35 protein-coding genes and 6 pseudogenes are annotated in these 41,949 nt (G+C 70.6%); 23 read left to right on the top strand and 18 right to left on the bottom strand.

The window, feature by feature from the left end; genetic code table 11:
* The 7 genes and pseudogenes from AB0P07_RS35065 to AB0P07_RS35095 form a co-directional block, all read left to right on the top strand.
* Positions 1-144 (top strand): annotated as a pseudogene (locus AB0P07_RS35065) (ABC transporter permease); the annotation flags it as partial.
* A gap of 268 nt (positions 145-412) precedes the next feature.
* Positions 413-502: a K(+)-transporting ATPase subunit F gene (kdpF, locus tag AB0P07_RS35070; protein ID WP_365558072.1), complete on the top strand. Its 90-nt coding sequence runs from the start codon at positions 413-415 to the stop codon at positions 500-502.
* A gap of 7 nt (positions 503-509) precedes the next feature.
* Positions 510-2,171: a potassium-transporting ATPase subunit KdpA gene (gene kdpA / locus AB0P07_RS35075; protein ID WP_365558074.1), complete on the top strand. Its 1,662-nt coding sequence runs from the start codon at positions 510-512 to the stop codon at positions 2,169-2,171.
* Positions 2,168-4,198, top strand: coding sequence for a potassium-transporting ATPase subunit KdpB (gene kdpB / locus AB0P07_RS35080; protein WP_365558078.1), 2,031 nt, complete (start codon positions 2,168-2,170; stop codon positions 4,196-4,198). The genes kdpA and kdpB overlap by 4 nt, the downstream gene beginning before the upstream one ends.
* A 5-nt stretch (positions 4,199-4,203) precedes the next feature.
* Positions 4,204-4,881: a potassium-transporting ATPase subunit C gene (locus AB0P07_RS35085; protein WP_365558080.1), complete on the top strand. Its 678-nt coding sequence runs from the start codon at positions 4,204-4,206 to the stop codon at positions 4,879-4,881.
* 60 nt (positions 4,882-4,941) lie between these two features.
* Positions 4,942-5,886, top strand: a complete 945-nt coding sequence (sigJ, locus tag AB0P07_RS35090) for an RNA polymerase sigma factor SigJ (protein ID WP_365558083.1) — start codon at positions 4,942-4,944, stop codon at positions 5,884-5,886.
* Between the two features lie 157 nt (positions 5,887-6,043).
* A complete protein-coding gene (locus AB0P07_RS35095) occupies positions 6,044-7,240 on the top strand; it encodes an FAD-dependent oxidoreductase (protein ID WP_365558086.1) in 1,197 nt (398 codons plus the stop codon).
* A gap of 13 nt (positions 7,241-7,253) precedes the next feature.
* Here AB0P07_RS35095 and AB0P07_RS35100 read toward each other — a convergent pair whose 3' ends face one another.
* Positions 7,254-8,030 (bottom strand): polysaccharide deacetylase family protein, encoded by a 777-nt coding sequence (locus AB0P07_RS35100; protein ID WP_365558139.1) that lies wholly within the window; start codon positions 8,028-8,030, stop codon positions 7,254-7,256.
* Positions 8,031-8,136: 106 nt separating this feature from the next.
* Positions 8,137-9,723, bottom strand: a complete 1,587-nt coding sequence (locus tag AB0P07_RS35105) for a PH domain-containing protein (RefSeq protein ID WP_365558089.1) — start codon at positions 9,721-9,723, stop codon at positions 8,137-8,139.
* Between the two features lie 359 nt (positions 9,724-10,082).
* On the opposite strand from AB0P07_RS35105, the gene AB0P07_RS35110 reads away from it, so the two are divergent.
* On the top strand, positions 10,083-11,414 hold the full coding sequence (locus tag AB0P07_RS35110; RefSeq protein WP_365558091.1) for a peptidase: 1,332 nt from the start codon (positions 10,083-10,085) through the stop codon (positions 11,412-11,414).
* A 72-nt stretch (positions 11,415-11,486) separates the two neighbouring features.
* On the opposite strand, the pseudogene AB0P07_RS35115 reads toward AB0P07_RS35110, so the two are convergent.
* Positions 11,487-11,924 (bottom strand): annotated as a pseudogene (locus tag AB0P07_RS35115) (SDR family oxidoreductase); the annotation flags it as partial.
* Here AB0P07_RS35115 and AB0P07_RS35120 point away from each other — a divergent pair.
* From AB0P07_RS35120 to AB0P07_RS35135, 4 genes and pseudogenes are all read left to right on the top strand, one after another.
* A pseudogene (locus tag AB0P07_RS35120) lies at positions 11,881-12,183 on the top strand (hypothetical protein); the annotation flags it as partial. The pseudogenes AB0P07_RS35115 and AB0P07_RS35120 sit on opposite strands and share 44 nt — an antisense overlap.
* A gap of 183 nt (positions 12,184-12,366) precedes the next feature.
* A complete protein-coding gene (gene putP / locus AB0P07_RS35125) occupies positions 12,367-16,011 on the top strand; it encodes a sodium/proline symporter PutP (protein WP_365558142.1) in 3,645 nt (1,214 codons plus the stop codon).
* Positions 16,012-16,318: 307 nt separating this feature from the next.
* Positions 16,319-17,515 carry a serine hydrolase domain-containing protein gene (locus tag AB0P07_RS35130; protein WP_365558094.1) on the top strand — a complete coding sequence of 399 codons (1,197 nt, stop codon included), beginning with the start codon at positions 16,319-16,321 and terminating at the stop codon, positions 17,513-17,515.
* Between the two features lie 310 nt (positions 17,516-17,825).
* Positions 17,826-18,500 (top strand): lytic polysaccharide monooxygenase, encoded by a 675-nt coding sequence (locus AB0P07_RS35135; protein WP_365558096.1) that lies wholly within the window; start codon positions 17,826-17,828, stop codon positions 18,498-18,500.
* A 270-nt stretch (positions 18,501-18,770) separates the two neighbouring features.
* Here AB0P07_RS35135 and AB0P07_RS35140 read toward each other — a convergent pair.
* Both AB0P07_RS35140 and AB0P07_RS35145 read right to left on the bottom strand, forming a co-directional pair.
* Positions 18,771-18,959: pseudogene (locus AB0P07_RS35140) on the bottom strand (transcriptional regulator); the annotation flags it as partial.
* Between the two features lie 150 nt (positions 18,960-19,109).
* A complete protein-coding gene (locus AB0P07_RS35145; protein ID WP_365558098.1) occupies positions 19,110-19,895 on the bottom strand; it encodes an SDR family oxidoreductase in 786 nt (261 codons plus the stop codon).
* On the opposite strand from AB0P07_RS35145, the gene AB0P07_RS35150 reads away from it, so the two are divergent.
* Positions 19,894-20,253, top strand: a complete 360-nt coding sequence (locus AB0P07_RS35150) for a helix-turn-helix domain-containing protein (RefSeq protein WP_365558100.1) — start codon at positions 19,894-19,896, stop codon at positions 20,251-20,253. The genes AB0P07_RS35145 and AB0P07_RS35150 overlap by 2 nt on opposite strands.
* Before the next feature lie 672 nt (positions 20,254-20,925).
* Here the strand turns inward: AB0P07_RS35150 and AB0P07_RS35155 are convergent.
* From AB0P07_RS35155 to AB0P07_RS35175, 5 genes are all read right to left on the bottom strand, one after another.
* Positions 20,926-21,507 carry a TMEM165/GDT1 family protein gene (locus tag AB0P07_RS35155; protein ID WP_365558102.1) on the bottom strand — a complete coding sequence of 194 codons (582 nt, stop codon included), beginning with the start codon at positions 21,505-21,507 and terminating at the stop codon, positions 20,926-20,928.
* Between the two features lie 412 nt (positions 21,508-21,919).
* On the bottom strand, positions 21,920-22,918 hold the full coding sequence (locus AB0P07_RS35160; RefSeq protein ID WP_365558104.1) for a cytochrome c oxidase assembly protein: 999 nt from the start codon (positions 22,916-22,918) through the stop codon (positions 21,920-21,922).
* Positions 22,919-22,969: 51 nt separating this feature from the next.
* A complete protein-coding gene (locus AB0P07_RS35165; protein WP_365558106.1) occupies positions 22,970-23,995 on the bottom strand; it encodes a cation diffusion facilitator family transporter in 1,026 nt (341 codons plus the stop codon).
* A 169-nt stretch (positions 23,996-24,164) separates the two neighbouring features.
* Entirely contained in the window at positions 24,165-25,433 is a 1,269-nt protein-coding gene (locus tag AB0P07_RS35170) for an MFS transporter (protein ID WP_365558109.1), read from the bottom strand.
* The gene (locus AB0P07_RS35175) at positions 25,430-26,581 is read right to left on the bottom strand and encodes a PLP-dependent cysteine synthase family protein (protein WP_365558112.1); all 1,152 of its coding nucleotides are present in this window, start codon (positions 26,579-26,581) and stop codon (positions 25,430-25,432) included. Before AB0P07_RS35175 ends, AB0P07_RS35170 begins: the two co-directional genes overlap by 4 nt.
* Before the next feature lie 760 nt (positions 26,582-27,341).
* Here AB0P07_RS35175 and AB0P07_RS35180 point away from each other — a divergent pair.
* Positions 27,342-27,863, top strand: coding sequence for an acyltransferase family protein (locus tag AB0P07_RS35180; protein ID WP_365558113.1), 522 nt, complete (start codon positions 27,342-27,344; stop codon positions 27,861-27,863).
* Between the two features lie 12 nt (positions 27,864-27,875).
* Here AB0P07_RS35180 and AB0P07_RS35185 read toward each other — a convergent pair whose 3' ends face one another.
* On the bottom strand, positions 27,876-28,139 hold the full coding sequence (locus AB0P07_RS35185) for a GlsB/YeaQ/YmgE family stress response membrane protein (RefSeq protein WP_365558116.1): 264 nt from the start codon (positions 28,137-28,139) through the stop codon (positions 27,876-27,878).
* Positions 28,140-28,414: 275 nt separating this feature from the next.
* Between AB0P07_RS35185 and AB0P07_RS35190 the strand changes: the two genes are divergently transcribed.
* Entirely contained in the window at positions 28,415-28,564 is a 150-nt protein-coding gene (locus AB0P07_RS35190) for a twin-arginine translocase TatA/TatE family subunit (RefSeq protein WP_365558117.1), read from the top strand.
* 64 nt (positions 28,565-28,628) lie between these two features.
* On the opposite strand, the gene AB0P07_RS35195 is transcribed toward AB0P07_RS35190, so the two are convergent.
* Both AB0P07_RS35195 and AB0P07_RS35200 read right to left on the bottom strand, forming a co-directional pair.
* Positions 28,629-29,204, bottom strand: a complete 576-nt coding sequence (locus tag AB0P07_RS35195) for a TerD family protein (RefSeq protein ID WP_365558120.1) — start codon at positions 29,202-29,204, stop codon at positions 28,629-28,631.
* A gap of 94 nt (positions 29,205-29,298) precedes the next feature.
* Positions 29,299-29,565 (bottom strand): GlsB/YeaQ/YmgE family stress response membrane protein, encoded by a 267-nt coding sequence (locus tag AB0P07_RS35200; protein WP_365558122.1) that lies wholly within the window; start codon positions 29,563-29,565, stop codon positions 29,299-29,301.
* A 151-nt stretch (positions 29,566-29,716) separates the two neighbouring features.
* Here AB0P07_RS35200 and AB0P07_RS35205 point away from each other — a divergent pair, with 151 nt between their 5' ends.
* From AB0P07_RS35205 to AB0P07_RS35215, 3 genes are all read left to right on the top strand, one after another.
* The gene (locus AB0P07_RS35205) at positions 29,717-30,103 is read left to right on the top strand and encodes a BlaI/MecI/CopY family transcriptional regulator (RefSeq protein ID WP_365558124.1); all 387 of its coding nucleotides are present in this window, start codon (positions 29,717-29,719) and stop codon (positions 30,101-30,103) included.
* A gap of 6 nt (positions 30,104-30,109) precedes the next feature.
* Complete coding sequence (locus AB0P07_RS35210) at positions 30,110-31,042, top strand: M56 family metallopeptidase (RefSeq protein ID WP_365558125.1); 933 nt, start codon at positions 30,110-30,112, stop codon at positions 31,040-31,042.
* 259 nt (positions 31,043-31,301) lie between these two features.
* A complete protein-coding gene (locus AB0P07_RS35215) occupies positions 31,302-32,591 on the top strand; it encodes an LCP family protein (protein WP_365558145.1) in 1,290 nt (429 codons plus the stop codon).
* Positions 32,592-32,726: 135 nt separating this feature from the next.
* Here AB0P07_RS35215 and AB0P07_RS35220 read toward each other — a convergent pair whose 3' ends face one another.
* From AB0P07_RS35220 to AB0P07_RS35230, 3 genes are all read right to left on the bottom strand, one after another.
* Positions 32,727-33,182 (bottom strand): tellurite resistance TerB family protein, encoded by a 456-nt coding sequence (locus tag AB0P07_RS35220; RefSeq protein WP_365558128.1) that lies wholly within the window; start codon positions 33,180-33,182, stop codon positions 32,727-32,729.
* 131 nt (positions 33,183-33,313) lie between these two features.
* The gene (locus AB0P07_RS35225) at positions 33,314-34,327 is read right to left on the bottom strand and encodes a sporulation protein (protein ID WP_365558130.1); all 1,014 of its coding nucleotides are present in this window, start codon (positions 34,325-34,327) and stop codon (positions 33,314-33,316) included.
* 101 nt (positions 34,328-34,428) lie between these two features.
* Entirely contained in the window at positions 34,429-34,647 is a 219-nt protein-coding gene (locus tag AB0P07_RS35230; RefSeq protein WP_225638965.1) for a hypothetical protein, read from the bottom strand.
* Between the two features lie 389 nt (positions 34,648-35,036).
* Between AB0P07_RS35230 and AB0P07_RS35235 the strand changes: the two are divergent.
* The 3 genes and pseudogenes from AB0P07_RS35235 to AB0P07_RS35245 form a co-directional block, all read left to right on the top strand.
* A pseudogene (locus AB0P07_RS35235) lies at positions 35,037-36,200 on the top strand (hemolysin family protein); the annotation flags it as partial.
* Between the two features lie 136 nt (positions 36,201-36,336).
* Complete coding sequence (locus AB0P07_RS35240; RefSeq protein WP_161381915.1) at positions 36,337-36,603, top strand: CopG family transcriptional regulator; 267 nt, start codon at positions 36,337-36,339, stop codon at positions 36,601-36,603.
* Positions 36,600-37,043 carry a PIN domain-containing protein gene (locus tag AB0P07_RS35245; protein ID WP_365558133.1) on the top strand — a complete coding sequence of 148 codons (444 nt, stop codon included), beginning with the start codon at positions 36,600-36,602 and terminating at the stop codon, positions 37,041-37,043. Before AB0P07_RS35240 ends, AB0P07_RS35245 begins: the two co-directional genes overlap by 4 nt.
* Positions 37,044-37,149: 106 nt before the next feature.
* On the opposite strand, the gene AB0P07_RS35250 is transcribed toward AB0P07_RS35245, so the two are convergent.
* Entirely contained in the window at positions 37,150-37,422 is a 273-nt protein-coding gene (locus AB0P07_RS35250) for a transcriptional regulator (RefSeq protein WP_365558146.1), read from the bottom strand.
* A gap of 296 nt (positions 37,423-37,718) precedes the next feature.
* Between AB0P07_RS35250 and AB0P07_RS35255 the strand changes: the two genes are divergently transcribed.
* Entirely contained in the window at positions 37,719-40,085 is a 2,367-nt protein-coding gene (locus tag AB0P07_RS35255; protein ID WP_365558135.1) for an N-6 DNA methylase, read from the top strand.
* Between the two features lie 553 nt (positions 40,086-40,638).
* Here the strand turns inward: AB0P07_RS35255 and AB0P07_RS35260 are convergent.
* Positions 40,639-41,448 (bottom strand): GntR family transcriptional regulator, encoded by an 810-nt coding sequence (locus AB0P07_RS35260; protein WP_365558138.1) that lies wholly within the window; start codon positions 41,446-41,448, stop codon positions 40,639-40,641.
* Between the two features lie 80 nt (positions 41,449-41,528).
* Here AB0P07_RS35260 and AB0P07_RS35265 point away from each other — a divergent pair.
* Positions 41,529-41,806 (top strand): annotated as a pseudogene (locus tag AB0P07_RS35265) (hypothetical protein).
* The last annotated feature ends 143 nt before the right edge of the window (positions 41,807-41,949 follow it).

Consider the following 41,949-nt stretch of genomic DNA (forward strand, 5'->3'; position numbering starts at 1 on the left):
ACACCGGCCATCGAGACCCTGCGCGGCCTGCTCCTCGGCACCGGAATCGGCCACAACGGCTGGCTCGCCCTCGGCTGGTGCCTCGCCCTGACCGCGCTCGGCTACGTCTGGTCGAAGTCGGTCTTCAACCGCGGCGCGAAGTAACGCGGGCCGCGGCAGCACCACCCTGCGGCGCCGCCCGACACCCCGTCGGGTGGCGCCGTACGTCGTCAGAGAGGTGTCAAGGGCGAGCACGCCGCCGTATGGAAGCCATCAACGGCGGCCGAAAACGGTCGGAAGGGGGCTCTCATCTCCCTGTCAGCTTCTCCTCCGCACCTCACTAGGAGCTCGCGATGGCCGACGTGGCCTTCGTCGTCACCACGCTCGCGGTGTTCGCGCTCGTGGCCCTCGTCGCCAAGGGGGTGACGAAGCTGTGACCGCCGAGAACATCATCGGCCTGGTCGTGGCCGTCGCCCTGCTCGGCTACCTCGTCCTCGCCCTGATCCACCCGGAGAGGTTCTGAGCGCCGCATGAGCCCCGTCCTCTCCGGCGTGCTCCAGCTGCTCGCGCTCGTCGCCGCGCTGGCCCTCGCCCACATACCCCTCGGCACCTACCTGGCCAGGGTCTACTCCTCGCCCCGGCACCTGCGGGTCGAGAAATGGATCTACCAGGGCATCGGTGCCGACCCGGACACCGGGATGCGCTGGCCCGCCTACCTGCGCGGCGTCCTCGCCTTCTCCCTCGCCGGTGTCCTCTTCCTCTACCTGCTCCAGCGGCTCCAGGGCGTCCTGCCCGGCTCGCTCGGCTTCGCCTCCATCGACCCGGACCAGGCGTTCAACACCGCCGCGTCCTTCGTGTCCAACACCAACTGGCAGTCCTACTCCGGCGAGCAGGCCATGGGCCACGTCGTGCAGACCGCCGGTCTGGCCGTGCAGAACTTCGTCTCGGCGGCCGTCGGCATCGCCGTGGCCGTCGCCCTCGTGCGAGGCTTCGCGCGGTCCCGCACGGGTGAACTCGGCAACTTCTGGACCGACCTGGTCCGCGGTGTCGTCCGCGTCCTGGTGCCCCTCGCGGTCGTCGGCGCGGTGATCCTGGTGGCCTGCGGGGTCGTCCAGAACTTCTCCGGCATCCACGAGGTCGGACAGTTCTTGGGCGGCCCGCAGCAGTGGAACGGGGGAGCGGTCGCCTCGCAGGAGGTCATCAAGGAGCTGGGCACCAACGGCGGCGGCTACTTCAACGCCAACTCCGCCCACCCCTTCGAGAACCCGACGCCGTTCACCAACCTGTTCGAGATCTTCCTGCTCCTGCTCATCCCGGTCTCCCTGACCCGGACCTTCGGCGTCATGACCGGCTCGGTGCGCCAGGGCTACGCGATCCTCGGCGCGATGGCGGCCATCTGGGTCTCCTTCGTCGCCCTGATGATGTGGACCGAGTTCGCCCACCACGGCCCCGCGTTGCAGGCGGCCGGGGGCGCGACGGAGGGCAAGGAGCTCCGCTTCGGCATCGGCGGCTCGTCGCTCTTCGCGGTGTCGACCACCCTGACCTCCACCGGTGCCGTGGACTCCTTCCACTCCTCCTACACCGGACTCGGCGGCGGCATCACCATGCTCGGCATGATGCTGGGCGAGATCGCGCCCGGCGGGGTCGGGTCCGGGCTCTACGGCATGCTGGTCATGGCGGTCGTCGCCGTCTTCGTCGCCGGACTGATGGTCGGCCGTACGCCCGAGTACCTGGGCCGGAAGATCGGCACCCGCGAGATCAAGTACGCCGCCTGCTACATCCTGATCACCCCGGCCCTGGTGCTGGTCCTCACCGCCGCGGCGATGGCCCTGCCCACCCCGGGCGACTCGATGACCAACAGCGGGGCGCACGGCTTCTCCGAGATCCTGTACGCCTACACCTCCGCAGCCAACAACAACGGCTCGGCCTTCGCGGGCCTGAACGCCGACACCCAGTGGTTCAACACCACCCTCGGCCTCGCCATGCTGCTCGGCCGGTTCCTGCCGATGGTGTTCGTCCTGGCCCTCGCGGGCTCGCTCGCCGGGCAGCAGCCGGTACCGGCCACCGCGGGCACCCTGCGAACCGAGAAGCCGCTGTTCAGCGGCCTGCTGGTGGGTGCCGTCCTGATCATCACCGGCCTGACCTACTTCCCGGCCCTCGCCCTGGGCCCGCTCGCCGAGGGGCTGGCATGAGCACCGAGACACGGAACACCCTCTTCGACCCGAAGCAGCTGCTCGCGTCGCTGCCCGACGCGTTGCGCAAGCTCGACCCGCGGGTGATGGTGAAGTCGCCCGTCATGTTCGTCGTCCTCGTCGGCTCCGTGCTGACCACGGCCTTCTGCGTGACCGACCCCGGTGACGGGTTCGGCTGGGCGATCAGCGCCTGGCTCTGGCTGACCGTGCTCTTCGCCAACCTGGCGGAGGCGGTCGCCGAGGGCCGCGGCAAGGCCCAGGCCGACACCCTGCGCCGGGCCAGGACCGACACGGTCGCCCGCCGCGTCGACGGCACCACGGTCCCGGGCACCGACCTCACCGTGGGCGACCTGGTGGTCTGCGAGGCCGGGGACGTCATCCCGGGCGACGGCGACGTCGTCGAGGGCGTCGCCTCGGTCGACGAGTCGGCGATCACCGGGGAGTCGGCGCCCGTCATCCGCGAGTCCGGCGGCGACCGCAGCGCCGTCACCGGCGGGACCAAGGTGCTCTCCGACCGCATCGTCGTCCGGATCACCACCAGGCCGGGCGAGACCTTCATCGACCGGATGATCGGCCTGGTCGAGGGGGCGGCACGGCAGAAGACGCCGAACGAGATCGCGCTGAACATCCTGCTGGCCTCGCTGTCCGTCGTCTTCCTGCTGGCCTGCGCCACCCTGCCGTCGTTCGCCGACCACGCCGGCGTCCGCCTGGGCATGGTCGTGCTGGTGGCCCTGCTGGTCTGCCTCATCCCGACCACGATCGGCGCCCTGCTCTCCGCGATCGGCATCGCCGGCATGGACCGCCTGGTGCAGCGCAACGTACTGGCCAGGTCGGGCCGCGCCGTCGAGGCCGCCGGCGACGTCTCCACGCTGCTGCTCGACAAGACCGGCACGATCACGCTGGGCAACCGGCAGGCGGCCGCGTTCGTGCCGGTGCGCGGCACCACCGAGGCCGAGGTCGCCGACGCCGCCCAGCTCTCCTCGCTCGCCGACGAGACACCCGAGGGCCGCTCGGTCGTCGTCCTCGCCAAGGAGAAGTACGGCCTGCGCGAACGGCACCAGGGCGAACTCGTCGGCGCCGAGTGGGTCGCGTTCACCGCGCAGACCCGGATGTCCGGCGTGGACGTCGAGGGCCGCAAGGTCCGCAAGGGCGCGGCCGGTTCCGTCGTCGCCTGGGTCGAGGAGCGGGGCGGCACGGTCGCCGGGGACGCGGAGGCGGCCGTCCGGGGCATCTCCGAGGCCGGCGGCACGCCGCTGCTGGTCGCGGTGGAGGACGGGCGCGGTGCCCGGGTCCTCGGCGTGATCCATCTCAAGGACGTCGTCAAGCACGGCATGCGGGAGCGGTTCGAGGAGCTGCGCCGCATGGGCATCAGGACCGTCATGATCACGGGTGACAACCCGTTGACGGCCAAGGCGATCGCCGACGAGGCGGGCGTCGACGACTTCCTCGCGGAGGCCACGCCCGAGGACAAGATGGCGCTCATCAAGCGGGAGCAGGCCGGCGGCAAGCTGGTCGCGATGACCGGCGACGGCACCAACGACGCCCCGGCGCTGGCCCAGGCGGACGTCGGCGTGGCGATGAACACCGGCACGTCGGCCGCCAAGGAGGCCGGCAACATGGTCGACCTCGACTCCGACCCGACCAAGCTCATCGAGATCGTCGAGATCGGCAAGCAGTTGCTGATCACCCGTGGGGCGCTCACGACGTTCTCCATCGCCAACGACGTCGCCAAGTACTTCGCGATCATCCCGGCGCTCTTCGCGGCCGCCCACCCGGGCCTGGACAGGCTCAACATCATGGGGCTGTCCTCCCCGTCCTCCGCGATCCTGTCCGCGGTGATCTTCAACGCGCTCGTCATCGTCGTGCTGGTCCCGCTCGCGCTCAGAGGAGTGCGGTACCGGCCCATGAGCGCCGACCGGCTGCTGCGCCGCAACCTCGCCGTCTACGGACTGGGCGGTCTGATCGCCCCGTTCCTCGGCATCAAGCTCATCGACCTGATCGTCTCGCTCGTCCCCGGGATCGGCTGACCGACATGAACACTTCCCTCACCAACGCCGCCCGGCTGCTCGGGGCGGGCCTGCGCGCCCTGCTCGTCCTGACCGTGGTCACCGGCATCGTCTACCCGCTCGTCGTCACGGGCGTCGCGCAGGGGCTGTTCCCCGGCAAGGCGAACGGGTCGGAGGTCACGGCGGGCGGCGGGGTCGTCGGCTCGTCGCTCATCGGCCAGGCGTACGACCTGCCGCTCAAGGACGGACAGGAGACGCCGGAGCCGGACCTGAGGTGGTTCCAGGGGCGTCCTCAGAACGGTCTGGGCACCAACACCGTCAACACCCGGTACGCCCTCGTCCTGTCCGGCGCCACCAACCGCTCCGCCGACAACGCGGAGCTCGTGCGGTGGGTGAAGGAGGCCAAGGCGGCCGTCGTCGAGGACAACTCCGTGCCCGGCCACCCCGTGAAGCCGTCGGACGTGCCCGCGGACGCCGTCACCTCCTCCGGGTCCGGCCTGGACCCGCACATCTCCCCCGAGTACGCCGACCTCCAGGTGCGCCGGGTCGCCGAGCGCAACGACCTGCCCGTCGCACGCGTCCAACGGCTCGTCGACACGCACACCACGCCCCGCACCCTCGGCTTCATCGGCGAACCCCGGGTCAACGTGCTCGAACTGAACATCGCGCTCAAGGCCTTGAAGGGAGGGGCGGACGGTCACTGAGGCGCGCTCCCGTGGCCCGCCGCGCCCGGGGCAGGGACCGGTGCGACTACAATCCGGGCCATGCCCCTGACCGTGAGCGACGTCGAGCGGTTCGAGGCCTCCAGGCCCCGTCTGGAGGCCATCGCCTACCGCCTCCTCGGCTCCGCGAGCGAGGCCGAGGACGCCGTGCAGGAGACCTTCCTGCGCTGGCAGGCGGCCGACGTCGAACGCGTCGAGGTCCCCGAGGCCTGGCTGACGAAGGTCCTCACCAACTTCTGCCTCAACCAGCTCACGTCGGCCCGCGCACGGCGTGAGACCTACGTGGGCCAGTGGCTGCCCGAGCCGCTGTTCGCCGGCGACCCGATGCTCGGCCCGGCGGAGACGGCCGAACAGCGCGAGTCGGTCTCCTTCGCGGTCCTCGCGCTGCTGGAGCGGCTCTCACCGGGCGAGCGGGCGGTGTACGTCCTGCGCGAGGCGTTCCAGTACACGCACCGGGAGATCGCGGAGATCCTCGACGTCACCGAGGACGCCAGCCAGCAGACCCTGCACCGCGCCCGGAAGCACGTCGCACAGGGCAGGGCCCGCACGGAGATCGACGAGGCCGCGGCCCGGCGGATCGTCGACGAGTTCCTCGCGGCGGCCACCAGCGGCCGGACCGAACCGCTGGTCCGGCTGCTCACCCAGGACGCCGTGGCCATCGGCGACGGAGGCGGCAAGGTCCCGGCCCGCGCCAAGGCCTTCGAGGGCGCCCGCGCCGTGGCGACGTTCATGCGGGGTCTGTTCAAGCCCGGCAGGGCCAAGCGCGACCTGGTCGGCGGCAGCGCGGAGATCTACCCGGCCCTCGCCAACGGGGACCCCGCCGTGGTGGCCGTCGTGCACGGCCGGGTCGTCGGGGTCATGTGCCTGGAGGTCACGCCCGAGGGGATCGCGGCCTTCCGCAACCAGGTCAACCCCGACAAGCTCGAACGCGCCACGCGCCGGTGGGCGGCGACCGACCACGGAGAACCCCTGTTCCGGGCCTTCTGACGCCGGCTGACGTCTGCTGCCGCCTTCTGACGGACGTCGTCCGGTTCGGCAGGTGACGTACGTCACTTCCCACTCCTGTCAGGAAACGGCGGGCTGCCCGGTTCAAGGGGCGAGTCCCGCTGGAGAGCCGCAGCGGCCGGAGACAAGGGAGCACGTCATGCAGCACGCCACGCAACACCGCATCGTCGTCCTGGGCGCCGGATACGCCGGAGCCGTCGCCGCCGGGCGGCTCGCCCGGCGACTGCGCCGCGAGGACGCGGCCATCACCCTCGTCAACGCCGAGCCCCACTTCGTCGAGCGCGTCCGGATGCACCAGCTCGCGGTCGGCCAGGACCTCGCGCCCCGGCCGCTGGACGAGATGTTCGCGGGCACCGGCGTCGACCTGCGCATCGCGACGGTCACCGGTGTCGACGTCGACCGCAGGACCGTCGCCGTCACCGACCCCGACGGTCCCGCGGAACTGGCCTACGACACCCTCGTCCACGCCCTCGGCAGTACCTGGAACCACCAGGACGTGCCGGGTGCCGCGGAACACGCGCACGAGATCGCCGGCCGCCCGGGAGCCCTCCGGCTGCGCGCCCGCCTCGCCGGTCTGGAGGCCGGCCGGCCCGTGGTGGTGGTCGGCGGCGGGCTCACCGGCCTGGAGGCCGCGTCCGAGATCGCCGAGGCCCGCCCGGACCTCGACGTCGCGCTCACCGCCAGTGCCGGGCTCGGCGACTGGCTCTCCCCGAGGGGCCGCCGTCACCTGCGCAAGGTCTTCGGGGCCCTGGGCGTCACGGCGCACGAGAACGCCCGGGTCACCGAGGTCGCCGCGGACCACGTCGTCACGGCCGACGGGACGCGCGTCCCGGCCGAGGTCACGGTGTGGACCACCGGCTTCGCCGTCCACCCCCTGGCCAAGGCCACCGCGCTGGAGGTCACCGACTCGGGCCGGATCGTGGTCGACGGGACCATGCGCTCGGTGTCCCACCCGGACGTGTACGCCGTCGGCGACGCGGCCCTGGCGGCAGGCCCCGGCGGCAAGCCCCTGCGGATGTCGTGCGCCTCGGGCGTCCCCAGCGCCTGGCAGGCCGCCGACGCCGTCGCGGCCCGACTGACCGGCCGGAAGCTCCCGCAGACGACGCCGCGCTACTTCAACCAGTGCATCTCCCTGGGCCGCAGGCAGGGCCTGATCCAGTACGTCACCGCCGACGACCGTGCCGTGCGCGCGGCCCTGACCGGGCGGTTCGCCGCCCTCTACAAGGAAATCGTCTGCAAGTCGGCGGCGTGGGGCGTGGCCAACCCGACCCTCGGCGTCCCGACCCGCCGCCGTCCGGTCGCACCCGCGACCCCGGAGCCGGCCCCGGCAGTCTGAGCGACGGCCGCGCTCAGCGCACCGGGAACCCGAAGTCGTACCCCTGCTCCTGGAGCCGGGGCAGGACGCGCCGCAGCGCTTCGACGGTCTGGGTGCGGTCGCCTCCGGCGTCGTGGAAGAGGATCGTCGGCCCGTTCGGCAGCTCCCGCCGGACGGTGGCGACGATGGCGTCCGTGCCCGGCCGCTCGAAGTCCTTGGTGTCCACGTTCCAGCCCAGCGGACGCATGCCCCGGGACGCGGCGAGCCTGCGGCTGTAGGGGGTGAAGGCGCCGCCGGGCGCCCGGTAGTACATCGGCCGCACGCCGCCGGACGCCTGCGTGATCATGCGCTCGGCGTCGAGGATCTCTTTGGACTGGTAGGCCTCGGACTTCTTGTCCATCGTGGTGTCGTGCGACACCGAGTGGTCGCAAAGCCGGTGCCCGGCCGCGACGACGTCCCGCACGAGGTCCGGATGGGCCTGGGCCTGAAGGCCCGTCATGCAGAAGGTGGCCTTCACCCCGTACTGGTCGAGCAGGTCCAGTACCTGGGGCGTCCACGTGGGGTCGGGGCCGTCGTCGACGGTGATGTTGACGCCGTGCGGCCCCGCGTCCGAGGCGTGCGCGATGCCGATGTCGACCGGCTCGGCGTGCTGGCCCGGTGCGGCCGACGCGGCCGCCTTCGGCGCCGCACCGGCGTCGACGGACTGGGCCTGCGCGGTCCACACCGAGGCGCCGACGGCGAGCACCGTCACCCCGAGCGCCGCCCCGACCACCTTGCCGTACCAGCCCCGTCCGCCACCGTGCCGCGCCATGTCCGCCGCCCCGCCTTCGCGTAGTTCCTCGCCGCCGGTCCCCGACCACGACGGGGACCACATGGCAGGACGGGAGAAAACGGCCGCGGGATCCGTCCGTTACCGATCACGGACAATTCCGGGGAGGTTCGTGGACGACAGGACGCGTGGCCGGTGCGGACGCCCGCGCGGCGTCCAGTGCGCGAAGGACGCGGCGCAGGTCGCCGGGGGCTGCCGCGAGGCGGACCGGGGCGCCCGCGTCGTCGAGTTCGGCGACGTGCCAGCCGCGGGGGACGGTGTCGCCGTCGCCGCCGCGCGGGCGCCGTACGCGCTCGACGGTGAGCCGCCGCACCGGGATCGGCCGCGCCGCGAACCGCCCCGGGCCGGGGTGGGGTACGACCGCGGGCGGACCGTCGCCGAGCACGATGTGGGTGCCGAACCCGTTCGGGTTGTAGTCGGTGCTCTCCAGGAAGCGCGCGGCGAGGAACACGTCCTCGCCGGCCGACTCCTGGGGCTCCGCCTCGCAGGACGCGGCCGGGGAGGGCGCCCGGACGCGGGTCGCGCGCCAGGCCAGGACGAGCAGGCCCGAGGTGCCGGCCGTCCCCGCGGCCGCCCACGCGAGGGGGCCGGCGCAGGCCGGCGGCCCCGTCGGGTGGAGGTAGCAGAGCGGCACCAGCCACAGGGCCGTGGCGGCCAGGACGCCCAGAAACGGCAGCACCGACGGCAGCACCTCGTCGTCGGCGAGCCGACGCCCGCGCCGGTGCACCAGCAGCCGGGCGCCCGGCCAGCCGGCGCCGAGGGCGAGCAGGGCCGCGACGACGGCCACCGACTCGGCGCTGGTGAAGTGCTCCCGCCAGACGTGGTGTTCCCCGGCGACCACCCTCACCTGGCTCCGCCACAAGGTGAGTTCGACGTGGTCACCGGCCCGGAACCCCTTCGCTCCCTCCTGCGAGACGGTGAGCCGGTCCAGGGGCCGGTCACCGGCGAAGTACAGCCGACTGGCCTGCTTCCCCCTCCCCACCTCGGTCCGTTCGATCACGGCGTCCAGCGTGGTCAGGCACTCGCCGCGCTCGGCGGACGGCGTCCCGGCGGCACACGGGACGGCCGACGTCCACGCCTCCTTCGTCGCCCCGACGACCGGCACCAGCCACGCGGCCGACCCCGCCCCCGCGAGCAGCAGCACGCACAGGACCAGCGGCACGGCGACCCCGCGCCCGGCGGTGCGTCGCGAGATGACGGCGAGGTGGTCCGACTCCGGTTCCCCGTAACGACGGTGCAGCGTTTGCAGCGCGTCCAGTGTCGCGTCGAAGTCCGGCCGGTCCGTCCCGGATCCGGACACCGGCAGGGGCAGCCGCCGCCTCCGGCCGTCGCGCAACAGCATGTCGACGCGCAAGTACTGCTCCCCGTACCGCCCGTACTGGATGTGGACGCGCAGATCGGCGACGTCGTGCCACGGCACGCTCCGGCGGCGGCGCAACCGTGAGCCGCAGTGCACGCCGTACGCGTCCGCGCTCACCCGAAGGGTGATCCCGTGGAGGGACGCGATCCCCAGCAGAGCGGCCGACAGCCCGCCGCCCACCCACCAGTCCGCCCACTGGCCCGAGTACAGCAGGCGACCCGCCGCCACCACGGCCCCGGCCGCGCCCAGTCCGACGAAGACCCACAGGGCCTGCGCGTGCAGGGGGCGGCAGATCACTTCCTCGCCCTCGGTCATGTGCGCAGCGTGCCACCGCCCGCACCGCGGCCGCCTGTACGGCACCCGGCAGTCTTCCGGCCCGCGAGGCTGCCGGGGGCCGGTGGGAGGGCGGGGCGTGAGGGCCGGGCCGGCCGGGGAGGCGGCCCCGGCGACCCCCGGCTGATGACATGCGTCACACAAAAAGTGCGGCCTACGCGGGCAACTGTGCCCTTGTGCGCGACTTGTCCGCGCGCCGCCGCGCCTTTTCCGGTACGGCCGCGAAAAGTCACCTGGGTCGGTGATCAGGCAGGTCATACGATCGCGTGGGTGTCGTCCCGCGTGAGCACTCCGCAGGCACGGCGCCCCTCACACCTTTCGCCACCCGATCAGGGGTCCATGTGAAGATTCGCCGTGTTCTCGCAACCGCCGTCGCCGCCGCCGTGATCTCCCCGGTCGCCCTCCTGTCAGCCGCCCCGGCCTTCGCCGGCGAGAAGCCCGCCGCGCAGCAGACGCAGGAGGCGAAGCCGACGATCGAAGAGCTCGAGCAGGCCGTCGACCGCGCGCAGAAGGAGTACGACGCCGCCGTCGTCGCGGTGAACGACGCCATCAGGTTCCTCACCGAGGACATGGCGGCGGACACCTACCCGGCCAAGGCCGCGGTCATCGAGACCGAGCAGGCCGCCGCGGCCGCCGCCCGGGCCAAGACCGAGGCCGACCAGGCCGTCGTGGACGCCCGGGCCAAGCTGGAAGCCGCCGCCACCGACGAGGACAAGGCCGCCGCGCAGACGGCGCTGGACGAGGCCGAGAAGGCCGCCGAGGAGGCCGCGGACGCCAAGACCGCCGCCGACGCCAAGGCCACCGGGGCGAGCACCGCCTACGACGACGCCCGCGTGGAGCAGGCGCGGAAGATCGGCCTGCTCCAGAAGGCGAAGAAGGAGGCCAAGGCGAAGCTGACCGACGCCGAGAAGGCCCTCGCGGACGCCAAGGCCGCCGCCGAAGAGGGAGAGGAAGACGGGGAGAACGGTGAGGACGGAGAGGAGCCGGTCGCCGACTGCGTCCCCGAGCCCGGGCTCACCGCCGTCGTCACCGGCCTGCCGGACAAGGTCGTCGGCGGCACCACGGAGTCCTTCACCCTCCGCGTCACCAACGGCACCGGCGAGACGATGGACGCGGTGTACCCGTACGTGGGCGTCCACGCCTTCGACGTCAAGGGCCTCAAGGAGCTCAACTCCTACCTGGACCTGGAGTGGTCCACCGCCGCGAACCCGACCTGGCGCGACGCCGACCTGATCGACGCGACCTCGCTGGGCTCCCTCAGGGCGAAGGCCTCCGTCGACGTCAAGCTGCGGCTGAAGGTCGACCCGGACATCCCGGCGGGCCAGGGCGCCGCGTTCGTCACCGCCGACTACGTCAACGAGGACGGCTCCTGCGGCGGTTACCCGGACCTCGACCACCACGAGTTCCAGATCCTGGCCAAGTCCGACGACGGCGGTGACACCCCGGGCAAGGACGACGGCACCAAGGACGAGTCCGGCGACCGCACCACCGAGCAGGGCGGTGCGTCCACCACTGCGGTGAACACGTCCGGCGGCAGTGGCGGCGGCTCGTTGGCCCACACGGGTTCCGGCGACGCCCTGCCGAAGGTCGGCCTCGCGGGCGGCGCGGCGCTCGTCCTCGGCGCGGGCGCGGTCCTCGTCGCCCGCCGCCGCAGGACGACCACCGAGTCCTGACCGCCCCGACACCACCGGCCGTCGCCCCCCTCGCGCAAGGGGGGGCGTCGGCCGCGCCCCTTCGTCCCGCGGTCAGACGCGCGGTCCGAGGAACAGGCCGCCGCTCGCGTCGATGACCTGCCCGGTGATCCAGCGCGCCGCGTCGGAGGCGAGGAACGCGACCACGTCGGCGACGTCCTCGGGCCTGCCCAGCCGGTCGAGCGCCGTCGTGCCGGCGATGAGTTCCGCCAGGCCCGGTGCTGCGAAGGACGCCCCGTTGGTCGCGGTCCGGGTGGCGCCGGGAGCAACCGCGTTCACCGTGATCCCCCGTACGCCCAGCTCGTTGGCCGGTGTCCTGCTCATGGTCTCGACCGCTCCCTTCGTCATGGCGAAGGAGGTCTGGGAGGGGTTGGCCATCCGGGTCGCCACGGACGAGACCGTGATGACGCGGCCACCGTCGGGGAGCAGGTCCAGCGCGCGTCGGACGATGAAGTACGGCGCTCGCACGTCGACCGCGAAGAGGTGGTCGAACTCCCCCGGCGCAGCCTCTGGTCCGCCGTATCAGCAGTGCGCTCGTCGCCGCGGCCACGACGCATTCCTGCTCGCCCGCCGCCGGCTGATGATCTCGACGCCCGCCCTGCGAGCCAGGCACCTGGACAGCCACGACGCCCTTCAGCAAGCGATCGTCGACGCCCTGGGGGACGAGGTCACCGATCCCGATGCGGAGTTCCGCGCCCGATTGGCGGCCGGCGCCTGTCTGGCCGCCGTGCACACGGCCTTGGTGCGCTGGGCCGAGGACGGAGCCAGGAGGGAGAAGCCGCGGAAGTGGCGGGCCCTGCCTGCGACACCTGCCGTTCGGCACCTCGCCAGGTCGCCTCTGCCGTCCTGGATGTGTAGGTTTGTCACGCGGTGTATCACTGCCGAGTGCGCCCGGGTCGTGCCGGCGCCTACGAGCCATGCAGGCGAGGGCCGTATGTTCGACTTGAGCGCGCCGATTGTGGCCATGTTCCTCGTGTATGTGGCCGCCATGATCGGAATGGGCGTCTGGGCCTACGCCCGCACGCACACGTTCACCGACTTCGCCCTCGGAGGCCGCAGGCTCGGCGCGCCCGTCGCCGCCCTGTCCGCGGGGGCCAGCGACATGTCCGGCTGGCTGTTCCTCTCGCTCCCGGGAGCGGTGTACGCGGCCGGAGTCGGCGCCGGCTGGCTCGCCGCCGGTCTGGTGGCCGGTACCTACCTCAACTGGCTCTTCGTCGCGCCGAGGCTGCGCACGTACACCGAGCGCGCCGAGAACGCCGTAAGCCTGTCGGCGTATCTCGAAGAGCGGTTCGAGGACCGGACCCGGGCGCTCCGGACGACCTCGGCCGCGGTCACCCTGGTCTTCTTCACGGTGTACGTCGCCAGTGGGCTGGTGGCCGGCGGCCTGCTCGTCGACAACGTGTTCGACCTCCCCTTCGGGCTCGGAGTGTCCCTGACCGCCCTGTTGATCGTCATCTACTCGTGTCTGGGCGGCTTCCTCGCCGTGAGCCACACGCACGTCCTGCAGGGCACGCTGATGCTGCTGGCCCTGGTGGTGCTCTCGCTGACCGGTGTCGTGGCCCTCGGCGGCTTCGGAGAACTCGGCGACGCCCTCACCCGCAGGACACCGGGGCTGCTCGAACTGGGGACCGACGTCCACTACACGGACGGCCGGTGGTCGGCAGGCGGGCCGCTCGGCGCCGTCGCCGTCGTCTCGCTGCTCGCCTGGGGACTGGGCTACTTCGGCCAGCCGCACATCCTGGCCCGCTTCATGGGCATCCGCAGCGTCCGTGCCATCCCCGCGGCCCGCCGGATCGGCACGCTGTGGGTCGTCGTCGTACTGAGCGCCGCCACGCTCGTCGGACTCGTCGGGATCGCACGGCTCGGCACACCGCTGGCCGAGCCGAACACCGTGTACATCGTCCTGAGCCGGACCCTGCTCAACCCCTGGATCGCCGGGCTGATGCTGATCGCCGTACTGGCGGCGATCATGTCGACCGCGGACAGTCAGCTCCTCGTGTCGTCCGTCGCGCTCACGGAGGACTTCTACCACGCCCTGTTCAACCGTCGGGCCCCGGACCGGGTGTTGGTGTGGGTGGGGCGCGGCGCCGTCGTCGTGGTGATCCTGATCGCCTGTGTGATCGCCCTGAGAGCCGACGGGCTGCTGAGCATCGTCGCCTACGCGTGGGCGGGCTTCGGAGCCGCCTTCGGTCCGGTCGTGCTGCTCTCGCTGTACTGGCCGCGCATGAGCTGGGCGGGCGCCATGGCCGGGATCGTGGCGGGTGCGGCGACCGTGCTGCTCTGGGAGAGGATCAATCCACTGCTGGGCCCGCTCGAGTCGGACGTCTACGAGATGGTTCCGGGCGTGCTGGCCGCCACCCTCGCCGCACTGGTCTTCGGCAGGTTCGTCGGCCGCCCGCCGAAACGCGCCTTCTGGCGGATGCCGGGCGGCGGGGTGAACCAGCTGATGATGGCCCCCTTCCTCACCCACGTACCGGTGGGCATCGCCGTCCTCGACACCGACCTGCGCTACGTCTGGGTGAACCGGCCGCTGGACCGCATGGTCCCGCTCGCGCAGCGGCTGGGGAAGGAGGCGCGGGAGGTACTGCCCCGGGCGAACGCCGAGGAGTTCGAGGAGTGCATGCGGACCGTTCTCGAGACCGGGCGCCCGGTGACGGACCACGAGTTCCGCGGCCCGGGCCCGACCGACCCCCTCCAGGAACGGGCCTACTCCGCGTCCTTCTTCGCCATGCGGGACCGCCAGGACCGGCAGGTGGGCGTCTGGTACATGATCATCGATGTCACCGAGCGCTGGCGGGCCCAGGAGCGCCTGGCCCTGCTGAACGACGCCGGCGCCCGCATCGGCGGCACCCTGGACGTGACGCGGACCGCGCAGGAGCTGGCCGACGTGGCCGTGCCGTCCCTCGCAGACCTGGTCGCGGTCGACCTGCTGGACGCGGTCATGCGGGGGGAGGAACCGGCTCCCGGGCCCGTGGGCATGACCCCGGTCCTCCGTCGCGCGGCACGGCGCTCGGTGCGCGAGGACTGGCCGGAGGCGACCCTGGCCGTGGGAGAAACGGTACGGCGTGCGCCCTCGGCGCCCGTGACCCGGTGCCTGCTGGAGGGCAGGACCCTGGTGGAGCCGGTCATGGACCCCGCCACCAGCGCCTGGGTGACCGAGGACCGGTCCCTGGGCGACTCCGTCCTGGCGTTCGGCCTCCGCTCGCTGATGGTGGTGCCCGTGCGGGCCCGCGGCGTCACCCTGGGCGTCGCGACGTTCGCCCGGTCCCGTGCGGCGTGGGCCTTCGAGGAGGACGACGTGCGCCTCGCCGAGGAACTCGTCGCCCGCGCGGGGGTGAGCATCGACAACGCGCGCCGCTACCACCGGGAGCGCACCGCGGCCCGTTCCATGCAGAGCTCCCTGCTCCCGAACAGGCTGACGGGCGGGTCGGCCCTGGATGTCACGTCCTGGTACCTCCCGGCGGACGCGCCCAGCGGTGTGGGCGGCGACTGGTTCGACGCCATCCCGCTCTCCGGGGCCCGGGTCGCGCTCGTCATCGGTGACGTCGTCGGCCACGGCATGAACGCGGCGATCGCCATGGGGCGCCTGCGCACCGCGGTCCGCACGCTCGCCAACCTGGACCTCGCCCCGGACGAGGTGCTGGCCCACCTGGACGACCTGGTCATCGGCCTCATCGGGGGAGACGACGGCGCCGAGCGGGAGCAGGACGGTGGCGGGACGGTGGGAGAGGCGTTCCTGGGAGCCACCTGCCTGTACGCCGTGTACGACCCGGTCAGCAGGTGCTGCACGCTGGCCCGGGCCGGCCACCTCCCGCCCCTCGTCGTCCGTCCGGACGGACGGACCGATCTTCTGGACCTGCCCGCCGGACCGCCCCTCGGGCTGGGGTACCTCCCCTTCGAGTCCGTCGAGCTGGAGCTGCCCGTGGGCAGCCTCATCGCCCTGTGCACCGACGGCCTCGTCGAGAGGCGCGACCGGGACATCGATGTGGGGCTCTCCCTCCTCGGTACCGCCCTGGCGCGGGGCGGACAGACGCTGGAGGAGGCGGGCCGCCGCGCGGTCGACACCCTGCTCGCGGAGCCACCGCCCGACGACTCGGCGCTGCTGCTCGCCCGGACCAGGGCCCTGAGTCCCGACCGGGTCGCGTCCTGGGACCTGCCCAGGGACCCGGCCGCCGTGGCGCAGGCCCGTGACCTCGCCGAAGGGAGGCTGGCCGAGTGGGGCCTGGACGCGCTGGCCTTCACCACCGAGCTCATCGTCAGCGAACTGGTCACCAACGCCATCCGTCACGCGTCCGGCCCCGTCCTGCTCCGCCTGATCCTGGACCGCGGACTGATCTGCGAGGTCTCGGACTCCAGCAGTACCTCCCCGCGGCTGCGCCATGCCCGGACCACCGACGAAGGCGGCCGGGGGCTGCTGATCGTCTCCCATCTCGCCCAGCGCTGGGGTACGCGCTACACGGCGACCGGCAAGACGATCTGGACCGAGCAGGTCACCCCCGCCGGGACGCCCGCCCCGGGGGACCGGCCGGACGCCGGCGCCGGCACCGGGACCGACCCGAGCACGCCGTCTCGTTCGTGAGGTCCCCGGGCCCCACCGCGCCCCGTGCGCGCCGCACCGCTCATACGGTCCTCCCGTTCCTGCCGAGGATCGCGCAGTGGCTCTGCCGGGTCACAGCTCGTACCGCTCCCCCACCCCGCCCCTCTCGTCGGACAAGGGCAAGCACCCGGCAGGGGGCTGTCCCCACCCCCGAGCCGGGCGATCACCCCCTCGCGGCGCGCACCACCCCTCCGACATGCTGAACCAGCCTGGACGGAGCGGGCTTGAAGGCCCGCTCCACGGGCCACCGTAGTCCGCGGTGGTCTTTCCGGCCGTCAAGGAGGAACACGTGATCAAGCACAGGGGTGCACTGGGCGGGGTCCTCACGCTGGCCGTGGCGATCGGCGTCGCGGCAGGCGCGCTGCCGGCCGGCGCCGCCACCGCCGCGCCCACGGTCAAGCGCACCGCCGCACAGCCCGCCGCCATCACTCACGACGCCCAACTGCGTGCGCTCATGCACCGGCTGACCACGGCCGACGGGGCGCCCGGCGCGCTGCTGCGAACACAGAACCGGCACGGCACCAGGGTGCTGACCGGCGGCGTCGCGGACATCAACAGCCATGCCCCCGTGGCGCGCGACAGCAGATTCCGAATCGGCAGCATGACCAAACCCTTCGTGGCCACGGTCGTGCTCCAACTGGTGGGAGAACATCACGTCGCCCTCGACGCACCCGTGGCGCGCTACCTGCCCGATCTCTTCCGCGGCCACGACGCTCACGACCGGCAGATCACCGTCCGTCAGCTGCTCCAGCACACCAGCGGCCTGCCCGACTACCTCGACGTCCTCGACCCGGCGGAGATCCTCAAGGACCCGCTCGCCCACCACGACGCCCGCGACCTGGTCGACCTCGCCCTGGCCCGGCCCCGGACGTCCGAGCCCGGCGAGGGCTGGCGCTACTCCAACACCAACTACCTGATTGCCGGGATGCTCATCGAAAGAGTGACCCGCAACCCATACGGCGAGGAGATCAGCCGACGCATCATCAAGCCACTGCACCTGAGTCAGACCTCCCTGCCGGGCGACGCCACCACGATCGCCGGCCCGCATCCCCGCGGCTACGTGCGCCCCGGCGAGGGCGCACCGCTGATGGACCTCACCGAGCTGAACCCGTCGATCGCGGGAGCCTCCGGCGAGATGATCTCCAGCGCCGACGACCTCAACCGCTTCCTCGGCGCACTGGTCGGCGGCAGGCTGCTGCGCCCGGCCCAGCTCGGGGCGATGATGCAGACCCGCCCGACCGGCGACAAGGGCCGGGAGTACGGCCTCGGCCTGGAGAGGAAGGAGCTGACTCCCTGCGGCGGCGTGTACTGGGGCCACGGCGGCGACATCTTCGGCTACCAGACCGCGGGCGGCGCCACCACCCGCGGCAGTCAGGCCACGGTGATGGCCAACGTCGACCCGGGCGGCACGGACGCGCAGGACGACGACATGGAGGCCGCCGTCCAGACCGCCCTGTGCGAGGGCCGTCCCGGGTGGCGACCGTGAAGGTGCTCACGGCGGGCTGGTGACGGATCGTCGAACCGAGGGCCGCTGGGTGGGCCGGGGGGATCGGTCCGCAACAGCTGTGTCGGCAATCGTGGAACGGGCTTCGGGATTCCGGCGCCTGGTCCGCGAGCGTCTCGGGGCCGCGGAGACGCCCCCGGGCGAGTTGCAGCGCGTCCGGCTCACGGCAGGTTCCCCGCCCGTCGCCCGCTGTTGTGATCAACTTTGTGCGTTTCATTGACATTCCACCCAGGAGACCTACCGTTGGGAGCGCTCCCATAACAGCCTTGCAACTGGAAGGAGTTCCCCCCACATGCGCACACAGAGTCCGTTAACCGGGCGTTCGCGGTCACCCCTCCGTCGCCCGTTCCAGGCGCTCGTCGTCCTGTTCGCCGTGGTGGTCGGCGCACTGACCTGGTCGGCCCCCGCCCAGGCTCACGGCACCATCGTCGACCCAGCCTCCCGGGCGTACCAGTGCTGGAAGACGTGGGGCAGCAACCACACGAACCCGGCCATGCAGACCGAAGATCCCATGTGTTGGCAGGCCTTCCAGGCCAACCCCGACACCATGTGGAACTGGATGAGCGCGCTCCGCGACGGCCTCGGTGGCCAGTTCCAGGCGCGGACCCCCGACGGGACGCTCTGCAGCAACAACCTCTCGAGGAACGCCAGCCTGGACAGGCCCGGGCAGTGGAAGACCACCACCGTCGGCAACAACTTCTCGGTCCACCTGCGCGACCAGGCGTCCCACGGTGCCGACTACTTCAAGGTCTACGTGAGCAAGCAGGGCTTCGACCCCACGACCCAGACACTGGGCTGGGGCAACCTCGACTTCATCACGCAGACCGGCCGTTTCGCGCCGGCGCAGGACATCACGTTCCCCGTCCAGACCTCCGGCTACACCGGACACCACATCATGTTCGTGATCTGGCAGGCCTCGCACCTCGACCAGGCCTACATGTGGTGCAGCGACGTGAGCTTCGGCTGAGCCGGGGAGCGCCGCACAAGGCACCGGCCTGAGGGGCAGTGGTCGGGCGGTCCCAGCGACGTATCCGTGCTCTCCGCGTGGTCCGCTTCCGAGTGCATGAGGCGCGGAGGGCCGACGAAGGGCCAGCGGCAAAACACCAAACCCCAGGTCGCTGACCTGGGGTTTCGTGTGAAGCGGGGGACGAGGAGCAGGCCGTTGGTGAGCTGGAAGTGGTCCAGGTGATCGGTGGCAACGGGTGGGGCCCGTCCCGACCGGCGCGGCAGCCGGTGCTCAGGTGCCTGGTCTCCGGGTGGCGGGGACGGCGGCGAGGGAGCCGAGGAGAGTGAGGGCGTCGCTGCTGGGGGAGCCGGGTTCGGCGTGATAGACGACGAGTTCCTGGCCCGGAGCGGAGCGGACGTCGAAGGTCTGCATGGTCAGGGTGAGCGGGCCGACCTCGCGGTGGGCGAGGCGCTTGCGTTCCAGGGCCGACAGCAAGAAGGCCCAGGTCGCTGATCTGGGCCTTCTCCAAGTAGCGGGTGACGAGATGCGCATACCGACCCCGGAGCCAGCTCGGACCGTCACGGCCTGTCACGTTCCGGCGGGGTGCCGACGCCGCCCCCCGGCAGGGCGTCAGGCCGAGTTGTGGCGCGCGCCGCCCTCGACGTGGATCGTCTCGCCGGAGACGAAGCCCGCTCGCAGGAGCCACATCACCGTGTCGACGACATCGTCCGTGCTGCCGTGACGTCCCACGAAGGTCCTGGCCGCGCTCCTGCTCAGCACATCGGCCTTCTTCTCCCCGAGCCGGTCCCACGCGCCGGAGTCCACGACACCGGGCGAGACGGCGTTGACGCGCACCGGCGCCAGATCCGCCGCCAGATGGCGCGCGGCATACTCGACCGCGCCGTTGGTGACTCCCTTGACCAGTGATCCCGGCCCGGGACGCCAGCCGACCACACCGGAGAAGAGCACCATCGACCCGGTAGGCCGCAGTACCGGCGCGAAGTGCTTGGCCATCAGCATCGGGCCCGCCACCTTCGCCGTGAACGCGGCCAGCAGGCTGTCGCGGTCCAGTTCGGTGGCGCGCACGTCGTGCGGCGCCGAACCGGTCGTCACGATGTGGTCGACTCCCTCACCCAAGCGCTCCGCCGCAGCCGCGATCGTCGACTCGTCCTGCAGGTCGATCCGCACCGCCATGGCGCCGATCTCGCCTGCCTGCGCCTCGGCCGCGGCCAGGTCGCGGGCACCGATCGCCACCTCGTAACCGTCCTCCGCCGCACGCCTCGCGACGGCCGCACCGAGTGCCCGTGCGCCGCCGACGACCAGGATCCGCTCCATGTGTTTCCCCGCCCTCTCGTAGGATCGGGTGAACGGTATAGATGTGATACCGGTATCTTCAACGAAACCGGGGGCAGCCATGGGCAAGGCGTACGACGTGATGGCGGAGTCCTGCCCGAGCCGCACGGTGCTGCACCGAATCGGCGCCCGTTGGACCGTGTTCGTCGTCAACGCCCTTGAGGAAGGGCCTCGCCGTTTCAGCGAACTGAAGGGCCACATCAGGGGCATCACGTCGAAGGCCCTGACCGAGACCCTGCGCTCACTGGAGGCCGACGGCCTGATCAGCCGTCACGAGTACGACGAGAACCCGCCCCACGTCGAGTACACCCTGACACCGCTGGGCCGCTCCCTGCTCGTGCCCCTGCGGGCCGTGCGGCTCTGGGCCGAAGAGCATGTCCCGGACATCGAGATGGCCCGGGCCCGCCGACAGGCGCTCTGACCCATGTCCGCTCCGCCGGTGGACGGCGGTGGCCCGAACACCCCGGGCGGTGGCAGGCAGGCAGTAGTACGTCTCGCCGCGAGGCCCGGCGTCGGGACCTGAGGTTTCGCATGGAGCGGGTGACGAGAATCGAACTCGCGATCTCAGCTTGGGAAGCGACGGCGCTCGGGAGACCACTCGGCGGCTGACCTGCCTCTTTGAGCTCCAACGGGATCGCTCGTGACGTGCTGACGGCCCGCTGATGCCCGTGGTTGTCCGCTCCTAAGGGCACGCTATGGGCACGATGCCTGGGGACGGAGTACTGAGCGTCTCCCCGCGGGTTGGGCCGCGAGAAGTGGTTCCTTCGCCTTTCTGGGCCGAAGGCTTCATTGCAAGCGCACACCGCTCGGTTGGCTCGAGATGTATGGCTCTTGCGGCGTACCCGAAGGGTGTAGGTGGTTCCTTCGGCGTTGCCGTGGGAGCCGCACGCTGCAGCTTGACCAAGGGCCCGGTCCGCGGTGATCACGGTCGATGTCCCAGCGGCCGTGAGGGAGAGGAAGCCTGTCCCGAAACGGGACAAGAGCTTTGTCCCGACTCGGGACACGCCGCCCGTCGCGAAACGGGACACACAACCAGAGTCCTCACGGCGCAGTTCAGTCCTTCATCAACGTCCCCCGGAGGAAGGAAGCACTGCTAACCAGTGAAGGCTTCGACGAGGGTCCACACGGCCAGGGCGGCCATGCACAGGCCGCCGAACCGCTGAACCGTCTTCAAGGGGACGCGCTTGGCGATGAAGCGGCCTGCGAGCAGGGCGAGGGCGGAGACGGACATGAGGGCGGCGGCGGAGCCGATGGCGGTGGGCAGCCAGCCGTTGGTGGCGGCGAGGTTGGCGGTGGTGATCTGGGTGAGGTCGCCCCACTCGCTGATGAAGACGGCCATGAAGGCCGTGGTGTAGACGGGCCAGAAGCCGGTGACGGTCTTGGCTCCGTTCTCGTCGTCATCGTCGCCGCCGCTGCGCAACAGGACGATGGCGCCGAAGGCGAACAGGGCGGCGGAAACTAGCTTGACCGCAATGTCGGGAAGCAGGCTGAGGAGGCTGCCGGCGCCGACGGCGATGGTGACGTGGACGATGAACGCAGTCGAGGTGCCGAACCACACGTACAGGGGGCGCATGCGGGTGCCCATGGCCAGGGAGGCGAACATCGTCTTGTCGGGGAGTTCGGCGAGGAAGATGAGCCCGAAGGCAGTGAGCATCGCCAGGGGGTCGAAGGTCATCCCGGTACTTTCTGCTGGGCCGGGCCTCCGGTTCGCGCAGCACCTGTGAGGGCGGCGAGAACCTGTTCGGCCCGGCACGACGGAACGGCCCGCACGGATGTGCGGACACGGTGGTCATGCATGGCCGAAGGTCTCGTCCGCCGCGGCAGTGCTGCCGGGGCCCGATGGCCGGGACGGACAATCCGTCCAGTATGTCGACCAGCGGTATTGCGGGACTACTCCCCTTCGCTGCTCTCCATTCTAAACAGACGGCAAAGGCGGTCTGAGACCGCGGGACCATGATGCGGAATTCCGGGGACCTCGCGCACCTGGCAATGACCAGCCGTGCGGCGCTGCCCGTCGCTGGGGCACCGGCAGCCGGTTGTGCGACTCAAGATCGCTTTCCCGGTGGCAGGAGGCGTGGACGAGGGGGTCATGTGCGGGGACTGCCGGCGGCAGGGCGCGGGGTGTTCAGGCCGAGGTGGGCGACGGCGGGGTCGGTTTCCCACCAGGGGCGCATCATCTCTCCGCGGTCGTCTTCGCCGGCGGGGGAGGTGGTGTGCCGGTCGAGGGCGGCGTCGATGGCGGCAGCGGTGCGCTGGTCGTGGCGGCGGGCCTGGCGGAAGACGATGACGAGGTAGGGGACGCCGATGGCGTGGCCCAGGACCCAGTAGGCGCCGCCGCCGGTCTGCTCGTCGAGTGAGAGGGGCATGCCCCAGGGGCGGTTGAGCGTGGCGTAGTAGTCGCGGGCGATGTCCGCACCCATGGCGTAGATGAGGCAGAGTCCCAGGACGGCGTTGAGGAGGACCTCGGCGAAGGCGAGGAAGAGAGAGACCACCGGGGAGTACCGGCTGGGGACCGGGTCCAGTTGCAGGCGGCTCCAGTAGTAGAGGAAGCCGACGGTGATCAGCAGCAGGCCGGAGGCGGTGTCCACGGCGGGGTTGCGCAGCATGGCCGGCAGCCAGCCGGTGAAGAACACCACCCAGGGCAGTCCCATGAACAGCACGGCGCCGGTGGCCGGGTGGGCCAGGGCCCGTATCGGGCGGCTGCGGAAGACGCTGCGGGCCCGGGCGGTGTGGCGGGCCGGGAGGAGTGCGGCGGCCAGGGAGAGGGGGCGGGTCAGGGCGGCGAACAGGGGGACGATCATGAACAGGGCGGTGAGCTGGACGGCCCGCACCCAGAAGAGGGTGTCGGCGTAGGTGCCGATGAAGGACATGGTGACCAGGGCGGTGCTGGCGAGTGTGGCCGCGAACGCGGTGCTGCGGCGCAGTGGCCAGGGGTGGCCGTGGCGGCGTGCGGTGATCACGGCGCTGACGTAGGCGGCGGTGATCACCGCGAAGGCGAGCAGCAGGGCCGGGCCGGCGTGCCAGGTGGTGAGCATGCGGGAGACGGTCAGTTCCGGTGGCCCGTGGTAGCCGGCGTCGGGCGTCATGGGGAGATGCTCCTGTCCTTGTGGTGAGGAGTACGGCTGGCGGCGGGCTGATCAGTGCTCGTGGGGGCCTGGTCGGTGGGTGGGTCCGTGAGTGTCCTCGGTGTCGCCGTGGGGCTGGGGGTGTTCGGTGATCTGCAGCAGGTCTTCCCGGTCGTCTTCGCCGAGGTGGTCGACTTGGAGGGTGGTGTGGGTGATGTCCCAGCGTTCGCGCAGTTGTTGCTGCAGGGTGCGGCGTACGGCGTGGCAGTCTCCGCCGGGGGTGACCAGGACGTGGGCGGACAGGGCCGGTCGGCCGGAGGTGATCTGCCAGATGTGCAGATCGTGGACTTCGGCGACCTGGTCGGCGGCGGCCAGGGCGTCGCCGACGGTGTCGGGATCGATGTCGGCGGGGGCGGCTTCGAGGAAGATGCGGCCGGAGGCTCGGATCAGGCCGGTGCCGGCTTTGAGCATCAGGGCGACGACGACCAGGGAAGCAAGCGCGTCCGCGCGAAGGAAGCCGGTGGTCAGCACGATCAGTCCGGCGACGGCTGTGCCGATGAACGCGAAGAGGTCGTTGAGGATGTGCTGGAAGGCGCCTTCGACGTTCAGCGAGGTGCGGTTGGCCCGGGAGATGCACCAGCTGGCTGCGACGTTGACGGCGATGCCCACGAGGGCGGTGATGAGGACCAGGCCGCCCTCGACCGGTGGGGGACTGATCAGGCGTCGGACGGCTTCGTAGCCGAGCCAGACGGCCAGGAGGACCAGGGTGAGGCCGTTGGCCTGGGCGGAGAGGATTTCGGCCCGTTTGAGTCCGAAGGTGTAGCCGCCGCGAGCGGGGCGGGCGGCCAGCCGCATCGCCACGAGGGCCAGCGTGAGGGAGGCGGCGTCGGTGAGCATGTGCGCGGCGTCCGAGAGCAGCGCGAGTGAGCCGGCCGCCAGACCGACGGCGACCTCCGCGGCCATGAACGCGACGATCAACACCAAGGCGGTGATGAGCCAGCGCCGGTCGGGGTCGGCCGCGAGACCGTGGGAGTGCCCGCCGCCCCCCTCGGCGTGGGTGCTGCCGGAGCCGGAAGAGGAGTGGTCGTGGTCGGGCACAGGACCTCCTGAGTGATCACGGCAGCGGGCTCGGCCACGAAGTGAACCGCAGCGGACCGCCGGCGTGCAAAGCCTGCAACGGCATCGGTTTCCACTCCCACCACCGAAGCACCTGACCTGGGGTTTCGTAGTCCCGGGCCGTGTTCGCGGCCCGGGAGGGCCGACAGGTTCAGGCGGCGGACGGCTCAGGCGCTTGCGCGGGTACGGCGAGCCGTCCGGTGCGGGCGAGTGCGGCGACGGCCGCGGCGCAGCCGGCGCCGGTCGCGGTGAGGGTGAGCCACACCAGCCAGAGCGCGTCGCGGGCGTGGGCGTAGTCCCACAACGCGCCGCACGCCAGATTCCCCAGCGTGATGCCCAGGCCGGAGACGGTGTTGTAGAAGCCGTAGTGGGTGGCGACGAGTTCGTTGCCGGACAGGGTGACGACGGTGTCCATCTCGAAGGGGTAGACCACCGCACCCGCGGCGGCCAGTACGGCGACCGCGGCAACCAACGCCCCGAGCGCCGCCACGGACGACGAGGCGGGGGCCAGGACCAGGGGGAGGAAGGCGGTCCCCATCGCGGCGAGACCGGCGGTGAGGGCCTGGTGGGGGGTGAAGCGGCGCTTGGCCCAGCCGGTCAGCCGCAATTGGCCGGCCACCGCCACGCCGGCGGAGACGACGAACAGGCCGCTGGTGGCCTTGGTGCCGTCCGCGCCCAGGGCGGCCTCGGCGGCCAGCGGGAGCGCGAGGTAGACCTGGAAGGTCAGCACATAGGAGCCGATCATCGCCGCAGAGAACAGCAGAAACGGTCGGTTCGTCGCGACCCGGCGCCACTGCGCCCACACCCCCACCGCCGTCCGCGCGTCCCCGCGGCCTTCGACGGCGCCGTGCCGCTGCGGCAGGGCGCGGGCCTGCAGCACGCTCAAGGCCGCGAAGATCGCCGCCGCCACCGTGCACACCAGACGGAAGTCGGCGGCCAGCAGCGCCAGGCCGACCAGCGGACCGAGCAGCATTCCGGCCTGGTAGTAGACGTTGAACGTGGCGAACGCGTCCACCCGGCGCTCGCCCGCCTCGACGGCGAGGTAGGCGCGCACGGCCGGGTTGAACAGGGCACCGGCGAACCCGGTGGCGGCGGAGGCGGCGATCAGGGCGGGCAGCGAGTCGACCCAGCCCAGCAGGGCGAACCCGAGCGTGCGCAGCACGCACCCGGCAAGGATCGGAGCCTTGTATCCGAAGCGGTCGGCGATCGTGCCGCCGATGAGGAACATGCCCTGTTGGGAGAGGTTGCGCACCCCCAGCACCAGCCCGACCAACCACGCGGCCAGCCCCAACTCGCCCGAGAGATGAGCCGCCAGGTAGGGCATGAGCATGTAGAACGCCAGGTTGATGGCGAACTGGTTGGCCATCAGCAGCCGCACCGGTGCGGGAAAGGACCGCGTCTGGGAGATCAGGGACTTCACCGGGCCACCCCCGCCAGGCCGCGAACGCCCTCGTCCGCCGCGGGCGCGGGCGGCTCGACCGTGGTGCAGCGCGTCCAGCGCGAGACGGCCGCCTCGGCGGAGCGCGCGATCTCCTGCGGGTCCTCGGCCGGCACCTGGTCCAGCAGCCGGTGCCCGCGGCACCAGTCGTCGTCGAAGACGGTCCCGACGTAGCGGTGCGGACCGTCGGGGAAGACAGCCGCGATCCGTTCCTCGGCCGGCGATGTCCGCGCCACCCACCGGGCAACCAGCGCGACCGCCCCCACACTCCATCCACCGGTGGCGTACCGGGTCCGCGCCAGAGCGCGAGCCGCCCACACCGCCTCCGGTGCGGCCACCCAGTGCACCTCGTCGAACAGGTCGTACGCCACGTTGCCCGGGTGGATACTCGACCCCAGGCCCCGCATCAACCGCGTACCGGCCGGCTGCCCGAAGATCGTCGACGCACAGGTGTCCACCCCTACCACCCGCAGGGCCGGGAAGAAGGAACGCAGCACCCGGCCGATCCCCGCGGAGTGCCCGCCGGTGCCGACCGAGACCACCAGCGTGTCGATCCGGCCGAGCTGCGCGACCAGCTCACGGGCCAACGGTGCGTACGCGGCCACGTTGTCGGGATTGTGATACTGGTCCGGGCACCAGGCGTCCGGAAGGTCGGCCAGCAGTTGCGCCACCCGCTCGCGCCGCGCCTCCTGCCAGCCACCCACCGGGTGCGGCTCGCTGACGGTGTGGACTTCGGCGCCGTAAGCCCTCAGTAGTCCGGCGACCTGCGGCTCCATCCCCGGATCGGTGACCACCGACACCGGATGGCCGAAGGCCACACCTGCCAGCGCGAGGCCCAGCCCGAGGGTGCCCGAGGTCGACTCCACGATCCGCGCCCCGGGCAGCAGCTGCCCACGCTCACGCGCCGCACGCACCATGTACAGCGCGGTGCGGTCCTTGATCCCGCCGGGGTTGTGGCCCTCCAGCTTGGCCCAGAACCCACGGCCGGCGGCGGTGAACGGCTCACCCACCCACAACACCGGGGTGTCGCCCACCAGCGCAGCGGGTGTCGGAGCCGACCGCGCGGCGGCCAGCAACTGCGCCGGAGAGGACGGAACGGACTCGAGTACAGATGACTGACGATTCATCATGACGGCTCTCCCCGTCCCCGCGACAACGGCGACAGCCGGCCATACGGGAGCGGTGTACAGGTCGGGAAACAGACGGAACACGACCGGCGACCGCACCGGCCCCGCGGAGCGACTCCGCGAACAACCAGGACGGCAGGCCGCCTCAGATCCGCCACACCTGCAAGACCGCCCGTACGGTGCCCGAACCGGGCCCCGCCGTGCCCCCGCACGGAGGACCGCGCACCGGTGCCACCCGCTCACCCGGTCCACTCACCAGGACAGCCGACTGCGACAGCAGCTCGTGGCTCGACTCGGCCTGCCCCACCGCCGGCTCGTCCACCCCCGCACACCCCTGCACCCCACCGTGATGCCGCTCGCACACGCCCTCGCCGACGGTTACCTGAGCAGCACCATGCGCGGGATGCGAGATGCTGACCGCCTGCAGCGGCAAGGCATCCACCCGCCCGGCCCCGGACAGGGACGGACCATGGGCGCAGCCCACAAGGTGGAACACCACCGCAAGCGCCGTCCAGCACACCCAGGCCGGCGCCCATCGTCGGCGAGGCACTGCTGCGATCGGCACTAGCTCAGGGTAACCGCTCTGCTACATAAAGTTCTCGTCAGTGGGTCGGTCCAGGAACGGAGCGCCCGCCCGGTGCGTCGGGAGGCCGATCGGCGGGCTGCCGCCTCGGGGCCTCGGACGGGCGGGAGCGGTCGTCATGCCTGGCACCGCACCGTCACCGAACCGCCCCGCCTCGCTGAGCGACGGGGCGAGTGCAGGGTGGTCAGGCAGTCCAGAGCCGCGGACCAGGTCGAGCCCGCACAGGTGCCGCAGTACGTCACCTTCTTCGCGTGGGGAGTCGTCGCTGCACGGCAGAACTGGCTGGAGCGCTTCGACGCCCGGGTCGGACGCGTGTGGCTGGCCGTAGGAGCGACGGGCGTTGCCCTGCTGTTCCTGGTGGGCGCCGGCTCCAACCAGTTCGGACCAGGAGGTGCGGACGTCCCGTCCGCGTTGTGGGCGACCTACGAGAGTCTGCTGTGCGTGGCCCTGTGCGTCGGACTGCTCACGCTCTTTCGCGAACTTGCGCAGGGCGGCATGCCGTGGCCGAGGGAGATGGCGGCGAGTTCCTATGCCGTCTACATCATTCACCTACCGGTGGTGGTCGCCCTGCAGTACGGCCTGGCCGGCCGTGGCCTGTCCGCGGCCGGCTCATGTTTCGTCGTCTTTGCCTTCACGGTGCCGTCCGCATTTCTCCTGGCGGCAGGGCTTCGCCGGCTGCCGGGCGTGCGGCGGGTGCTGTAAAGCCCTTGCGTGTCAGCGACGCGCCTTGGCCCGGTCCAGTGCGGCCACACCGATTGCTGCGAGGGCGATCTGGATCAGCCACTCGACCCAGTCGACGCCGTCGGTGTCGGCAACGCCGAACGCTGCGGCGAGGGCCGAGCCGATGAGGGCGGCCACGATGCCGACCGCGATGGTCCACAGAATGCCGATGTGCTGCCGCCCGGGGATGACGAGGCGGCCCAGGACGCCGATGACGATGCCGATCAGGATGGCGCTGATGATGCCGGAAATCTCCATGTCTGACCCTCCATTGTCTTTATCCAGCGCTTATGTCGTGGGTACGAATGCCCCTTCGAAGCGTCGCCAGTCCTCGGTGTGTGAGAGTCGGGTGCGGGAGGTTCGGGAGGAGGGGGTGGGCGAGCCGGAACCGTCATACCGGCCACCGCGGCCGGAAGGCGTCCTTGCTGGTTGATCAGGTCTGCAAGAGACTTCTACAGCACTGTAGTTGGCGCCGTGCGGTCGGTGATGCGTCCGTCTCCGGGCTGCGCCCGTCCTGGAAGGGAGCGGACCCGGTGTTCGGTCTGAGCGAACTGGCTCTGGTACTTCTCGTCGTGATCGTCGTCCTCGGAGCCAAGAAGGGACCGGAGTTGATGCGCTCGGCGGGCAAGGCGGCGCGGATCCTCAAGAGCGAGAAGAAGGCGCTCAAGGAGGACGAACGGTGAGGCGCGCCGGGCAGGGCGGGAGCCTCGGTCCTGCTCTCGCCGAGCAGGACCGAGGCACTTCCGGCTAGACGTTGACGCCGAAGTCCGCGGCGATGCCCGCGAGACCCGAGGCGTAGCCCTGTCCGACCGCGCGGAACTTCCACTCGGCGCCGTGCCGGTACAGCTCGCCGAAGACCATCGCGGTCTCGGTCGAGGCGTCCTCGGACAGGTCGTAGCGGGCGAGTTCCTGGTCGTTCGCCTGGTTGACGACGCGGATGAAGGCGTTGCGGACCTGGCCGAAGCTCTGGCCGCGGTTCTCCGCGTCGTGGATGGAGACCGGGAAGACGATCCGGTCCACCTCGGCCGGGACCGAGGCGAGGTTCACCTTGACCGCCTCGTCGTCGCCCTCGCCCTCGCCGGTGAGGTTGTCGCCGGTGTGCTCGACCGAGCCGTCCGGGCTGGTGAGGTTGTTGTAGAAGACGAAGTGCCGGTCCGAGAGCACCTTGCCCGACGTGTCCAGGAGCAGCGCCGAGGCGTCGAGGTCGTAGTCGGTGCCGGTCGTGGTGCGCACGTCCCAGCCCAGACCGACCAGCACGGCGGTCAGGCCGGGCGCCTCCTTGCTGAGCGAGACGTTGCCGCCCTTGGCCAGGGAAACTCCCACTGCATTCTCCTTCTTGGCAGGTTGGCCGTGGTCCGCGACAGTGGCGGGAGCACGGGATGTCGAAGACGTGTAAGGCCCCTCGGGGGGTTGCCCGCTAGTCCCGGGAGTTGCCGAACAGCAGGCGGTAGCCGATCAGCAGAACCAGAGCGCCGACGATGGCGGACCCCCAGGTTGCCGCGTCGAAGAACTCCCGCTGGACCGGTCGGTCCAGGAATTCGGACGACAGCCAGCCGCCCAGGAAGGCGCCGGCGATGCCGATCACCGTCGTGCCGATGCAACCGCCCGGGTCCCGTCCGGGCAGGATCAACTTGGCGATCCCTCCGGCGAGGAGTCCCAGAATCAGCCAGGCGATGATGCTCATCTCTCCGGCGCTCCTTTCCACTGCGTCTTTTCGTAACGGGGCGGGCCCGGACACCTTATCTTCTACAGTTGTGTAGAGGATGTGGTTCCGGGTGGAGCGTCTATACGATGTCCGCCCGGGAAACGGGCGGCGGGCGGAAGGGAGACAGGACGTGGCGGACGGCCGACGTCCCCGACGGCGGGGGCAGGGCGAGCTGGAAGCGCTGGTGCTGTCGGCGCTGCGGGAGACCGGCGGGCCGGCGACGGCCGGCCGCGTGCACGAGCTTCTCGGGGAGGATCTTGCCTACACGACGGTCATCACGATCCTGACCCGGCTGCTGGACAAGGGGGTCGTCACGCGTGAGCGGGCGGGTCGCTCCTTCACCTGGCAGCCGGTCGCCGACCAGGCGGGTCTCGCGGCGCGCAGGATGCGGAAGGTCCTGGACGCTGAGAACGACAGGGAGGCGGTGCTGACCAGCTTCCTCACCGCGCTCGAGCCGGCCGACGAGCTGCTTCTGCGCGAGCTGCTGGCTCACCCCCGGAGCGAAGGGGGAGACTGACGCCTTATGGGTGTCTTCGTCTTCCTCCCACTGGTTCTGCCGCTGACGGCATGGCCGGTCGCCCGCCTTGCCGAACAGCATCTGCACCCGCGGACCACGACCAGGATGCTCACGGTGCTGGCCGTTGCGATGGCGCTGTGCAGCACGGTGTGCCTGGCGCTGGTCATGGTGGTCGGTACGGCGCAGCTGCCGGGCAATCCGCTGCCCGACGGGTGGTCCGATCCGCAGGTGCGTGCGGCGGTGCCGTTCGACGAGGTGGTCGGCAAGGCGGCGATTCCGGCGCTGGCCGCGGTGCTGCTGGCCTGCGGCCGGGTGCTGTGGAGGCACGGTCGGGTGCGTCGCCGCTCCCACCGCGCACTGGTCGGGCTGCCGGACACGGCGGTGGCCGTCCTGCCGGACGACGTCCCCTATGCGTATGCCCTCCCCGGTGGGCGGCGCGACCGTGTCGTGGTGACCACCGCCTTGCTGGCTTGTCTGGAGTCGGCGGAGCGACGGGCGCTGTTCGCCCACGAGCGGGCACACCTCGCCGGGCGCCATCATCGGTTCCTGCTGGCCGTGCAGCTCGCCTCGCGCGCCAATCCGTTCCTGCGGCCGCTGCGCACCACCGTGACGTACGCCGCGGAGCGGTGGGCCGACGAGGAGGCGGCGGCCACGGTGGGGAGCCGGCGGGTCGTGGCGCAGGCGATCGGGAAGGCCGCATTGGTGACACGAGGAGTTCCGGTGCCGACGCTGGCCGGCATGGCCGCACCGGGCCCGGTTCCGCGCAGGGTGGCCGCTCTGCTCGGCCCCGCTCCGGTGACGCGCAGTTGGTCGTCGGTGTCCAGCTCGGTCGGCTGGGCGGCGTGGGTCGCGGCGGCGGGAACCGCCGTGTCGGCGATGGCCTCAGCGAATTCCGCCGTGACCATGTACTTCATCCTGGACTCCGCTACACCCCTCTGACCGGCGCGCTCCGACGCCATGGCGCTTTCACGATCGACAAGATCGATCTGCCAGGCATTCCCTCCAAGTTCTACATGTATGTAGAGTTCGGCTGTTCGGCTGTTCGGCGGACGGGCGTCGGGTGCCCGGGCAGGGGACGGGGCCGTAGGACTGGGCGGAGGAGCGGACGTCAGTGAGTGGTAACGGAAGGCGGCGTGCGCCGTCGGGCAGGCCGCCCAGGCTGACCAGGCGGGGCAAGATCCTGCTGTGGTGCGCCGGGGTGTGCTCCGTGCTCGTCCTGGGCGTCGCCGGGGTCGGTGCCTGGGTCTACAACGACCTGGACGACAACATCCACGCCGCCGACGTCGACAACAAACTCGGTGGGGAACGGCCCGAGAACCTCAGTCCCGGTTCGAAGAACATCCTGGTGGTGGGCTCGGACAGTCGGGACGGCGACAATGCCGAATACGGTAAGGGCCTGACCACCATGCAGTCCGACACGCTGATGGTGCTGCACATTCCCGCGAACCGTGAGTGGGCCACAGTCGTGTCGTTCCCGCGCGACTCCTGGGTGGAGATATCCGCCTGCGACAAGGGGGACGGCGCGACGTCCACGCCCCACCACGCCAAGATCAATGAGGCGTTCGCGATCGGCGGCACCGGCGGCGAGGTGGCCGGGGCAGCCGCCTGCACCATCAAGACGGTGGAGGCCAACACCGGCCTTCGCATCGACCACTTCATGTCCGTCGACTTCCAGGGCTTCAAAGGCATGGTCAACGCCCTCGACGGCATAGAGGTCTGTCCCGAGGAGGCCATCCATGATAAGAAGGCCCACCTGGACCTGGAGGCCGGCTGCCAGACCGTCAGGGACGAGGAGGCGCTCGGCTACGTGCGCGCCCGGTACAGCGTCGGTGACGGTTCGGATGTCGGCCGTATCGGCAGGCAGCAGGAGTTCATGGAGGCACTGGCCGCCAAGGCCCAGTCCAGGCTGACCAGCCCCAGTGCCCTCTACAGCTTCCTGCAGTCGGCCACCAAGTCGCTGACCACGGACAAGGACTTGGCCGGCATCAAACCGCTCTCCGGTCTCGCGTCCGAGCTCAAGGGCATCCCGAGCGACCGCCTCACCTTCCTCACCGTGCCGAACTACCCGCGCGAGGCCGACCTGGCCAGTGACAAGGCCAACGTCGTGTGGCAGTACCCGCAGGCCGCCGAGGTGTTCACCGCGCTGGCCAAGGACCAGGAGATCGACAAAGAGCAGGTGGAGGCGGACGCGAAGGACCCGCTCTATGCCTCTGCCGTCCGAGTGCGGGTCCTCAACGGCACCGGGGTGCCCGGACGGGCCGCCGCCGTCGCCGAGAAGCTGCGCGAGGCGGGCTTCACCGTCGTCGGCACGGGCAATGCGCCAAAGAGTGGCAGCACCACGGTGAAACACCCGCCGGGCCTGGAACGGCAGGCAGGAGTACTCGCGTCCAGAGCGAGCGGGGTACGGGCCGAACAGGACGCAGAGGCCGCCTCGGGCATGGTGACCCTCGTGGTCGGAACCGACCTCGACCCCGCACGCATTCGATGAGCATGCAGGCGGGCCCAGGCGGATCCGCGCGGTGACCGGGGCATCTGCGCTGATCCGGGCTGCCGGCGACGGCGGGACCACGGGGTCGGGACGACGCCTCACTGGACCGCCCCGACGCCGGCACTCCCTTACAGGTCAGAGGTCGAACTCGTGTGGCGGCAGGTCCAGGGCGAAGCACGCCTCGCGGACGATCGCCTGCTCGTCCTTGTCGAAGTCGCCGTCTGCTCCGCCGATCACGATGCCGATCTGCACCACGGCACGTGCCTCGGCGGGCTTCTTCTTCGCCTTGGCGATCTCCTGGAGAACCGTGACCTTGCCGAGGGCGAAGTCGGCGGTGAGCTTGTTGAGGTTGTCCTCGAAACGACGGTGCAGGTCGTCGGCGGGGAAGTTCTGCAGCACCTCGTTCGTGGAGATCAGCTGAGCGACGCGCTGCCGCTCCGAGGGGTCGACGGTGCCGTCGGCCGCGGCGACCAGCGCGCACATCGCCATGCTCGCGTCGCGGAAGGCGCCGCTCTTGAGGTCGTTCTTCTTCGCCACGAGCTGCGTCTGCATCTGCGACGCGGACTCCTTGAAGCGGTCCCACAGGGCCATGACTACTCCAAACGGGTCAAAAGTGTGCCCCGGCCGTAGCGGCTGGGGCAGCCGGGTGCTTCTACAGGCACGTAGAGACTACTGAGAAGGGCCGCGGCTTGGGGCCCTGTCTCTCGGGCGGGCGCAGGCGCTCAGCCCTCGTCCTCTTCCTCGTCGTCGCCCTCGAAGAAGTCGCCGACCTCGTCGACGACTTCCGCGGCGACCATGCCGCCGACCACGCCGACCGCGAGTCCGGCCGCTCCGGCCGCGATCGCGGTGCCCACGCCGGGGCCTGAGCGGTGGCCGTCGTGGTGGTCACCACCGTGGCTGTGGTGGTCGTGGTGTCCGTGGTCTGTGTACGGGGCGCCATGTCCGTACGCGGCCTGGGTCCCGTACGTCCCGTGGTGCTCGACAAGCTGCCGGACCCAGCCCTCCACCTCGGCCGCCCAGTCGCGGACGTCGTGGTGGCCGACGGAGAAACGGGTGACGGCGTCATGGCCGGAGGAGAAGAGCCCGCCGCGCTTGTCCGCCTCCAGGACCACTTCGAGCCCGCCGGGACCGGCCAGGAAGGTCAGCTCGATCTCGTTGAGCCGGTCGGCGTACTGGGGAGCGGGGACGAGTTCGATCTCCTGGTAGAAGGGCAGCTGCTGACCCGTCCCTGCGATGTGCCCGTACTCCAGGTCGGCCGACTTGAAGCCGAAACCGAGCTGCCCGAAGGCTTCCAGGACGGCCTCCTGGACCGGCAGGGCCGTGACGGTGAGCTGGTCCAGGTCGCCCTTGTCCTTGGCGCCCGCGACCGCCACCTCGGTGCGTACGCCGAGCACGATGCCCAGCGGCTGTCCGTACAGCTCGGTGATCGGCGTCTCCCACGGGAGCGTGACCTGGAAGGGCAGGCGGCGCGGTTCCTCCGTCCCCAGCCGGAAGCCGCCGCCGACGGTGAACCGGTCGAAGACGACGACGCCCTCGCTCTCCCCGTCCTCGTGCTCCGCCTCCACCCGGGCCACGAGCTCGAGTGTGATGTGCTCGATGTCGAAGTCGGCCTGCCCGCCCTTGAGGTGGACCTGGCCGGTGAGCGTGGCGCCGGGCAGGACGGGAGCCGGGTCGAGAACCGTGTCGACCGTGGGGGCGCCCACGCCGAGCGAGCCGAGAAGTCGCTTGAACACCATGGTGGCGTCCACTCCTTATGCGTACGTGTGTTCCATGAGGTGGTGCCGTCCGGCCGGGAAGGTGTGAACGGACGGCACCGAGCCCGCCTGTCGGGGTGGGGCTACTTGGCGGCTTCGAGAGCGGCGAGTGCCTGGGCCCAGCGGACGTACTTCAACTCGGCCAGGTCCGCCACCGTCTTGACTCCGAACGCCTCGTCGAGCAGTTCGCCGTCACGGTCCGAGACGCCCTTCAGCGCCGCGACCGGGGCGGCGAGTATCTCCGGCAGGCTCTTGTCCGCCCACGCCTTGTCCAGCACCTTGTCCAGATCGATCGAAGCCATGTGTCTTCTCCGTGGGTGTGCGGCCAGGGTCGCCCCGGGCCTGTTTCTACAAATGAGTAGAAGCATAGAGTTGACCCGAAGGGCGAGGAGCGCGCTCCGGCCGGTCGCGTCCGGAAAGGCCGAAAGACGCTCCTGACCTGGCCAGAGAGGCACTCCCGAGGGGGCCGCGCCTCCGGTGACGTGCCGGTACGGAGTAGGCAGAGGTCCCTCGACGCGGGGCCGGGGCGTGACGGTGCCGGGAACCGGTTTCAGCCAGAACCGTTCCTCTGTCTGCATGTCCAGTGAGGGAGTCAGGGCTTGTCCGCCAGATCGACGGACCCTTCGGGCCACAGTCCTCGACCATTCCGCCCGGTGATCCCTGAGTACGGCACGCGGCGGGGTGGTGCGGTATGAGCGCCGTGGAAGCCTGGCTGGGGGTGCTGGCCGTCTTCGTGCTGACCGCGGGAACCGGGTACTTCGTCGCCCAGGAGTTCGGCTACGTCTCGGCCGACCGGCTCGCCCTCGCCCGTGAAGCCGAAGAGGGAGACCAACAGGCCGCCCGCGCCCTGAAGGTGCTGGAGCGGCTGTCGTTCATGCTCTCGGGCGCCCAGCTCGGCATCACGGTGACAGGTCTGGTGGTCGGCTTCATCGCCGAGCCGTCCGTCTCCGCGCTGCTGCGGCCCGTGCTGTCCGGCGTCGGCATCCCCGACGGCGCCGTCTCCGGCATCTCCGTCGTCCTCGCCTTCGTCCTCGCCACGGTCGTGCAGACGGTGCTGGGGGAGCTGGCCCCGAAGAACCTCGCCATCGCCGTCCCGGAACGGCTCGCGAAGTCGCTCGCGGGCTCGACGCTCGCCTATCTGAAGGTCGTCGGCCCGGTCGTCCGGATCTTCGACGGCGCCGCGAACAAGCTGCTGCGCAAGGTCGGTATCGAACCGGTCGAGGAACTGCACCACGGCGCCACCCTGGAGGAGCTGGGCCACCTGATCGGCGAGTCCCACGAACAGGGCGAGCTGCCACGCGGGACGGCCCGGCTGCTCGACCACGCCCTGGAGTTCTCCGAGCGGACGCTGCACCAGGTGATGGTGCCGCGGGCCGACGCGGTCTTCGTCCGCAAGGACGCCACGGCCGCTGAGGCCGTCACCCTCATCGCCGAGCACGGCCACTCCAACTACCCCGTACTCGGCGACCATCCGGACGACGTCGCGGGCGTACTGGGGGTGCGGGAGCTGATGGGGCTGCCCGCCGGGCAGGCCGCCGCCGTCACGGCCGGGGCGGCGGCCCGGCGGCCCCTGCTGCTGCCCGACACCTTGCCGCTGCCGGATGCAGTGGAGCGGATGCGCGAGGACGGCGACGAGTTCGCCGTCGTCCTGGACGAGCACGGAGGTGTGGCCGGCGTCGTCACCTACGAGGACATCGCCGAGGAACTGGTGGATGACCTCGCCGACGAGTCGGACACCGTCACCGCGGTGGCCGTCGCGGAAGGCGAGGGCTGGCTGGTGGACGCCGGGCGCCGGCTGGACGAGGTGGCCGAGGCCGCCGGCGTCGAGCTGCCCGAGGAGGACGACTACGAAACCGCGACTGAGCGCGGCAGTCGCGGTCGCATATGGCTGCCGGGCCCTCGCCTCGGCTCGTGGGCGCGGTCGGCATCCGATGATCCGAAGAACGCGGCACCTGCGTGTGTCAATCCGGTACATGGACTACTCTTGGTACATGTCCATGAAGCGCACGAACGTCTACGCCGACCCCGAGGACCTGGCGATCATCAAGGAGGCCGCGAAGCGTCGGGGGATCAGCGAGGCCGAGATCATCCGCCAGGGCATCCACCTCGCGGCCATGGCGAACAGGGTCTGGGACGAGCCGCTGTTCTCGCGCACCTTCGAGGGGACGGGCCGCACGCCCTCCAAGGCGGAGGTCCGTGATGCGGTCGCCGACGCCGTCCGCCGTGAGACCGACTCGAGTTCCGGAACCGCCGCGTGATCATTGTCATCGCCGACACGTCCGGCCTTCTTGCGGCCCTGGACTCGGCTCACCCGGAACACCGGGCGGCGAACGAGGCGATCATGGCGGCCGGCCTCCTGGTCATGTCCCCCTTGCTGCTGGCCGAACTGGACCACGTCGCCACGCGCGAGCTCGGCAGGACGGCTGCCCTCGGCGCGGTCGACGACCTCCGGCGCTGGATGAGCCGGGGGCGCGTCGTCATGCCGGAGATCACGGAGGGCCACCTGGGCGCCGCCCAGTCCGTCCGTGTCCGCTACCGTGCTCTGGACCTCGACCTCGCCGACGCGGTCAACGTGGCGCTCGCCGCCGACTACGACACGGACGCGATCCTCACCCTCGACCGACGTGACTTCCGGGCCGTACGCCCCTTGGGCCACCACAAGGTGTTTCGGGTACTCCCCGACGATCTCCCGCTCTGATACGACGAGAGCCGCACTCGCGCTCGTCGCTCGGGAAGTGACGGTGCTCGGGCAACTCGTGCGGCTCTGATACCACGGATGTTGTGCAGCAGGGTGGGAACGGTGGTCACACAGAACACACCTCCCGGACATCACGACTGACCAGTGTGCGCAGTGTGGGCCATAGGCTGACCGGAAGGTCGCGACTGAGGAACCGGACCAGATCGTCTTGCGCTCCCTCGGTCAGGACGATCCGGTAGTAGTTCATCCACAGCCGTGGCTGATCGAGATCGAACGTGGTCAGCCCCGACCGCGCGGCCAGATGCAGCGGCAAGGTCACTGTGCTGTGCTGAGGGCCGGCGAGCTCGGAAAGGGCGGCAGACGCGCGCCGAGCGTCGATCGTCCAGGAAGAGCCTGCGGTGGGGCTTCTTGATCCGCAGACCGGCGCAAGCCCCTCTCAGGTAGACCGTTAACAAGCGATGCTCTTCATCTCTTGGTGATCGGGTAGCAAAAGAGGGCGACGGCAGGGCAAAATAGCTGCTCATCTCCTTGATGGTCCTTGAATGCCTGAAGCGCGACCCATGTGTCTTGCTTGCTTGTCGATGTGCGCACCGTCGGTGCGCTGATTGACGCTCCCGCTGTCGCCTCTCTACCGTTCCCTCATCGGGAGCAACCAGGGCGGTGTACGGGGGTTTCATGGACGGTACGGATCTCAGCGACGATCGCCTGCTGTCGAGGGCCGAACTCGCGGAACTGGCCGGGGTGATGCGGCCGGCGGTCACCAACTGGCAACGTCGGTACGAGGATTATCCGGAGCCGGTCAGGACGGGGGAAACGGAACTATTCAGCCTACGGGCGGTCCTCCGCTGGCTCGACTCCCGTCGGATCCCGTCACGTGCGCGTGCGTCCGACGAGCCGGCAGGGTTCACCTATGCCGACCGTATGCGGCGGAACCTCGTCGCGTCGGACGATGCCCGCCAGGGAGCGGCCACGCTGGGTGGTGAGGCAACAGGCAGCGGTCCGTTGAGCGACGAAGAAGAGCGTGCGCGGCAACTTGCGCAATTGCTGGGACCGATGGCAGACGCCGTGCGTGGCGGCGCATCGATGACGGACTACCTTGCCTTGCTCCTCTCCCTGGTCTTTCTTCAGGTGAGCGGAAACCCGCGCTCGGTGTCGCTCCCGCGTACGGTGCGGTCTCGATCCAGGGCTGCCACGGCGGCGTTGTTGCAGGAGATCGGGGAGGCAGCCGACGAGGCGCTGCGCCTGCGCGGTGTGCCGCCGGGCATGCGGACAGCCATCGTCAGGCTGGAACCTCGGGAGTACGGGGATGTTGTCGAGGTGATCCGCCTGACTGACGGCTTGGGGATCGACGAGTTCCGACAACTGGTGGATCAATTCGGCTCCCGAGCCGCGCTTCCCAGCGGAGAGTTCTTCACCCCGCGTGCCGTGGTGCGGCTGATGCGGGACGCCGCCCTGGGGGACGAGGACTCCGCGCGACGCGTTTACGACCCGTATGCGCGCGCAGGCGAGATGCTTGACGGAGTCGCTGAACGCCTCGGTGGTGTCGTGCCTCTGACTCTGCGTGGTGAGAGTCCGCAGCGCGGCACACTTCGGCTCGCCGGAATGAACCTCGCGCTGCACGGTATTCCGGTCGAACTGGAAGCCGGCACTGCGGCCCCATGGAACGAACGTGCCTGGCCGAAGGGCCACCGGGTCGACCTAATTCTGACCAATCCGCCTTTCAACGCTCACGGGGCCGTGCCGAAGCCGCGTGAGGGCATCGACTGGCCGTACGGACCGCCTCCCCCCAGTAGTCCTGCCTTCGCCTGGCTCCAGCACGTCCTGGTGTCGCTCAAGGACGAGGGCCGTGCGGGTGTGGTGATGCCGGTCAGCGCGGGCACCTCCACAGACGCCCGGGAGCGGGAGATCCGGAGCAGGCTGGTGGAGGATGGCGCCGTCGAATGCATTGTCGCCTTGCCGCCTCAGCTCTTTTCCGGGGCTCAGGTGTCCGTCTGCTTGTGGTTCTTGCGGAGATCCGCGGCGGTGCGCGAGGAGATCCTGTTCGTGGACGCCCGGGACCTGGGTGACAAGGCGACTCGCGGACCCCGTGTCCTCTCCGACGAACACGTCGGGGCTGTCACGAGAACCGTTCAGGCATGGCGACGAGGGACCGGATTCCGCCTCGGTCGGCAGAGCGCGGGCCATCTTGCGGTCGCTGCTCCGCTGGAGGCGGTGCGGGCTGCCGGTTACTCGCTCAGTCCCGCCGACTATGCGGACAGATGGATGTCCACGGCGTCACCGGCTGAGGCGGCTACCGAGGCAGCAGCCACGGAGCGGGTGCTCGACGAGGCGAGGCGTCGAACGAAAGCCGTGGACGGCACGGTCGATGCGCTCTCGTACGGCCCCTTGCCGTCAGCCACCGTGCTCTCGTACGACGGGCTACCTCAGGACTGGCGTCGGGTTCCGCTGGGAGAACTGGTCGACATCATGGCTGGTCCGTCCTACACACGTCTGCCGGCCGAGGTTCGCTCCGCGGCAGGCGATCTCCGTGTCGTGATGCCCAAGCACCTGCGTGAGGGTCGTATCGACGATCGTGACATGGAGAAAGTAAGCGTGGATGTCGCCCGCGCACTGGCAAGGTTCCGTCTCAGGTCCGGAGACATCCTGTGCGTGCGTTCCGGTGCCCAGATGCCCCCTGCCTTGGTCGAGAAGGCGCAGGACGGCTGGCTGTTCAGCACCAACCTGCTGCGGCTGCGTGCCCTGGAGACGGATGGGGCGCCACTTGTCCTTCCCGGTTACCTACTCGCCTACTTGACTCTGCCGGAGACGGCGCACTGGCTCAAGGAGTACGCCCGCGGCACCGCCGTTCCTTCCCTCAGCGCCGCCACACTGGCACTTCTGCCCGTACCGCTGCCGCCCCTTGCCCATCAGCGGCGAATCAGTGCCGTGCTGGATGCCGTGGACGCGCAGATCACCGCGCACCGCGAACTCATCCAGGCCGCGACTCAGCACCGCAGCACACTCGCCGCGCATCTACTGACCGGCGTCCTGGTCCCCGAATGACGCACTCCTCTGCTTTCAGTCCGTCCGCGAAGGAAGACTTCTGTGAATGCTCCGCCGTCCGAGTCACGATCCGGAACGAGGTACCTGTGGCTGCTCGTGGCAGCGCTGTTCTCGCTCGTGGTGGCTCTTGTCGCTGGGATCCTGAAGACCAGCACCGGAGCCGCATTCGCTGAGGCAGTCCTTTACGGCGGCACTGCTTTTGCCACGTCGATGGGCCTCTGCGTGCTTGTCCTGTCTGCAGTCGGCCAACTCTGAACGAGCTGACACGCTTTTCGGAACATCCTGCTGCGGCCGCGCGCGTTCACCTCTGCTGGGAAGCACAGCGTGCGCGGGCCACAGCTCAACCGTCGCACAGAGTGTACAAACGGGGCGATTCCCTGGTCGGTCCAGACAACAAAGAAGGCCCGGGTCTCTGACCTGGGCCTACTTCATGGAGCGGGTGACGAGAATCGAACTCGCGCTCTCAGCTTGGGAAGCTGCGATCATTCGCGGCTGACTCGGCCGCTGACCTGCGCGAACGGTATGGCTGCCGCCTCGTCGGCCTCGGCTGCTTTCACCGTGGTTCCCCGCTGTTTCCCGCTCCGTCTGGTGCGCTTGTGGTGCGCGGCTGGCGACTGATCGGAATCTCGTAGACGATCTCGCAGAGTGCGGCGGGCACGACGATATCCGCGGTCTCCACGGGCCGCCCCTGGTCGCTGTAGTACGTCCGACGGATGTGCGTGACGAGCGCGCCCTTCTGAACGCCCAGGAGTGAGGCCTCCTCGGCGGTCGCCTGCCTCGGTTCCGGCTGCTCCACGGCGTGGGTGACGGTGATGCCGATCTCCGCCATGCGGTTCACGACCCCTGCCCCGGCGTGCGGCCCGCCCTCGGGGAGGACGACGAGTGTGCCGGCGGTGAGGTCGTACGGCTCCCAGCTCGTCGACAGCTGCACGGGCCTGCCGTCGGCGAGGAACTCGTACGCGGTCCGCACGCACGGCTCGCCTTCGGCGATACCGAGACGCGTGGCGATCTCCGCCGGTGCCGGGACCTTGGCCTCGGTCCGGCTCTCCCAGTCGCCCTGCCTGCCCACGGCCTTCATGTCCGCCCGGAACGGGGAGCCGCTGGGCTGCTCGCGCGCCGATGACCGGACCACCCGTACGCGCTGCCGTGGCTCGGCGACGTAGGTGCCGGAACCGGCGCGGCCTTCCAGCACGCCTTGGGAGATCAGCAACTCCTGCGCCCGGCGCACCACGTTGTCGCCCACGCCGTACTCCTGGCCGATCTGGGCGCGGGAGGGGAGCCGGTCCCCCGGTTCCCACTCGTGCTCCGCGATCCGCCGCCGTAGCTCGTCGGCGATGCGGAGATAGGGCGGTTGCTCAGACATATGGAAAATCTAGTCCACTAGCTCTAATCTAGTTAACTAGCTTTACTCAAAGTGATCGCCGCTAACCGGAGGGCTGCCCTGTGCCTGCTTCCAAGGTGCGCGCGGAGGCCATCGCGGCCCGGTTATCGGCCGTCGGGCTCGCAACGCGCGTGGAGGAGCGTGACGACTGCACGGCCATTGAGGCGGAGGTGCCGGAACCACTCTCCGCCGAGTCATGGCGGGAGGTCCTGGAAGCGGTGGCTGATGCCGACCGCTTCGGCCTGCTCGCCACCAGTTCGAACGACCGCACCCTCTGGGCGGTCGTACGCAAACGGTCCCCACGACGGGCGATGTCGGGGGACCGGGTCATCAGCGATAGGGGCTGAACACCGTGCTCAATCGTATCCGCCGTACCGCCTCGCACCTCAGAAGCTGTTGTCTTTTCGATCTTGAGAGATGCGCGTCGAACGGGAGTCCCGATCGAGTGGTCGCGGGGCTCTGGGCGCATACGAACAGGGCCTC

The organism is Streptomyces sp. NPDC085944 (genome assembly GCF_040686295.1).
Lineage (GTDB): Bacteria > Actinomycetota > Actinomycetes > Streptomycetales > Streptomycetaceae > Streptomyces > Streptomyces salinarius.

Coding starts and splice junctions, on each gene's coding strand:
- kdpA (WP_365558074.1), top strand. CDS start 510: ATGAGCCCCGTCCTCTCCGGCGTGCTCCAGCTGCTCGCGCTCGTCGCC.
- kdpB (WP_365558078.1), top strand. CDS start 2,168: ATGAGCACCGAGACACGGAACACCCTCTTCGACCCGAAGCAGCTGCTC.
- AB0P07_RS35085 (WP_365558080.1), top strand. CDS start 4,204: ATGAACACTTCCCTCACCAACGCCGCCCGGCTGCTCGGGGCGGGCCTG.
- sigJ (WP_365558083.1), top strand. CDS start 4,942: ATGCCCCTGACCGTGAGCGACGTCGAGCGGTTCGAGGCCTCCAGGCCC.
- AB0P07_RS35095 (WP_365558086.1), top strand. CDS start 6,044: ATGCAGCACGCCACGCAACACCGCATCGTCGTCCTGGGCGCCGGATAC.
- AB0P07_RS35100 (WP_365558139.1), bottom strand. CDS start 8,030: ATGGCGCGGCACGGTGGCGGACGGGGCTGGTACGGCAAGGTGGTCGGG.
- AB0P07_RS35105 (WP_365558089.1), bottom strand. CDS start 9,723: ATGACCGAGGGCGAGGAAGTGATCTGCCGCCCCCTGCACGCGCAGGCC.
- putP (WP_365558142.1), top strand. CDS start 12,367: ATGTTCGACTTGAGCGCGCCGATTGTGGCCATGTTCCTCGTGTATGTG.
- AB0P07_RS35135 (WP_365558096.1), top strand. CDS start 17,826: ATGCGCACACAGAGTCCGTTAACCGGGCGTTCGCGGTCACCCCTCCGT.
- AB0P07_RS35150 (WP_365558100.1), top strand. CDS start 19,894: ATGGGCAAGGCGTACGACGTGATGGCGGAGTCCTGCCCGAGCCGCACG.
- AB0P07_RS35145 (WP_365558098.1), bottom strand. CDS start 19,895: ATGGCTGCCCCCGGTTTCGTTGAAGATACCGGTATCACATCTATACCG.
- AB0P07_RS35155 (WP_365558102.1), bottom strand. CDS start 21,507: ATGACCTTCGACCCCCTGGCGATGCTCACTGCCTTCGGGCTCATCTTC.
- AB0P07_RS35160 (WP_365558104.1), bottom strand. CDS start 22,918: ATGACGCCCGACGCCGGCTACCACGGGCCACCGGAACTGACCGTCTCC.
- AB0P07_RS35175 (WP_365558112.1), bottom strand. CDS start 26,581: ATGATGAATCGTCAGTCATCTGTACTCGAGTCCGTTCCGTCCTCTCCG.
- AB0P07_RS35185 (WP_365558116.1), bottom strand. CDS start 28,139: ATGGAGATTTCCGGCATCATCAGCGCCATCCTGATCGGCATCGTCATC.
- AB0P07_RS35200 (WP_365558122.1), bottom strand. CDS start 29,565: ATGAGCATCATCGCCTGGCTGATTCTGGGACTCCTCGCCGGAGGGATC.
- AB0P07_RS35210 (WP_365558125.1), top strand. CDS start 30,110: ATGGGTGTCTTCGTCTTCCTCCCACTGGTTCTGCCGCTGACGGCATGG.
- AB0P07_RS35220 (WP_365558128.1), bottom strand. CDS start 33,182: ATGGCCCTGTGGGACCGCTTCAAGGAGTCCGCGTCGCAGATGCAGACG.
- AB0P07_RS35225 (WP_365558130.1), bottom strand. CDS start 34,327: ATGGTGTTCAAGCGACTTCTCGGCTCGCTCGGCGTGGGCGCCCCCACG.
- AB0P07_RS35230 (WP_225638965.1), bottom strand. CDS start 34,647: ATGGCTTCGATCGATCTGGACAAGGTGCTGGACAAGGCGTGGGCGGAC.
- AB0P07_RS35240 (WP_161381915.1), top strand. CDS start 36,337: ATGTCCATGAAGCGCACGAACGTCTACGCCGACCCCGAGGACCTGGCG.
- AB0P07_RS35255 (WP_365558135.1), top strand. CDS start 37,719: ATGGACGGTACGGATCTCAGCGACGATCGCCTGCTGTCGAGGGCCGAA.
- AB0P07_RS35260 (WP_365558138.1), bottom strand. CDS start 41,448: ATGTCTGAGCAACCGCCCTATCTCCGCATCGCCGACGAGCTACGGCGG.